General features: G+C 64.1%; 54 protein-coding genes (2 of these 54 only partly in view). 23 read left to right on the top strand and 31 right to left on the bottom strand.

What is annotated here, in order from left to right:
- Positions 1-1758, top strand: partial view of an NAD-dependent DNA ligase LigA gene (gene ligA, locus JJC00_RS29800; protein WP_200469387.1) — the 3' portion only. The gene continues 390 nt to the left of window position 1, outside the view; only the last 1758 of its 2148 coding nucleotides appear in the window; its start codon lies beyond the left edge, outside the window; it ends in the stop codon at positions 1756-1758.
- A 116-nt stretch (positions 1759-1874) separates the two neighbouring features.
- Here ligA and JJC00_RS29795 read toward each other — a convergent pair whose 3' ends face one another.
- Together JJC00_RS29795 and JJC00_RS29790 are read right to left on the bottom strand one after the other, a co-directional pair.
- Entirely contained in the window at positions 1875-3155 is a 1281-nt protein-coding gene (locus JJC00_RS29795) for a multidrug effflux MFS transporter (protein ID WP_200469386.1), read from the bottom strand.
- A 306-nt stretch (positions 3156-3461) separates the two neighbouring features.
- On the bottom strand, positions 3462-5288 hold the full coding sequence (locus tag JJC00_RS29790; protein WP_200469385.1) for an aminopeptidase P family protein: 1827 nt from the start codon (positions 5286-5288) through the stop codon (positions 3462-3464).
- Between the two features lie 185 nt (positions 5289-5473).
- Between JJC00_RS29790 and JJC00_RS29785 the strand changes: the two genes are divergently transcribed.
- Positions 5474-5653, top strand: coding sequence for a hypothetical protein (locus tag JJC00_RS29785; protein WP_200469384.1), 180 nt, complete (start codon positions 5474-5476; stop codon positions 5651-5653).
- A gap of 22 nt (positions 5654-5675) precedes the next feature.
- Here the strand turns inward: JJC00_RS29785 and JJC00_RS29780 are convergent, their stop codons facing one another.
- Positions 5676-6563, bottom strand: a complete 888-nt coding sequence (locus JJC00_RS29780) for a 50S ribosomal protein L11 methyltransferase (RefSeq protein ID WP_200469383.1) — start codon at positions 6561-6563, stop codon at positions 5676-5678.
- Positions 6564-6726: 163 nt separating this feature from the next.
- Between JJC00_RS29780 and JJC00_RS29775 the strand changes: the two genes are divergently transcribed.
- Complete coding sequence (locus JJC00_RS29775; RefSeq protein WP_433996535.1) at positions 6727-6882, top strand: Flp family type IVb pilin; 156 nt, start codon at positions 6727-6729, stop codon at positions 6880-6882.
- 306 nt (positions 6883-7188) lie between these two features.
- On the opposite strand, the gene JJC00_RS29770 is transcribed toward JJC00_RS29775, so the two are convergent.
- Positions 7189-8799 (bottom strand): phytoene desaturase family protein, encoded by a 1611-nt coding sequence (locus tag JJC00_RS29770; RefSeq protein WP_200469381.1) that lies wholly within the window; start codon positions 8797-8799, stop codon positions 7189-7191.
- A gap of 238 nt (positions 8800-9037) precedes the next feature.
- Between JJC00_RS29770 and JJC00_RS29765 the strand changes: the two genes are divergently transcribed.
- Positions 9038-11320 (top strand): fused MFS/spermidine synthase, encoded by a 2283-nt coding sequence (locus tag JJC00_RS29765; protein WP_200469380.1) that lies wholly within the window; start codon positions 9038-9040, stop codon positions 11318-11320.
- Positions 11321-11329: 9 nt separating this feature from the next.
- Here the strand turns inward: JJC00_RS29765 and JJC00_RS29760 are convergent, their stop codons facing one another.
- Together JJC00_RS29760 and JJC00_RS29755 are read right to left on the bottom strand one after the other, a co-directional pair.
- Positions 11330-12253: a glycerophosphodiester phosphodiesterase gene (locus JJC00_RS29760; RefSeq protein ID WP_246773972.1), complete on the bottom strand. Its 924-nt coding sequence runs from the start codon at positions 12251-12253 to the stop codon at positions 11330-11332.
- A gap of 201 nt (positions 12254-12454) precedes the next feature.
- A complete protein-coding gene (locus tag JJC00_RS29755; RefSeq protein WP_200469378.1) occupies positions 12455-13312 on the bottom strand; it encodes an alpha/beta fold hydrolase in 858 nt (285 codons plus the stop codon).
- Between the two features lie 319 nt (positions 13313-13631).
- On the opposite strand from JJC00_RS29755, the gene JJC00_RS29750 reads away from it, so the two are divergent.
- The 3 genes from JJC00_RS29750 to JJC00_RS29740 are packed head-to-tail and all read left to right on the top strand — an operon-like array spanning position 13632 to position 16997.
- A complete protein-coding gene (locus JJC00_RS29750; protein ID WP_246773971.1) occupies positions 13632-14591 on the top strand; it encodes an acyl-CoA desaturase in 960 nt (319 codons plus the stop codon).
- A 38-nt stretch (positions 14592-14629) separates the two neighbouring features.
- Positions 14630-16012 (top strand): MBOAT family O-acyltransferase, encoded by a 1383-nt coding sequence (locus JJC00_RS29745; RefSeq protein ID WP_200469377.1) that lies wholly within the window; start codon positions 14630-14632, stop codon positions 16010-16012.
- Between the two features lie 37 nt (positions 16013-16049).
- Entirely contained in the window at positions 16050-16997 is a 948-nt protein-coding gene (locus tag JJC00_RS29740) for a hypothetical protein (protein WP_246773970.1), read from the top strand.
- A 6-nt stretch (positions 16998-17003) separates the two neighbouring features.
- Here the strand turns inward: JJC00_RS29740 and JJC00_RS29735 are convergent, their stop codons facing one another.
- Together JJC00_RS29735 and JJC00_RS29730 are read right to left on the bottom strand one after the other, a co-directional pair.
- Positions 17004-18704, bottom strand: a complete 1701-nt coding sequence (locus JJC00_RS29735; protein ID WP_200469375.1) for a fatty acyl-AMP ligase — start codon at positions 18702-18704, stop codon at positions 17004-17006.
- A 25-nt stretch (positions 18705-18729) separates the two neighbouring features.
- Complete coding sequence (locus tag JJC00_RS29730; RefSeq protein ID WP_200469374.1) at positions 18730-18984, bottom strand: acyl carrier protein; 255 nt, start codon at positions 18982-18984, stop codon at positions 18730-18732.
- 273 nt (positions 18985-19257) lie between these two features.
- Between JJC00_RS29730 and JJC00_RS29725 the strand changes: the two genes are divergently transcribed.
- The gene (locus tag JJC00_RS29725) at positions 19258-20514 is read left to right on the top strand and encodes a hypothetical protein (RefSeq protein ID WP_200469373.1); all 1257 of its coding nucleotides are present in this window, start codon (positions 19258-19260) and stop codon (positions 20512-20514) included.
- 2 nt (positions 20515-20516) lie between these two features.
- Here JJC00_RS29725 and JJC00_RS29720 read toward each other — a convergent pair whose 3' ends face one another.
- Entirely contained in the window at positions 20517-21314 is a 798-nt protein-coding gene (locus JJC00_RS29720; protein WP_200469372.1) for a L,D-transpeptidase, read from the bottom strand.
- A gap of 306 nt (positions 21315-21620) precedes the next feature.
- On the opposite strand from JJC00_RS29720, the gene JJC00_RS38375 reads away from it, so the two are divergent.
- Positions 21621-21944, top strand: a complete 324-nt coding sequence (locus JJC00_RS38375) for a hypothetical protein (RefSeq protein WP_246774299.1) — start codon at positions 21621-21623, stop codon at positions 21942-21944.
- A 41-nt stretch (positions 21945-21985) separates the two neighbouring features.
- Here the strand turns inward: JJC00_RS38375 and JJC00_RS29710 are convergent, their stop codons facing one another.
- Positions 21986-22747: an ABC transporter permease gene (locus JJC00_RS29710; RefSeq protein WP_200469370.1), complete on the bottom strand. Its 762-nt coding sequence runs from the start codon at positions 22745-22747 to the stop codon at positions 21986-21988.
- Positions 22744-23667 (bottom strand): ABC transporter ATP-binding protein, encoded by a 924-nt coding sequence (locus JJC00_RS29705; protein ID WP_200469369.1) that lies wholly within the window; start codon positions 23665-23667, stop codon positions 22744-22746. The genes JJC00_RS29710 and JJC00_RS29705 overlap by 4 nt, the downstream gene beginning before the upstream one ends.
- Before the next feature lie 278 nt (positions 23668-23945).
- Between JJC00_RS29705 and JJC00_RS29700 the strand changes: the two genes are divergently transcribed.
- A complete protein-coding gene (locus JJC00_RS29700; protein ID WP_200469368.1) occupies positions 23946-24662 on the top strand; it encodes a hypothetical protein in 717 nt (238 codons plus the stop codon).
- A gap of 108 nt (positions 24663-24770) precedes the next feature.
- Here JJC00_RS29700 and JJC00_RS29695 read toward each other — a convergent pair whose 3' ends face one another.
- On the bottom strand, positions 24771-25622 hold the full coding sequence (locus JJC00_RS29695; RefSeq protein ID WP_200469367.1) for an alpha/beta fold hydrolase: 852 nt from the start codon (positions 25620-25622) through the stop codon (positions 24771-24773).
- A gap of 141 nt (positions 25623-25763) precedes the next feature.
- Between JJC00_RS29695 and JJC00_RS29690 the strand changes: the two genes are divergently transcribed.
- Entirely contained in the window at positions 25764-26387 is a 624-nt protein-coding gene (locus JJC00_RS29690; RefSeq protein ID WP_200469366.1) for a CGNR zinc finger domain-containing protein, read from the top strand.
- A gap of 20 nt (positions 26388-26407) precedes the next feature.
- Here the strand turns inward: JJC00_RS29690 and JJC00_RS29685 are convergent, their stop codons facing one another.
- On the bottom strand, positions 26408-26740 hold the full coding sequence (locus JJC00_RS29685; RefSeq protein WP_246773969.1) for a hypothetical protein: 333 nt from the start codon (positions 26738-26740) through the stop codon (positions 26408-26410).
- A gap of 52 nt (positions 26741-26792) precedes the next feature.
- On the opposite strand from JJC00_RS29685, the gene JJC00_RS29680 reads away from it, so the two are divergent.
- Positions 26793-27734 (top strand): LysM peptidoglycan-binding domain-containing protein, encoded by a 942-nt coding sequence (locus JJC00_RS29680; protein WP_200469365.1) that lies wholly within the window; start codon positions 26793-26795, stop codon positions 27732-27734.
- Between the two features lie 334 nt (positions 27735-28068).
- On the opposite strand, the gene JJC00_RS29675 is transcribed toward JJC00_RS29680, so the two are convergent.
- The 5 genes from JJC00_RS29675 to JJC00_RS29655 all read right to left on the bottom strand — a co-directional run bounded on the left by JJC00_RS29675 (position 28069) and on the right by JJC00_RS29655 (position 31959).
- Positions 28069-28317, bottom strand: a complete 249-nt coding sequence (locus tag JJC00_RS29675) for a hypothetical protein (protein ID WP_246773968.1) — start codon at positions 28315-28317, stop codon at positions 28069-28071.
- A gap of 29 nt (positions 28318-28346) precedes the next feature.
- Entirely contained in the window at positions 28347-28664 is a 318-nt protein-coding gene (locus JJC00_RS29670; RefSeq protein ID WP_200469364.1) for a hypothetical protein, read from the bottom strand.
- A gap of 118 nt (positions 28665-28782) precedes the next feature.
- Positions 28783-29241, bottom strand: a complete 459-nt coding sequence (gene hspD / locus JJC00_RS29665; RefSeq protein WP_200474280.1) for a small heat shock protein HspD — start codon at positions 29239-29241, stop codon at positions 28783-28785.
- Positions 29242-29565: 324 nt separating this feature from the next.
- The gene (locus JJC00_RS29660) at positions 29566-30639 is read right to left on the bottom strand and encodes a tartrate dehydrogenase (RefSeq protein ID WP_200469363.1); all 1074 of its coding nucleotides are present in this window, start codon (positions 30637-30639) and stop codon (positions 29566-29568) included.
- Between the two features lie 21 nt (positions 30640-30660).
- Positions 30661-31959, bottom strand: a complete 1299-nt coding sequence (locus tag JJC00_RS29655; protein WP_200469362.1) for an MFS transporter — start codon at positions 31957-31959, stop codon at positions 30661-30663.
- 133 nt (positions 31960-32092) lie between these two features.
- On the opposite strand from JJC00_RS29655, the gene JJC00_RS29650 reads away from it, so the two are divergent.
- Both JJC00_RS29650 and JJC00_RS29645 read left to right on the top strand, forming a co-directional pair.
- Complete coding sequence (locus JJC00_RS29650) at positions 32093-33010, top strand: LysR family transcriptional regulator (protein WP_200469361.1); 918 nt, start codon at positions 32093-32095, stop codon at positions 33008-33010.
- Between the two features lie 38 nt (positions 33011-33048).
- The gene (locus JJC00_RS29645) at positions 33049-33873 is read left to right on the top strand and encodes an aspartate dehydrogenase (RefSeq protein ID WP_200469360.1); all 825 of its coding nucleotides are present in this window, start codon (positions 33049-33051) and stop codon (positions 33871-33873) included.
- Between the two features lie 3 nt (positions 33874-33876).
- Here the strand turns inward: JJC00_RS29645 and JJC00_RS29640 are convergent, their stop codons facing one another.
- From JJC00_RS29640 to JJC00_RS29610, 7 genes are all read right to left on the bottom strand, one after another.
- Positions 33877-35181: a PQQ-dependent sugar dehydrogenase gene (locus JJC00_RS29640; protein ID WP_200469359.1), complete on the bottom strand. Its 1305-nt coding sequence runs from the start codon at positions 35179-35181 to the stop codon at positions 33877-33879.
- Between the two features lie 242 nt (positions 35182-35423).
- Positions 35424-35633 (bottom strand): hypothetical protein, encoded by a 210-nt coding sequence (locus JJC00_RS29635; protein WP_200469358.1) that lies wholly within the window; start codon positions 35631-35633, stop codon positions 35424-35426.
- Between the two features lie 163 nt (positions 35634-35796).
- Positions 35797-36423 carry a methyltransferase family protein gene (locus JJC00_RS29630; RefSeq protein ID WP_148775799.1) on the bottom strand — a complete coding sequence of 209 codons (627 nt, stop codon included), beginning with the start codon at positions 36421-36423 and terminating at the stop codon, positions 35797-35799.
- Between the two features lie 30 nt (positions 36424-36453).
- On the bottom strand, positions 36454-37485 hold the full coding sequence (locus JJC00_RS29625; protein ID WP_200469357.1) for an NAD-dependent epimerase/dehydratase family protein: 1032 nt from the start codon (positions 37483-37485) through the stop codon (positions 36454-36456).
- Between the two features lie 32 nt (positions 37486-37517).
- Positions 37518-38036 carry a DUF962 domain-containing protein gene (locus JJC00_RS29620; protein WP_200469356.1) on the bottom strand — a complete coding sequence of 173 codons (519 nt, stop codon included), beginning with the start codon at positions 38034-38036 and terminating at the stop codon, positions 37518-37520.
- 172 nt (positions 38037-38208) lie between these two features.
- Positions 38209-38877: an OmpA family protein gene (locus JJC00_RS29615; protein ID WP_200474279.1), complete on the bottom strand. Its 669-nt coding sequence runs from the start codon at positions 38875-38877 to the stop codon at positions 38209-38211.
- A complete protein-coding gene (locus tag JJC00_RS29610) occupies positions 38877-39293 on the bottom strand; it encodes a hypothetical protein (RefSeq protein ID WP_200469355.1) in 417 nt (138 codons plus the stop codon). The genes JJC00_RS29615 and JJC00_RS29610 overlap by 1 nt, the downstream gene beginning before the upstream one ends.
- 823 nt (positions 39294-40116) lie before the next feature.
- On the opposite strand from JJC00_RS29610, the gene JJC00_RS39035 reads away from it, so the two are divergent.
- Together JJC00_RS39035 and JJC00_RS29595 are read left to right on the top strand one after the other, a co-directional pair.
- Positions 40117-41478 (top strand): KGGVGR-motif variant AAA ATPase, encoded by a 1362-nt coding sequence (locus JJC00_RS39035; RefSeq protein WP_200469353.1) that lies wholly within the window; start codon positions 40117-40119, stop codon positions 41476-41478.
- Positions 41475-42935 (top strand): hypothetical protein, encoded by a 1461-nt coding sequence (locus tag JJC00_RS29595; RefSeq protein WP_200469352.1) that lies wholly within the window; start codon positions 41475-41477, stop codon positions 42933-42935. The genes JJC00_RS39035 and JJC00_RS29595 overlap by 4 nt, the downstream gene beginning before the upstream one ends.
- On the opposite strand, the gene JJC00_RS29590 is transcribed toward JJC00_RS29595, so the two are convergent.
- Positions 42936-45590, bottom strand: a complete 2655-nt coding sequence (locus JJC00_RS29590) for an ATP-dependent helicase (protein ID WP_200469351.1) — start codon at positions 45588-45590, stop codon at positions 42936-42938.
- 239 nt (positions 45591-45829) lie between these two features.
- Here JJC00_RS29590 and JJC00_RS29585 point away from each other — a divergent pair, with 239 nt between their 5' ends.
- Positions 45830-46000: a DUF1328 domain-containing protein gene (locus JJC00_RS29585; RefSeq protein WP_014493008.1), complete on the top strand. Its 171-nt coding sequence runs from the start codon at positions 45830-45832 to the stop codon at positions 45998-46000.
- 4 nt (positions 46001-46004) lie between these two features.
- Here JJC00_RS29585 and JJC00_RS29580 read toward each other — a convergent pair whose 3' ends face one another.
- On the bottom strand, positions 46005-46511 hold the full coding sequence (locus JJC00_RS29580; RefSeq protein WP_200469350.1) for a thioesterase family protein: 507 nt from the start codon (positions 46509-46511) through the stop codon (positions 46005-46007).
- Between the two features lie 87 nt (positions 46512-46598).
- Here JJC00_RS29580 and JJC00_RS29575 point away from each other — a divergent pair, with 87 nt between their 5' ends.
- The 4 genes from JJC00_RS29575 (at position 46599) to JJC00_RS29565 (ending at position 49947) form a co-directional block, all read left to right on the top strand.
- Positions 46599-48023 carry an FAD-binding oxidoreductase gene (locus tag JJC00_RS29575; protein ID WP_200469349.1) on the top strand — a complete coding sequence of 475 codons (1425 nt, stop codon included), beginning with the start codon at positions 46599-46601 and terminating at the stop codon, positions 48021-48023.
- Positions 48024-48224: 201 nt separating this feature from the next.
- Positions 48225-48368 (top strand): hypothetical protein, encoded by a 144-nt coding sequence (locus tag JJC00_RS38365; protein WP_246773966.1) that lies wholly within the window; start codon positions 48225-48227, stop codon positions 48366-48368.
- On the top strand, positions 48356-49462 hold the full coding sequence (locus JJC00_RS29570) for a Spy/CpxP family protein refolding chaperone (protein ID WP_246773965.1): 1107 nt from the start codon (positions 48356-48358) through the stop codon (positions 49460-49462). Before JJC00_RS38365 ends, JJC00_RS29570 begins: the two co-directional genes overlap by 13 nt.
- A 122-nt stretch (positions 49463-49584) precedes the next feature.
- Positions 49585-49947, top strand: a complete 363-nt coding sequence (locus JJC00_RS29565; protein ID WP_200474278.1) for a hypothetical protein — start codon at positions 49585-49587, stop codon at positions 49945-49947.
- A 181-nt stretch (positions 49948-50128) separates the two neighbouring features.
- On the opposite strand, the gene JJC00_RS29560 is transcribed toward JJC00_RS29565, so the two are convergent.
- The 3 genes from JJC00_RS29560 to JJC00_RS29550 form a co-directional block, all read right to left on the bottom strand.
- Positions 50129-51808, bottom strand: coding sequence for a SulP family inorganic anion transporter (locus JJC00_RS29560; RefSeq protein ID WP_200469347.1), 1680 nt, complete (start codon positions 51806-51808; stop codon positions 50129-50131).
- A 338-nt stretch (positions 51809-52146) separates the two neighbouring features.
- Positions 52147-53622 carry a caspase family protein gene (locus JJC00_RS29555; RefSeq protein ID WP_200469346.1) on the bottom strand — a complete coding sequence of 492 codons (1476 nt, stop codon included), beginning with the start codon at positions 53620-53622 and terminating at the stop codon, positions 52147-52149.
- A 145-nt stretch (positions 53623-53767) separates the two neighbouring features.
- The gene (locus tag JJC00_RS29550) at positions 53768-54688 is read right to left on the bottom strand and encodes a LysR family transcriptional regulator (RefSeq protein ID WP_200469345.1); all 921 of its coding nucleotides are present in this window, start codon (positions 54686-54688) and stop codon (positions 53768-53770) included.
- Positions 54689-54783: 95 nt separating this feature from the next.
- Between JJC00_RS29550 and JJC00_RS29545 the strand changes: the two genes are divergently transcribed.
- A complete protein-coding gene (locus JJC00_RS29545) occupies positions 54784-55227 on the top strand; it encodes a DoxX family protein (protein ID WP_200469344.1) in 444 nt (147 codons plus the stop codon).
- A 10-nt stretch (positions 55228-55237) separates the two neighbouring features.
- On the opposite strand, the gene JJC00_RS29540 is transcribed toward JJC00_RS29545, so the two are convergent.
- On the bottom strand, positions 55238-55525 hold the full coding sequence (locus tag JJC00_RS29540) for a hypothetical protein (RefSeq protein ID WP_200469343.1): 288 nt from the start codon (positions 55523-55525) through the stop codon (positions 55238-55240).
- A gap of 66 nt (positions 55526-55591) precedes the next feature.
- On the opposite strand from JJC00_RS29540, the gene JJC00_RS29535 reads away from it, so the two are divergent.
- Positions 55592-55971, top strand: partial view of a TRAP transporter substrate-binding protein gene (locus tag JJC00_RS29535; protein ID WP_200469342.1) — the 5' portion only. The gene runs 652 nt beyond the window's last position; 380 of the gene's 1032 nt are visible here — the first part of the coding sequence; it begins with the start codon at positions 55592-55594; its stop codon lies off the right edge, out of view.

Raw genomic sequence — 55971 nt, 5'->3', positions numbered from 1 at the left:
GAGCCAAAGATCGACGGTCTGTCGATGTCTCTGCGCTACGAGGGCGGCGAGCTTGTCACCGCGGCGACGCGTGGCGACGGTGCGGTCGGTGAGGACGTCACCGCCAACATCCGTACGCTCGAAGACGTGCCGCACAAGCTGAAGGGCCGCAACGTCCCCGACATCTGCGAGGTGCGCGGCGAGGTCTACATGACCAAGAAGGCCTTCCTCGCACTCAACGAGCGGCAGAAGGCAGCCGGCGACACCATCTTCGCCAATCCGCGCAATTCGGCCGCGGGCTCGTTGCGGCAGAAGGATCCGACCATCACCGCATCGCGCCCACTCGGCTTCTTCGCCTATGCCTGGGGCGAGATGAGCGCGATGCCCGAGGATGCGCAGAGCGGCATGATCCACTGGTTCGAGCGCTGCGGCTTCAAGACCAATCCGCTGACGAAGCTCTGTCACTCCGTCGAGGAGTTGCTCGCCTTCCATCACTCCATCGAGGAGCAGCGCGCAAAGCTCGACTACGACATCGACGGCGTCGTCTACAAGGTCGACCGCATCGACTGGCAGGAGCGGCTCGGCTTCGTCTCGCGCACGCCGCGATGGGCGATTGCGCACAAATTCCCGGCCGAGCGCGCCATGACGGTGCTCCGCGGCATCGAAATCCAGGTCGGCCGCACCGGCTCGTTCACGCCGGTCGGCAAGCTCGAGCCGATCGGCGTCGGCGGCGTGATCGTGCAGAATGTCACGCTGCACAACGAGGACTACATCAAGGGCATCGGCAACAAGGGCGAGAGCTTGCGCGATGGCCGCGACATCAGGATCGGCGACACCGTCGTGATCCAGCGCGCCGGCGACGTCATTCCGCAGGTGGTGGACGTCGTCCTCGACAAGCGGCCGAAGAGCGCCAAGGAATTCCATTTTCCGAAGAAGTGCCCGTGTCCGCTGCACACCGACGTCGTGCGCGGGGAGACGGCCGCCGGCGAAGAGGAGGCGCGCGCTCGCTGCACCGGCGAATTTGCCTGCCCCTATCAGAAGATCGAGCATCTCAAGCTGTTCGTGTCGCGGCGCGCCTTCGACATCGACGGTCTCGGCGAGAAGCAGCTGCAGTACTTCTTCGACGAGGGATGGGTGAAAGAGCCCTCCGACATCTTCACGCTGGAGCAGCGCAACGCGAAGCTCAAGCTCGAGGAGATCGAGGGCTACGGCGCGGCCTCGGTGCGCAATCTGTTCGGCGCCATCGAGAGCCGGCGCAGAATCGCGCTGGAGCGCTTCATTTATGCGCTCGGCATGCGTCATGTCGGCGAGACCACGGCCTTGGCGCTCGCGCGCGGCTATGGCTCCTGGGACGCCTTCCACGATGCCTGCCTCAAGGTTGCCAAGGGCGACGAGGAGGCGATGGCGGAGATGGACGCGCTCGACCAGATCGGCGACACCGTGATCAAAAGCATCGCCGATTATTTCGGCGAGAGCCACAATCGTGGCATCGTCGAGCGGTTGACCAAGGAGGTCGAGATTGTCGATGCCGAGAAGCCGAAGAGCAATTCCGCCGTCGCCGGCAAGACGGTGGTGTTCACCGGCTCGCTGGAGAAGATGACGCGCGACGAAGCCAAGGCGACCGCGGAGCGGTTAGGGGCGAAAGTGTCGGGCTCGGTGTCGAAGAAGACCGATCTCGTCGTTGCCGGTCCCGGTGCGGGCTCGAAGCTCGCGGAAGCCAACAAGCACGGCGTCAAGGTGCTGACCGAGGACGAGTGGCTGAAGCTGATCGGGGAGTGAGGCCTCTCCTCGTCATTGCGAGGAGCGTAGCGACGAAGCAATCCAGAATCTTTCCGCGGTGACAGTCTGGATTGCTTCGCTTCGCTCGCAATGACGGAGAGAGGGCGCGCGTCCCCTCACATCATCCCGCTCTCTTCCTCCTCCGCCTGCTCGATCAGCGTCTTGCTCACCACCAATTCCCGCCGCGGCACGACGAAGATCATCATGCAGACGCAGAGCAGCGAGATGGCGAGAACAGCCGAGGTCAGCGGCAGCGTCGTTGCGGAATGGCCGCCGAGATAGGCGCCGAATTGCGACATCAGCGCGCCGATCCCTTGCTGGAGGAAGCCCATCGCGCCTGACGCGGTGCCGGCGGCTTCGGGACGGATGCTGATCGCACCGGCCGCGGAATTCGCCATCACGAAGGCATTGCCGACCATCACGATCATCTGCGTGCCGAACAGCCAGGCCGGCGCCTCGTTCCAGCCGGTGAAACTCCAGAGCAGGTTCAACAGGCTGCCGCACAGCTGCAGGGCGAGTCCGAACCAGATCAGCTTTTCCAGCGAGTGCCGCGGCGCAAAGCGTACGCAGAGCAGATTGCCCACGAGATACGCAAATCCCGTCGTGGCGAACCACGCGCCGTATTCGGCGCTGGTCCGACCCATCTGCGTCACGACGATGTAGGGGCCGCCGCCGGCGAAGGTGAAGATGATCTGGGACGCCAGCACCTGGCACATCACATAGCCGATGAAGGCGCGGCTCTTGATCAGGGTGCGAACGTCGCTGCGAAAGCCGCCGCTGCCGACCGCGCGGTTGCGGCGCGTCTCGGGCAGCGCGATCGCGATGCCGACGGCGACTGCAAGCGCGCCGATCGTGACTGCGTAGAAGATCGCGCGCCAGCCGAACGCAGTCTCGATCAGGCCGCCGGTGAGCGGCGACACCATCTGGCCGATCATCAGGGCTGCGATCACGAGGCTGATCATGGAGGCGACGCGGTCGCGCTCGTAGATGTCGCGGATGATGGCGCGACTCACCACCATGCCGGAGGCGCCGCCGAGCGCCTGGAAGAAGCGCGCTGCGATCAGCTGCGGCAGGGTTTCTGCGAAGATGCAGGCGACGCTTGCCGCCACCATCAGCGCGAGACCGGAGAGCAGCACCGGGCGACGGCCGAACTTGTCCGACAGCGGCCCCATGATCAGCTGCGACAGCGCGATGCCGACCATGTAGAGCGACACCGTCATCTGCGCGATCGAGATGTCGCGGCCGAACGTCGTCGCCAGCACGGGCAGCGCCGGAACCAGAATGTAAAGCGAGATCGGCGCGATCCCGGTCATGACGACCAGCAGCAGCAACACCACGCGCGAGGTCGCGATGTTTGTCGTCGCCGCCTCCGGCGGCCTGCTGATCATGCCGTGCATGTGTGTCCGTCTTTCGAAGTCGAATCGGACTGTAGCGTGCTTGCACAAGACGGAAATCGACGTTTCGGAATGCGGCTATACCGATTCCGGGACTGTTATAATAACAGCGCGGTGGTGCCTGATTGGGCGCGTCGCTCGCGCCTCTAAGACGGTGTCATTCCCCGCGAAAGCGGGGAATCCAGTACGCCGAGGCTTTTCCGGATACGTTTGTCGTCTCTGGAATACTGGATGCCCACCTTCGCGGGGCATGACGGCAGTGGGCGGGAGAAGCAGCCTTGCGCAAACCGCGTAGCGCCATGCGCGGCGCTACGTCAGCTCCGCCGTGGCCTGATCCAGCCACGCCTTCGTCGCCTCATCCAGCGCCGGCCCAACTTCAGTGCGGACGCGGGCGTGGTAGGCATTGAGCCAGGCGAGCTCGTCGCGGTTCAGCATCGCTGTGTCGATCAGCCGGCGGTCGATTGGCGCCAGCGTCAGCGTCTCGAACGCGTTCATCGGTTTCTCGGCACCCTTGATGTCGGCGGCGACCACCAGTTCGAGGTTCTCGATGCGGATGCCAAAACCGTCGGTTTTGTAGTAGCCGGGCTCGTTGGAGAGGATCATGCCGCGCTTCAGCGGCGTGGTGCCGAGCTTCGAGATCCGCGCCGGGCCTTCGTGCACACTGAGATAGCTGCCGACGCCGTGGCCGGTGCCGTGCTCGAAATCGACGCCGGCGGCCCAGAGATATTGCCGCGCCAGCGTGTCGAGCTGCGCGCCGGTGGTGCCGTCGGGAAACACCGCGCGCGCGATCGCGATATGGCCGCGCAGCACGCGGGTGAAGCGGTCGCGCATCTCGTCCGTCGGCTCGCCCACCGCCATGGTGCGGGTGACGTCGGTGGTGCCGTCTTCATACTGCGCGCCGGAATCGATCAGCAGCAGGTCGCCAGGCGCGATCCGCCGGTTGCTCCTGCGGGTGACGCGGTAGTGCACGATGGCGCCGTTCGGACCGGTGCCGGAGATGGTCGGGAACGACACGTCCTTCAGCGCGCCGGTGTCGCGGCGGAACGTCTCCAGCGCCTCGACTGCGTCGATCTCGGTGAGCTTGCCGCTTGGCGCCTCGCGATCGATGAAGGCGAGGAAACGCGCCAGTGCGATTGCGTCACGGCGGTGCGCCGTCTGCGTGCCCTTGATCTCGGTCGCGTTCTTCACCGCCTTGAGCAACGCGATCGGATCGCTGCCGCGCACCGGCTTGCCGCCACCGCCCGTGATCAACCGGCTCAGCGCGTCGGCTGCGGTGGCGTTGTCGAGCGCAATCGCAGCGCCGCTCTTGGCGAGCGCCATCAGCGTCGGCGTCAGCGCATCGGGCTCGCGCACGTCGGCGGATTGCTCGAGATGATCACGCGAGAGGTTGGAGAGCTTGCGATGGTCGATGAACACGGTCGGCCGCCCGACCTTGGGCACCAGCGCGTAGGACAGCGGCAATGGCGTATGCGCGACGTCGGCGCCGCGGATGTTGAAGGTCCAGGCCACCGCATGGCTATCCGACAGCACCAGCGCGTCGGCGCCTAATTTCTCGATCTCGCTCTTGATCTGGGCCACCTTCTCGGCCTCGGCGACGCCGGCATATTGCAGGCCGTGGATCGCGACCGGCGCGACTGGTGGCTGCGGCCGGTCCTGCCAGACCGCGTCGACCGGATTGCTGTCGACCGCGACCAGTTCGGCACCGGCCTTGGCGCAGGCGGCCGAGAGGCGCTCGGCTGCCGCAAAAGTGTGCAGCCACGGATCAAATCCCAGGCGATCGCCGGACTTGAGATGCGCCGAGACCCAGCTCTCCGGGGGCGGATCGATCAGCGACTCCACCGCCCACGCCTTGGCGTCGACCTGTTTGGCCGCCTGGATCGTGTAACGGCCGTCGACGAACAATGCAGCTTCCTGAGTCAGCACCACGGCGAGCCCGGCCGAGCCGGTAAAGCCGGTCAGCCAGGCGAGCCGCTCTTCGGAGGGCGCTACATACTCGTTCTGCTGCTGATCGGCGCGCGGAATGACGAAGCCGCTCAGCTTGCGGCGGGCGAGTTCTTCGCGGAGTGCGGCGAGCCGCGCCGCCAATGCGACGCCGGCCTCGGGCTCTTCGAATGTCTGGAAGTGCGCTTCGAACATGGCTCAGTTTAGGATCATGGCGATCAGTCCGCAATGTAGACGCATTTGGGGTCGCATCTGGCATGGACTGTGCTTGAAAATGTTCCATTCGAATTGAGTGGAGTAAAGGGTGCGGCTGTTGCGCTTCGTCCGGATAACAGGGAAATTCGAGCAAGTGGTTCATCTCAACGGCGAGGGGACACACGATGCCAGCGTTCACGTTTGAGAAGATTTCGCCGCCGGCGCGCCGCGCGCCCGCCGCAACGACACCGAAGAAGCCGCGCGGCCTCATCAGCCAGATGATGGATCGCGTCGCCGAGCGCCGCGCGAGGCGGGCGTTGCAGGACGAGGGCCCGATGCATCAGGACGACAAGCCGGCGGAGTAGCGTCGACGGCACCTATGCCGGCTTACCCCATCTTCCGCAGCAGCAGGCTGCTCCACCCCTCGATCCGCAGGTGCCGCAACGGCACGAGGCCGCGCGCGCGGTAGGCGGCGATCACGGCGGGAGCCTGGTGGGTCAACAGGCCGGAGAGGATGACGCGGGCACCGGGCGCGAGATGCCGGACCATCGGACCCGCCAATTGGCGTAACGGATTGGCAAGGATGTTGGCCAGCACCAGGTCGAACGGGCCGCTTTTGGCAAAGTCCGGCGCGGCGAAGCCGGTGGCCCGGATTACCCGCACATCATGACCGGCTTCGTTCAGGGCCGCGTTCTCGGCCGCGACCCGCACCGAAGGCGGGTCGATGTCGGAGGCCAGCACCGCGCGATGCAGCGCCTTGGCCGCCGCGATCCCCAGCACGCCGGTTCCGGTACCGAGGTCGAGCACGCGCTTCGGCCGCGCGTGCTTCAGGACATGGTCAAGCAGAAGTAAACAGCCACGCGTGGTGCCGTGGTGGCCGGTGCCGAAGGCGAGCGCCGCCTCGATCTCGATGGCGAGCTTGTTTGGCGCCACGCGGTCGCGGTCATGGCTGCCATGGACGACGAATCGTCCGGCCGGCACCGGGACGAGGTCTTCGAGGCTCGCCTTGACCCAGTCCTTGGCCTCGATTGTGTCGAAGGCAAGCGTGGCCGCGATGTCATTTCCTGCTGACGTTGCAACGAGTTCGCGCAGCAATTCCTGATCCGGCGCCTCGGCGAAATGCAGCGTGACGTCCCATTCTCCGTCCGGCCGCTCGAAGGCGGCGACGGCCGCATCGCCGTCGAAAAACACTTCAGTAAGCACGTCGACAACACGCTTGGCGGCAGCCTCGTTGCCGGTCGAAAAGCTGGCGCGATAGGTGGGGGAAGACTGCATTCTAGGGTTCCGTCAGGTTCAATTTTTGGAACTTTTGTTCCAAATTTTCCGTATAACTTGCAGTTCCCAGTTAACTTGACCGCAGGTTGTTCTCCGTAGATTTCCGGATGTTGGAACCAACCAGCACACCCTCAAATGGAAACGGAGGCGAATCTTGAAGCGCATGATTTCGAAATTCTGGTCCGATGAGTCCGGGGCAACCGCGATCGAATACGGTCTGATCGCGGCCGGTATCGCGCTGGCGATCATCACCGTAGTGAACAGCCTGGGCACCACGCTGAACGACAAGTTTGCTTCGATTAGCACCTCCTTGAAGTAATTTCTGCCTCCCGTTTCCCAGCGGGGGCACCTTTCTTCATAGATGGCTTTTTCGACGACCGCCCGCTGGGGGAATTGCCCTCTGGCGGGCGAAGCCGTTTTGGGGAGCAAGCGAAGCCCGTTATTGCTGGCCGCGCCCACAGGCGCTCCACTCATGCTCCGGGGGGCGATCCACCGGCTCATACCTGACTTATCCAGCCCTTTCTCCACAGCCTGATCCCCGGGGGTGTGAACCAGCCGTCGCGCCAGCCTTCCACGGCTTCACCACAGCTCTGCCAACAGGCTTGTCCACACCCCGTCCACAGACCTATCCACGGCTTGCGAACAGGCCGCGGTGATCCCTTAAAATCGCCTGTGCTGCGTTGTGGCCGGGGGCGCCGGTGACGCCGCCGCCGGGGTGGGCGCCGGAGCCGCAGTGATAGAGGCCTCTGAGGGGGCCGCGGTAATCGGCATGGCCCAGCATCGGCCGCGCCGAGAACAGCTGGTTCAGCGTCAGCGCGCCGTGGAAGATGTCGCCCCCTAACAGCCCGAACTGCCGCTCGAGATCGAGCGGGGAGAGGATCTGGCGTCCGAGCACGCTTGTTCCAAAGCCGGGCGCGTAGCTGTCCACCGTCGCGATCATGAGATCGGCGACCTCCTCGCGATGGTCGTCCCAGGACTTGCCGTCGGGAAGCTCCGGCGCGACGTGCTGGCAGAACAGGCTCGCGACGTGGTGCCCCGCGGGCGCGAGCGTGTCGTCGAGCGTCGAGGGGATCAGCATCTCGACGATGGGCTGACGGCTCCAGCCGTGCGCCCGCGCATCGAGATACGCGCGGTCCATATAGCCGAGGCTCGGCGCCAGGATGATGCCGGAGGTGAGATGATCGCCAGCGCCCGGCAGCGCCGTGAAGGAGGGCAGGCGGTCCAGCGCCACGTTCATGCGGAAGGTGCCGGAGCCGTTCTTCCAGTGGCGGATGCGGGCGAGGAAATCCTGGGGCAGGGCGTCGGCCGCGACGAGCCGCGTATAGAGCAGCTTTGGATTGACGTTCGCCGCGACATATTTTGCGCGGATCGCCCTGCCGTTCTCCAGCACCACGCCGACGGCGCGGTCGCGCTCGACGATCACCTCACGCACGCCGGCATCGGTATCGATCGTGACGCCCCGAGCCCGCGCGGCGCGCGCCATCGCCTGCGTGATCGCGCCCATGCCGCCGATGGCGTGGCCCCAGACGCCCTTCTTGCCGTTCACCTCGCCGAAGGCGTGATGCAGCATCACATAGGCCGATCCGGCGGCGTAAGGGCTGGCATAATTACCGACGATGGCATCGAAGCCGAACAGAGCCTTGACCAGATCATGCTCGAACCGCTCGTCCAGCATCTCGCCGGCGGAGCGGGTGAAGAGATCGAGCAGGCTGCGGCTTTGCTCCAGCGTCAATCCGCGCAGGATGTTGGCCGTCGTCAACGCGTTCGCGGCCTCGCGGATGGCGCCAATGCCGAAACTGCCGAGCAGGTTCGGCGGCGCGCGCAGCACGAACTGCCGCAGCACGTCGGCGATGTCCTCGAGCTCGCGCGAAAACCGGTCGAGCGCGTCGGCATCGCGCGCGCTGAGCCGCGCGACGGATGCCTTGGTCCGGCCCTCGCCGGTGAGGAGATAGTTGCCGTCGGGCGCAGGCAGAAAATTTTGCGCGCGCCGCTCGACCACGCGCAAGCCCTGCTCGGCCAGCCCTAAGTCGCTGATGACCTGCGGATTGAGCAGGCTCACAGTGTAGGCCGCGACCGAGTTGCGGAAGCCCGGATGAAACTCCTCCGTGACCGCCGCCCCGCCGACCACCTTGCGGCGCTCGACCACATGCACACGCAAGCCCGCCGCCGCGAGATAGGCCGCGCAGGTGAGGCCATTATGGCCAGCGCCGATGATGACGACGTCGGTATCGCTCATGAAAGGTTTCTGAATGTTCCGCTGTCATTCCGGGATGGTCCGCAGGACCAGACCCGGAATCTCGAGATTCCGGGTTCGATGCTGACGCATCGTCCCGGAATGACAGCTGTATATCAGGCATTTCCCTACGCAACATCACCACGGGACCATTAACATCATGAGACCATTTATTGCCCGTTCAGGCGCGGTGTGCTCCATTGCGCGCGCCCGGCGCCCGCCGGGGTAAGCCGGAGCTTCCATGGATTCGATCGTGCAACCCGCCGCCACGGAGCAGCCATCCTCGTCGCGCAACCGGCTGCTGCTGACGGTCTACACCGCCGCGATTTTCGTCAGTGCGCTCTTGCTGTTCTCGGTGCAGCCGCTGTTCACGAAAATGGTGCTGCCGCGGCTCGGTGGCTCGCCGGCGGTGTGGTCGGTGGCGATGGTGTTTTTCCAGTCGCTGTTGCTGGCGGGCTATGCCTATGCGCATCTCCTGATGCAGATCAAAAGCCGCGTGGTTCCAATCGTGATGCATCTGGTATTGCTGATCGCGGCCTTCGTCACGCTGCCGCTCGGCATCGCCAGCGCCTATGGCGAGCCCCCCAGCACCGGCTACGCATTCTGGTTGCTCGGCCTGTTCGTGATGTCGATCGGGCTGCCGTTCTTCGCGCTTGCCGCCAACAATCCGCTGTTGCAGGCCTGGTTCGTCCGCACCGGCCATCCTGACGGGCATGATCCGTACTTCCTTTATGCCTCCTCCAACATCGGCAGCTTTCTCGCGCTGTTGTCCTATCCGTTCCTGCTGGAACCGATATTCACGCTGCACACGCAGGACCGGCTCTGGACTGGCGGCTATGGCGTTTTGATCCTGCTGATCGCGGCCTGTGGCGTGCTGCTGCTGCGCTCGCCGAAGCTCGCGGTGGCCGACGCGCGAACCGAGGACGCAAACGCGCCGGCGCCGACGCTGGTGACACGGCTGCGGTGGATATTCCTCGCCGCGGTGCCATCCGGTCTGCTCATCGCAGTCACCGCGCATATCTCGACCGACGTCGCGGCGGCGCCGCTGCTGTGGGTGCTGCCGCTGTCGCTGTATCTGCTGACCTGGGTGGTCGTGTTCCAGTCGCGGCCGCTGCTGCCGCACAAATGGATGCTGATGCTGCAGCCGGTCGCGATCGCGGGCGTCATCTTCCTTCTCGCCTTCGGCGGCGAGCAGAATTTGCTGCTCACGCTCGGCGGCCATCAATTGTGCTTCTTCGTCATCGCCATGGCCTGTCACGGCGAACTGGCGCGGACCCGGCCCGCAGCCAAATATCTCACCGGCTTCTATGTCGCGCTGTCGTTCGGCGGCATGGTCGGCGGCCTCTTTGCTGGTCTCTTCGCGCCCTTCACCTTCTCATGGATCGCTGAATATCCAATCCTGGTCGCGCTCGCCGCGCTGTGCCGGCCGTCGGCGAACGAGCGCCTTGCGGGCATTGTGAGATGGTACTGGCTGGCGCTTGCCGTGCTCGCGGCGGCGCTCGTTGCACCGTCCTACATGACGGGCGATCTTTCGACCTGGTTCGAGGATCACCGCGTCTGGGTCGCCGGGGCCGTCGGCGTGCTCGCAGCGCTTCTGGCGCTGGCGCTCAACGCGGATCGCTGGAAGATATTTGCCACCGTCGCGCTGGCGCTGGCCCTGACGCGGATCTATCCGGCCGACGAGGGCCGTGTCACCACGGTGCGCAGCTTCTTCGGCGTGCACAAGATCGTGGTGACGCCGGGCGGCTATTTCCACGTGCTGATGCACGGCACCACCATTCACGGCGCTGAACGCTTCCTCAACAATGACGGCGCGCCGGTCACCGGCCGGCCCGAGCCAATCACCTATTACCACAAGGACGGTGGCATCGGTCAGGCCATCACCGCGATCCGCGAGCGCAAGGGCGCGCCGTTGAAGGTCGCTGCAATCGGCGTCGGATCGGGCACGCTCGCCTGCGCCGCAGCGCCCGGCGAGGACTGGAAATTCTTCGAGATCGACCAGTCCATGGTCGATGCCGCACGCGACCCGAAGAATTTCCGCTACATCTCGAGCTGCCTGCCGGATTTGAAGCCGGTGATCGGGGACGCACGCCTCACCTTCGCCAGGGAGCCCGACGGCGTCTACGACCTCATCATCGTCGATGCCTATTCGTCGGATGCGATCCCGATCCATCTCGCGACCGAGGAGGCGATGAAGATCTACAAGGACAAGCTCGCTCCGCATGGCGCGGTGGTGATGCACGTCTCCAACCGGCATCTCGATCTCGAGCCCGTTGTGGTCGGCATTGCCGATGCCAACGATCTGAAGAGCTGGGTCTACGACGAGGATTCGGGCCGCGACGCCGACTACATCTTCTCGACCGATGTCGTCATCTCCGCGCGCGAGGCTGATGACGTCGGCAAGCTGGCGTCCTCCAAGCAATGGGAGGAGACCGACGCGGACGAGAAGGTGCGGGTTTGGACCGACGACTATTCCAACATCCTGGGCGCGCTGTATCGGCGTCTGCGGTTCGGAGAGCAGTAACGCCGAGACTTACGGCTCGACCGGGGTCCCCGCCGGCAGCGCCAAGCCCTTCTCGCCGGCGACCTGCCGCAACAGATCCGGCCGGTCCGAGATGATGCCGTCGACGCCCATCTCAATCATCCGCACCATGTCGTCGGGCTTGTTGACGGTCCAGACCACCACGCGCAACCCTAGCGTATGCGCTTCTGCGACAAGCGCTGCGGTCACGTCGCCGAAATAGGGCGACCACACGGCACCGCCCGCGGCCTTGATCGTGCGCGGCAGCGAGCCGCCGTGATCGGCCGGGCTGTAACCCGCCGTCCAGTTGGTAGCCTTGTCGAGGACGACGGTCGGTGCCGAGCCGCGCTGCAGCGTCAGATACACGGTCGGAATTGTCGGGGCCTGCCGCTGGACCAGCAGCAGGGTCCGCCAGTCGAACGACTGGATCATGACACGGTCGGACAACTTCTCGCCTGCGATCACCCCGAGCAGCTTTGCGACGAAGGCCTGGGGCTCCAGCGATTGATCCGGACGGTCCGGATCGATCTTGGTCTCGATATTGAAACGCACGCGTTCGTTGCCCGACTTGCGTACCAGCGCGAACAGCTCCTTCAGCGTGGGAATGCGGGTCCCCGGCACGGCGCGCTGGTCAGGAAACTGCTTTGCGTAGGCGCTGTCCGGCCGGATCTGTCCGACGTCGTAGGTCCTGACATCGGCGAACCGCAGCTTCACGAAGGGTGTGCCGGGCGCAGCGACATAGGCGCCGGTCGCATCCCGCGCGAGATCGGGATTGAGCCCGCGCTCATGCGACACGACGACCTCGCCGTCGGCGGTCACGCCGACATCGAGCTCGAGCGTCTCCACGCCCATCGTGAGGGCATTGGCAAAGGCCGGCAGGGTGTTTTCCGGCATCAGCGCTCGCCCGCCGCGATGCGCCTCGATATCGAACGCCATGGCCCCTCCCGCACCGAGAAGACAGATCGTGCCGAGTAAGAGTGCACGACGGAATGACATCATGAACCGCGACGAGCAAGAGGGAGGCAGCTTGTGCCGCAATGCCTGACCGACCAATAGTCGGCATCAGCAGCGCCGTCCACCGGGCAAGGCCGGGGCAGCGTCAGGGCGAAGCAGAAAAATGCGCCGGAGATCCCGCGCTCAGCGGTCGGGCACGGCGGCCGCAAGTTGGTCGATGGTGGGATGCGGCTTTGACAGGCGCGGCATGTTGAACGGGCTGTCGTCCTCGCCGAGGTCGTTGAGGAAGTCGTGCACTGCGTCCTCGATGAATCCTTTGACCTGATCCGAGCCGCGGTCGCTGAGATCGTTGTGCTGGAACTCGGTCCTGACCACCTGGATGCCGGCCTTGGCACAGGTCTCGTCGTCGGGGACGACGCCGGGATCTGGCTTGAACTGCGGATCCTTCGAGCGGAAGGACAGGATCTTGACCTTGCCGTCGGTGACGAAGGGCACGCGCAGATTGTCGAGCGTGACGACCTTCTTCACCAGATCCGGATGCAGTTTTGCGAAATACATCGAGATGTCGCCGCCGTTGGAATGTCCCACCAGGGTCAAATGTCGGTAATCCGCGTTCGGATAGTCCTTCTTGAGCTGCTCGATCGTGAACAGAATGTTGGCGATACCGCGATTGTACTGCGAGCGGCGGCCGACATATTCCTCGCCGGTCTTCGTCACCATGGGATCGTCGGTCGACAGATCGTGCTGGATGCTGACGACGAGATAGCCACGGGCCGCGAACGTGTTGGTGAGGAACGAATACTCGGTGTGCTTGACCGTGTTTCCGTGGCTGAGGATCACGACCGGAAGGTCGATCATTTCCGCCAGTGATTCCATCTCACGGTCGCGGCGCACGGAGACCTCAACGGTCACGTCGCGGTCGCCGCGCAGAATGTCGGCGAACGCCAGGGTGCTGTGGTGGATCGCCCATTTGCCGGCAACGAAATAGAAGAAGCCGATCAGCGCTGCGGCTGAGGCGAAAACAGCAATGCCTCGCTTCATGACAGTCTCCGCATCCGGGGTTCAATCGCATGGGCGGGACCCGATGCGCAGCCGGTCTCGATGCCGGGCTCAGCGCAAACCTCCCGCCGGACGCCCATGCTCAATGAATGGGCGGACCCTATTGCGGGCTTTTTACAGCCGGATGACCGGGCTTGCCGGGGCGACCAACGGCCCGGATTCTCTCGCAAAAGTGAGGGGACTGGCCGTTTTCGGTTCTGTTGCGGCAGCTGGGGCAAGACCTGTTGAAACTCCAGGCGATTAGCTTGGGTTGCGCTCGTCTGGCGGGTATGTACTGATAGCCGCCGTGGAATCCCAGCCCGTGCAACAGAAACGCGATCACCGCATCATTCGCAGCCGGCATTTTCACAAGATGCAGCGGCGACATTTCATCATTTTCGACGTTTTGCCCTTCGTCGGCACGCTGATTGCGCTGGGCCTGCTGTTCTACCGTCCGATCGGCATCGTTGAGCTCAGCCTGTTCTTCGGCTTCTGGCTGATCACCGGGCTTGGGCTGACCGTCGGCTATCACCGCCTGTTCACCCATCGCGCCTTTGCCACCTCGACCGCGATGAGCGCGATCCTGATCGCGATGGGCTCGATGGCCGGGCGCGGCCCGATGCTGTCCTGGGCCGCCATGCACCGGCGGCACCACGAACTGTCCGACCACGATGGCGATCTGCATTCGCCGCGTCTGCATGGCGACGGCATGCTCGGTCGGCTGCGCGGCTTCCTGCACGCGCATTTGACCTGGATGATCGCGCACGACTATCCCAACGTCGCCCTTTATGTGCCGGATCTGATGGCCAGCCGCACCCTGGTCGCCGTCAACAGCTACTACTACAGCTGGGTCGCGCTCGGCCTGTTGCTGCCGGCGGCCATCGGCGGTTTGGCCACGATGAGCCTGTGGGGCGCGTTGACGGGCCTGCTGTGGGGCGGTGTGGTGCGCATGTTCGTGGTCGAGCAGACCATGTCCGCCATCAACTCCATCATGCACACTTTTGGCGCGCAGCCCTTCGTCACCCGTGACGACAACAGCCGCAATCTCGGCCTGATGGCCTGGCTCGCCTGGGGCGAGGGCTGGCACAACAACCACCACGCCTTCCCATATTCGGCGGCCTTCGGCCTGCGCTGGTTCGAGTTCGATCCCGGCTTCATCTTCATCCGAGCGCTGGAGGCGCTCGGGCTCGCCTGGGACGTCAAGGTGCCAAGCGAGGAGAAGATCGCGCGGCGCATGCTACGCCAGCCGGGCGATGCGGCGCCTGATCTGGAAACGGGTTAGGGAACGGCGGCCGGCGATGACGGCGCAGCGCTGAACCGATGCTGTTCAACGACTATCCTTTCCTCCTGGTGTTCCTTCCGGCGGCGCTGCTGACCTACCGCCTGGTCGATCCCTATCCGCGCTTGCGCATCGGCGTGCAGGTGGCACTGTCGCTGGCCTTCTACGCCTGGGGAAGTCCGTCCTTCATCCTGCTCGTGATCGCCTCGATCGCCATCAACTGGCTCGCCTCGGTCGCCTATGGGCGGGCGAAATGGAAGGCGGTGGTGACGCTCGTCATCGCGCTCGATATCGGCGTGCTGGCGCTGTTCAAATACGCCAACTTCATCCTCGGCAATCTCGGGCATGTGCTGGGTACCACGCTGCCGACGCTCGACATCGGGTTGCCGCTCGGCATCTCCTTCTTCACCTTCCACCACATCATGTATCTGGTTGATCTGAAACGCGGCAAGGCGCCGCTCTACGCGCTCGATCGCTATGCGCTCTACATCGCCTTCTTCCCGCAGGCGATCGCAGGCCCGCTGGCGCGCTGGTCGGAGGTGATGCATCAGTTCGGCAGGCAGGTCTATGCGCCGGGCTGGCAGCGTCAATTCTGCATCGCGATTTGCTTCATCGCGCTCGGCCTGTTCCAGAAGGTCGTGATCGCCGACAGCATCGCGCACCTGCTCGATCCGATCTACACGCAGGCGGCGGCTGGGCCGCTTGCAAGCGGCGACAGCTGGCTCGCCTTCTGCTTCTCGTTTCAGATCCTGTTCGACTTCTCCGGCTATTCCGACATCGCGATCGGCCTTGGCCTGCTGTTCGGCGTGCAGCTGCCCTACAATTTCAATGCGCCGCTGCGCTCGACCAACATCCAGGATTTCTGGCAGCGCTGGCACATCACGCTGATGCTGTTCCTGCGCGATTATGTCTTCTATCCGCTGGTCAATCTGCGCCTTCTGCCGCGGCGCTGGTTGCCGGTGCAGTTCTTCGGCGCAATGCTGATCACCATGGCGCTGTGCGGCTTGTGGCATGGGGCGAGCTGGGCTTTTGTGTTGTGGGGGGTGTTGCACGGTCTTGCGCAGGTCGCTTGTTCGTTGTGGCGGCGCTATGGCCCGCACTTCCCGTCATGGCTCGGCTGGGCGCTGACCGTGCTGTTCGTGCTGGCAACCGGCGTGATCTTTCGCGCCGGCTCGGTCGAAGCTGCCTGGCATGTCTTCGCCGGGCTCGTCCAGCCATTGCCGCTCGCGCGCGGGCAGCACCTTTGGCCGCTGATCGTGGCGCCGTTGTTCGCCTTCCTGTTGCCGGCGAGCCAGGACATCGTCGCGTTCTTCACGCGCCGCCCGAGTCCTTTCCTTGCGGGCTTGCTCGGGATTTGCCTTTTCGCTTTGCTGCTCCACATGGGTGGTCGGGATCTCCATGAATTCGTCTACTTCAAGTTCTGAGACCGATCCCGGCTGGGGGAGGTGCATCACAGCCTGCATGGGCACGCTGATCGGTGCGGCCGTGCTGGTGCTGGCCCTGATGGTGATCGTCGATCCCTATGACAGCGGCAAGCTCGGTCTGCTCAGCATCGACGGCGTCGACAATCGCCTCACCCAGATCACGGCCGCGAGCCGCGCCCGAGACCCGAATTTCAACGCCGCCATCCTCGGCAACTCGACGGCGCAGATGATCGAGCCGGCGGAATTGTCTCGCGCCACGGGCCTGCACTTCGTGCAGCTCTACACCACCGGCTCGGCTCCGCGCGAGCAGCTCGCGGTGCTCGACTTCTTCCTGCGCAATCACAAGCAGATCCGTGCGCTGGTGCTCGCGGCTGATCCCGGCTGGTGCGTGCATGCGCGGCCGAAGGAGGAGGGCGCTTCGTTCCCCTATTGGCTCTATGACAGAAGCGTCGTCACGTACGCGGTGCGGCTGATCTCCTGGCAGGCGATCGAGCAGGCCTTTCAGCGGCTCAGCATCGGGCTTGGCTGGCGGCCGCGGATGAATCCGGACGGCTTTGTCAGCTATGAGGACATCTGGCCGCCCGGCCAATTCAAGCAGCTTGGCTGGCCCAGGGATCCTGCGCCGGCTGCATCCGCAGAGACGCGGGGGACATTTCCCGAGATCGCTGCGCTGGTCGAGATCGTCAGGAAGCTGCCGGCCGACGTGCCCATCGTCATCATCGTGCCGCCGACTTTCGCGGCCACCGTGCCGGAGCCCGGCACGGATGTGGCGCTGGAGCGCGGCGCTTGCGACGCCGCGTTGAAAACCGTCATCGCGGGGCGTCCGCGCAGCAATTTCATCAGCTATCGTGTCGGCAACGAGCTGACCCGCGACCGCGACAACTTTGCGGATTTCATCCACTATCGCCCGAAACTCGCACGCCGGATCGAGCAAGGCATTATCGCGAGCCTGCGCGATGGCGAGAGCGCGCAGATCGATTTCTGAGCCGGCTCAGCCGACTTCCTCAAACCCACCGTCGAGCCAGAGCCTGCGCGCGAGCTTGCGTTGGATCTTGCCGCTGGTGGTTTTTGGCAGCGCGCCGGGACGGATCAGCGCGATATGTCGCGCGGAGAGCTCGTGGCTCTCGGCGATAGCCTCGCGGATCTGGCCCTTGATCTCGCCGGTATCGATCGAGTGGCGCGCGGTGCGTTCGACCTCCTGGACGATGACAAGATCCTCCTCGCCATGTTCGTCCGGCACCGAAAAGGCCGCACCGCAGTTCTCGCGCAAGGCGCTGTCTTGCGACTGCACTGTGCGCTCGATGTCCTGGGGATAGTGGTTGATACCACGGATGATGATGAGATCCTTGATCCGGCCGGTGACGAACAATTCGCCTGTGTGATCGAGGAAGCCGAGGTCGCCGGTGCGCAGCCACCGGCCATCCTCGCCCGCAATCTTCGCATTGAGCTCTTCGCGCGTCGCCGCATCGTTGCGCCAATAGGCGCGGGCGACATTGGCGCCGCTGACCCAGATTTCGCCGACACCGTCTGCGGCAAGCCGCTGGCGGCTCTCTGGATTCACGATGGCGATCTGCTCGCCGGTCAGCGCGCAGCCGCAACCGACCACGAGCTGCGCGTCGCCGGGATCCGCCGGCGCCTCGGCCGCATGGGCCTGAAGTGCGGCGCGGCTGACGCTGCGCATGACGTGGCCACCGCCGCGTGTCCCTCCGGAAATCAGGAGCGTGGCTTCCGCCATGCCATAGGCGGGATAGATCGCGCGCGGATCGAAGCCGTGCGGCGCAAATGTTTCGATGAAGTGCGCGATGGTATCGGCGCGCACCGGCTCCGCGCCGTTGAGCGCGATCCGGAGCGACGACAGGTCCACGCCGTCCATCTGATCGACGCGGTAGCGGCTGACGCAGAGGTCGAAGCCGAAATTGGGCCCGCAGGCGACCTCCGCCCGATAATGCGAGATCGCGCGCAGCCAGCCGAGTGGCCGCTGCATGAACGCGTTCGGCGCCATCAGCACGCAGGTCGCGCCGACATAGAGCGCCTGCAGCGCGTTCAGGATCAGCCCCATGTCATGATAGAGCGGCACCCAGTTGACATAGGTCGATTGCCTGGTGTTGCCGAGCGCGATCCGGATCATCTCGAGATTGGCGAGCAGATTGGCGTGGCTCACCATCACGCCCTTCGGCTCGGAGGTCGAGCCGGAGGTGTATTGCAGGAACGCGATGTCGTCGGGCGCAGGCTCTTGCAAGTCGACCGTCGCGCCGGCCGCTTCGGTGAGGTCGACTTCGATCCACCGGATATTCTCCTGCGCGAAGCGCGCCTGCAGATCACCGCGCAGGGCGAAAGTCGAAGTGGTCAGCGCGAGCGCCGGCGTGCAATTGGCGAGGATCGCGGCGCTGGAATCGCGCGCGCTGTTTCGCCGAGGCATCATCATCGGTACGGCGATGATACCGGCCATCAGGCAGCCGAAGAACGCCACCATGAACTCGATACCCGGCGGAAACACCAGGATCGCGCGGTCTCCGGGCTGCGCGGATGCGATCAGGCGCGCCGCGAGCGCGGTTGCGGTCTCACGCAATTGACGGAAGGTGAGGGCTGCTTCCTCCGTCCCGCGATCGGAGATGAAGACATAGGCGCGATCATCGGCCTGCTCCGCTGCCCGCCGGGCCAGCAGCGCGACGAGCGAGCGGAGGTTATCCATCTGGATGCGCCGGCTTCAGCCGCCCTCAGGCGGCGGAGGGGATCGCGCGCTTGTCGGCGAGAAATCGCGACAGCGCATCAACAGTAGGGTGGTCGTAGAAGTCGTCCGTCGACAGTTCGAGGTCCAGTTTTTCCTCGAGTTCCATCATGAGATAGACGAGCATCGCCGAATCGAGGCCGAGGCGGCTGAATTTTGTGCCGGTATCGACGCGGTCCTTTGAGATTCTCAGGATATTGGCTAGCGCCGTAACGCAGAAATCCGAAATCTGCTCGCGTGTCATGTCATTTCCCAAAAACAATGGGAACGACAATACGGGCGACCTCAAGGTTGTCAATTTGGCCCAAGCGCCGCAGCGTTGAAGGTTGGGGACTGTTGCTCCCGTGCGTCGCCGGATGCTCAATTCATGCCCAGATGACGCGATTTTCCTCCGGTCTAGAAGGGGGCAGCCTCGGGCAAGGCCGCTGATTACTGATTCGTGCTGGTCGGCGAGGGCGGTTGACGGCGGCCGCGAAGAGGCGAAACTGGTTTGCAAAAAAGCCCGGGAGCGATTCACATGCGGCTCATCCTCATTGCAACGATGGCGGCTCTGATGGTTGGACAGGCGGCGGCCAAGGATGTGTTGTCGGGCGCGAGCCTCTATGCCGATGTGGCGCGCTACGCCTCCTTCGGCCTGCACCGCTTTGGCTCGCCTGGCGATCGCGCTACGGCTGACTGGATCGCCAGTGAGCTATCGGCTGCCGGCTTCGCCATCAAATTCCAGCCCGTCGTCCTTGGCCGGCAATATGTCGTGGAGCGGGCCAGCGTGGAGACGGCCGGCACGGCGGTGGAGGCGACGCCATTCTGGTGGCCGCCGGAGGACAAGGCCAGCTTCCATCTCTCCGCACCGCTCGCGCGCGACGGCGACGTCACCGGGAAAATTCTCTGGGTCGATCTGCCGTTCGATCGCGGCGCCTATCTCGGTCCCGCGCATCGCGCGGCGATCGCCGAGGCCGCGGCCAGGAAACCCGCCGCCATCCTGTTGATGATCGGCAATCCCGCCGACGACCGCTTTGCCTACAAGGTTACGCAGGAGGACGCACCCTGGCCGGTGCCGGTGATGGTGGCCGGCGCCAAGACGCGGGCGACGTTCGAGCGTGCGCTGGCGTCAGGCGCACCGGTGACGTTCGATGTTGCTGGGCATTACGATCGCAACGTCTCTGGCCGCAACGTCATCGCCGAGACCGGCATCGGCCGCGGGCCGACCATCGTCGTCTCCACGCCGATGACCGGCTGGTACACCTGCGTCTGCGAGCGCGGTCCCGGCATCGCCAATTTTCTTGCACTGGCGCGCACGGCGGCGGCGGAGAATTGGCCGGCGCATTTCGTCTTCATCGCGACCGCAGGTCACGAGATCGGCCATGGCGGCATGGAGCTGTTCTTGAAAGACGGCGCGCCAAAGGACACGCTGGCCTGGATCCACTTCGGCTCATCGAACACGTGCTACGCCTTCGCAGAAGGCGCACGCACCAACCGGCCCGAGGAGGAGCGCTATCTCGTGCTGAGCAAGTCAGCCGTCGCGCTGACCGATGAGGCCTTTGTCGCGGTCGCGGCAAAACGTCTGGTGGCGGAGAAGCAGGCGGTCGGCGAGCTGCGCGACGTGCATGCGGCTGGCTACGCCAATTTCCTTGGCATGGCCGGCCGCCATCAAACCTTCCACACGCCTGCGGACGATCTCACCGCGACCGGCCCCGATATCCTCGAGCCGGTCGCCCGCGCCTTCGTCGGTGCTGCGCGGAAGATCGTCGAACGCGGCGACGCCGCGTTCAGATAGCCTCAGTTCTGATAGTAGCCGCGCGGCTGATAGTACTGCCGTGGCTGTTGCTGCTGGTAGTAATAGCCCTGCTGGCTGTACGCCGGGTCGTAGCCGTAGCTCGGCTGCGGCTGTGGTTGCGGTAGTTGCTGGTAGACCTGCGCGCCATAGGGGCGTGTGATCGGGCGCGGCGCCGGGTAACGTGCGCCGGTATCGCTGCCGTCCGCGGGATAGATGTAGTTGTCATCCTGTTGCATGTAGCGGCGGGCGGGCTGCGCCGGCGGCGTCAGATTCACGGGATCGCCTGATGTCGCATACTGCTCCTCGGCCGGCTGCTGGGCGCGGGCCACCGCATTGCTGGTCCGGCCGCGCGGGTTGCGGGCCAGCGCGACCTGCGCCGAGCCGGTGAGCGTCACCGTGGTGTTGAGCACGCCCTGCTCCTGCACCAGCGCGTAGAGCGTCGAGGCGTTCTGGCGTGACAGCCGCACACAGCCATGCGAGGCGGGCGTGCCCAATCGTCCGACCCAGTCGGTGCCATGGATGGCGTGCCCGATCTTGGTGAAGAAGATCGAGTGCGGCATCGGCGCGTCGTCGAATTCCTTGGAGTAGTGATCCTCTTCCATGCGGAAGGCGCGGAAGGCGCCGCTCGGCGTCTCGCGCGAAGGGATGCCGGTCGACACCGGCCAGTGGTAGCGCGTGACGCCGTCGACCACGACGGTCATCTGCTGATTGTCCTTGTCGACGGTAATGTCGACCTTGGCCTGCGCGGTGCCCGCGCTCAAAAGCATCAGGGAAGTGAACGCAATGAAAAAGGAACGCATTTGAATTCTGGCCTCCGGCCTGTTCGCGCCAGGCGCCGCGGCTCTCCGTCCCCCGGGGCGTGCACTATGCCTGCAATCCGGCTTTCGTTCCAGCGGGCTGGCCACCCATCGTTAACGTCATGCCGGGCGTAAGCAAGGCCGCTTTGTGCCGCGCCGGCCCTCGCAATGCTGACATTTTCGCGAGCGGGAGCTGCGTTCACAACGCCGACAATTCGTCACAAAGGCGCAACCATTTGGCCGCTTGGCGCGTTGAATACGGCCTATCAATTGGCGGCTGTCGCCGCCGTCTACTCCCGGGGATTCAAGATGAACAAGGCTCGTATCGCCGCCGCGCAGTTGCCGGCGGGTCTACCCGTTCGCCTGCTCTTTGCGGGCGCGGCCGTCCTTCTTGCTCTGGCTTGCTTGCCGCAAGCCAGCCACGCCCAGGGCATCGTCCGTGGCGCCCAGGAAGGTTCTTATGAGGGTAACCGCATTGCTGGTCCCGTGGGCGGCGCCGTCGGTGGTGTCGTTGGCGCCGGTGTCGGTGGCGCGGTTGGCGCCGTCGATGGCATTTTGGGGATTCCCTATCACGGCCACCGCCACTGTCGCGGCTATTATGACGGGTACCACCATTTCCGTTGCTACAGGTAACAGGCGGTCATTCCGGGCGCGAAGCGCGCCTGGAATGACGATCAATTCTTCAGCCGATACCCGGTCCGGAAAATCCACCAGATCGCGCTAAGGCAGATCACCAGAAACGCCATCGTCATGCCGATGCTGACCGACACGCTGACGTCCGCGATCTCGTAGAAGCTCCAGCGAAAGCCGGAGATCAGATAGACGACCGGGTTGAGCAGCGCCACCGTGCGCCAGGTGGGCGGCAGCATGTCGATGGAATAGAAGCTGCCGCCGAGGAAGGTCAGCGGCGTGACCACCAGCATCGGAATCATCTGGAGCTTCTCGAACCCATCGGCCCAGATGCCGATGATGAAGCCGAACAGGCTGAACGTCACCGCCGTCAGCACCAGGAACGCCAGCATCCAGACCGGGTGATGGATATGCAGCGGTACGAACAGGCCGGCAGTGGCGAGAATGATCAGGCCGAGGATGATCGACTTGGTGGCGGCGGCGCCGACATAGCCGAGCACGATCTCGAAATATGAAATCGGCGCCGACAGGATCTCGTAGATCGTGCCGGTGAACTTCGGGAAGTAGATGCCGAACGAGGCGTTGGCGATGCTCTGCGTCAGCACCGAGAGCATGATCAGGCCCGGCACGATGAAGGTGCCGTAGCTGACACCCTCGACCTGGCTGATGCGCGAGCCGATCGCGGCGCCGAACACCACGAAATAGAGCGAGGTCGAAACCACCGGCGACACGATGCTTTGCAGCAGCGTGCGCCAGGTGCGCGCCATCTCGAACAGATAAATGGCGCGAATGGCGCGGTGATTCATGACGTCCTCACGAGGTCGACGAAGATGTCCTCGAGCGACGATTGGGTCGTGTCGAGATCGTTGAAGCGGATGCCGGCGGAGCGGAGGTCGCTGATCAGGCTGGTGATGCCGGTGCGCTCGCCCTTGGTGTCGTAGTCGTAGACCAGCGTCGCGCCGCCGTCGCAGAGGTCGAGCTCGTAACGGCTGAGGCTCTCCGGCAGCGAAGTGACCTTGCCCTGCAAATGCAGCGTCAGTCGCTTCTTGCCGAGCTTCTGCATCAAGGTGGCCTTGTCCTCGACCAGCACGATCTCACCCTTGTTGATGACGCCGATGCGATCGGCCATCTCCTCGGCTTCCTCGATGTAATGCGTGGTGAGGATGATGGTGACGCCGGATTGCTGAAGCGTGCGGACCACCTCCCACATGCCCTTGCGCAGCTCGACGTCGACGCCGGCGGTCGGCTCGTCCAGGAACAGGATCTGCGGCTCGTGCGACAGCGCTTTCGCGATCATCACGCGGCGCTTCATGCCGCCCGAGAGCGTGATGATCTTGTTGTCCTTCTTGTCCCAGAGCGAGAGGTCCTTCAGCACCTTCTCGATATGCGCGGGATTCTTCGGCTTGCCGAACAGGCCACGGGAGAAGCTCACGGTTGCCCACACGCTCTCGAAGGCGTCGGTGTGCAATTCCTGTGGCACCAGCCCGATCAGCGAGCGCGCCTTGCGGTAGGAGGTCTGGATGTTCTCGCCGCCGACGAGGACCTTGCCCTCGCTGGGGTTGGCGATGCCGCAGATGATCGAGATCAGCGTGGTCTTGCCGGCGCCGTTGGGGCCGAGCAGAGCAAATATCTCGCCGCGCTTGATGTCGAGATTGACGTTCTTGAGCGCCTTGAAGCCGGACCCATAGGTCTTCGACAAATTGGCGACGGAAATGATGGAGGACATGAGGGCCGGTGGTGGTGGGGGGAGGCGCCGGAACCCGCACCCTGGCGGGCGGAGAGCAGCGAAGCCCTGAAATAGGAATGGCCTTGCCTGGTCGCAATTGCCTGGAGAAAAATGGTCTCAAAACAGGCGCTTCAATGGCAGGTTTCAGGCAAGTGTTGCCCGATGGTCACGGATTGCGGCTAAGATCGCCGTTCACGCGGCTCTTTGTTGCGTCTGCGAGCAGGCCGTGGCTACGATTCCGGCCAGTCGCGAAGCGTATGTCCCCAGGGAAAACATCGATGAGACCGAACGGCCGTCACACCGCCGGCGCCAGCCAGTTGTCCGCTCTCCGCATGTGGGCGGTCTGCCTGCTTCTGCTGTCAGCTGTTGCCATGAACCCGACAACCGCCACGGCGGCGCCGAGCCAGGCCGCGGCGACGACGCATGTCTATCTGCTCCGCGGCGTGCTCAACATCTTCTCGCTCGGGCTCGACACGATCGGCGCCCGCCTTCAGGCGCAGGGCATCCCGGTGACCGTCGCGAACTTCGTGTCCTGGTCCTCGCTCGCCGATGAGGCCGCGACCGAGTACAAGGCCGGCCGGCTCAAGACCATCATTCTGGTCGGCCATTCCTCGGGCGCGACCGCGCTGCCCGACATGATCGCCAAGCTGAACCAACTCGGCGTGCCCGTGAAGCTCGCGATCGGGCTCGACTCCGTGTTCAAGACCAAGCTGTCGACAGGTGCCGAGCGCTACATCAACATCTATATCGGCGACGGTCCGGGTGAGCCGGTGCGGGCCGCGAACGGCCTCCGCGGCAAGCTCGACAATGTCGACGTGCGCGGCAGCGGCGTTGGCCACATCACCATCGACAAGAACGAGGCGATCCAGCGCCGCGTCATCGCCGAGATCGATGCGGCGATCGCCCGCTCGCGCAGTCCGGCTGGACCGGTCGCCCAACCCGGCGCGCCGCGGGCTGCGCACTCCGCGGCGGCTGTGGCACCGGCGAGGAACTGAAGACCTAACGCCGGCAAATGTTGATCGGATCGTGCCGCCGTCGATCTGATTGTCGATGGCGGCATTGTCTTGTCCGCGCTGCCGCAACGCCGTATCGGCCCGGTCTCGCTATGCGAGGAAGGCGCGGACGGCATTCGCGATCTCCCTTGCATGCGTTTCCAGCGCGAAATGTCCGGTGTCGAGGAATTTCACCACGGCGTTCGGATTGTCGCGCTTGTACGCCTCTGCGCCGGGCGGAATGAAGAACGGATCGTTCTTGCCCCAGACCGCGAGGAGAGGTGGCTTGTGCTTGCGGAAATACTCCTGGAAGGCAGGATAAAGAGCCACGTTGCTCTTGTAGTCGCCGATCAGATCGAGCTGCACCTCGTCGGAGCCCGGGCGCGCCAGGTAGTAGTTGTCGAGGTTCTGGCCGTCCGGAGACACCAACGTCGTATCAGGAACGCCGTACGTGTATTGCCAGCGCGTCGCCTCCGGCGTCTGCATGGCTCGCAACGCTTCGCGATTGGCCGGTGACGGATCTTCCCAATAGGCCCTCGCTGGAGCCCAGTCCTCGCTCAGCCCTTCCTCATAGGCGTTGCCGTTCTGAGAGATGATGGCGGTGATCCGCTCGGGATGGCTGAGCGCGAGCCGGAAGCCGGTCGGCGCGCCGTAGTCGAAGACGTAGACGGCGAAACGGTCGAAGCCGATCACTTCGGTGAAGCGCTCGATCACGCGCGCGACATTGTCGAAGGTGTAACGGAAGGCTTCGCGCGAAGGCATATCGGACTGGCCGAAGCCGGGCAGATCCGGTGCGACGATATGAAACTTGTCGGCGAGCTGCGGGATGAGGTCGCGGAACATGTGGCCGGCGCTCGGGAAGCCGTGCAGCAGCAGCAGCTTCGGCGCGCCGGCAGGGCCGGCCTCGCGATAGAACACCTTGAAGCCGTCGACGTCGGCGGTGCGATATCTGATGGAGGTCATGGCAGTCTCCGTAGTTAGTACCATCGTCATCTCCGTAGTAACCTGTTAATGTGCTGTAGTAAGGTTATGTGGAAGTTGGATAACTTGTCAACAGCCAATTTACAGGTTACATGAGGCCCGTCTCCGACCTGGGTGCCCAGCATGTCCAACAGACTGCCCGCCATGTTCATCGCCGACTCGTCCGGTCTCGATTTCCTGAACTCGGTCGCGACCCCGGTCGATACGCCCGTCGATTGGATCAATGATGGCGATGGTCTGATCGACTGGCTGGACCAGGCCAGGTTCGTTCCGTCTGATGAGCTCGATGCGACAAGGGCGCGCGCTTTGCCCGGCGAACTGGACAAGGTGGCGGATCAGGCCCGCGCCTTGCGCGAGTGGTTTCGAGGCTTCGTTGTCGAGCATGCAGGCCGGCCGCTCACTGCGAAGGCGCTGCACGAGCTCGGGCCGCTCAACAGCCTCTTGGCGCGCGACGAGTCGTTTCGGCAGATCGCGCCGCGTCACGAGGAGGGCGGTGGCGGGCTTGCGCTGCAAAGGATGCGGCATTGGCGATCGCCCGAATCCCTGCTGCTTCCGATCGGCGAAGCGCTGGCGAAATTCGTCTGCGACGAAGACTTCTCGCACGTGAAGGCGTGCGAGGGCCATAACTGCACGATGCTGTTCGCCGATCACACCCGCAGGCGGGCGCGACGATGGTGCGCCATGGCGATCTGCGGCAACCGCGCCAAGCAGGCGGCGCATCGCAGCCGGTTGAAGAGCAGGCAGTGACGGTCTGCGGGTAAGCCGGTCTATCGCTTCCTGACCAGCTTGAGCGGACGACCGGCCTGATCGCGCGGCTTGCTCGCAGAACCTCGCGCTGCGGGCGGGCTCAGGAAGCGGGCCAGCATCGTCCTCAGATGCGCCGCGCTCTGCTTGATATCCAGCTTGGGATTGCGGATCGGCATTGCGCGGGATCCGTCGATGAGGGCGATCAGGATGTTCGCCGTGGCGTCCGGGTCCAGCCCCGGATCCATCCGCCCTGGCTTTGCGCCTGGCAGGAAGTCCGCCCACATGCGGCGGATCGCCTCGGCGACGCCACGGCTTCGGTTCCGTGCCCCAAAAACCACCCAATCGGTGGTCACTAAGCGCCCCGGGGGAGGCCTGTGGCCTCCTGTGGCGGGACTGCAGGACTTGATGATTGATCCAAGGCGACTTTTGGTGTTGGCCGCGGTTGCGCTGCTCGCCTCGACGCCCGGTATGGCCGCGGCCTCGCCGGCCAAGCCGAAGCACACTGCGGTCGCGCCTGCCGCTCCGCCATCTCCGGCGCCGCCGGCCGAGCCGCTGCCGCCGCCAAAAGTCTACCTGTTCCGCGGCGCCATGGGGCCGATCTTCTCGACCGGCATGGACCGGCTCAGCGAGAAGCTCACCGCAGCCGGCTTCTCGGCCGACGTCTACGAATTCACCATCTGCCGATTCATCGGCAATCGCGCCATCGCGAGCTACAAGGAATCGCCGGCGCCGATCGTGCTGATCGGCCATTCCATGGGCGGGTTGTGCTCGGTCCTCATCTCCGAGATGGCGGCCAAGGAGAACGTTCCGATCAGCCTCGTCATCACGATCGATCCCGCGCATGCGACCGATGACGTGCCCCTCAATGTCGAGCGCTTCATCAACATCTTCCTTTCCGACAGCGTGCTCGGCGGCGGCAATGTGGTCGCGGTGCCGGGCTTCCGTGGCCATTATGCGAGCTACGATCTGAAGGAGAACGGCCGCGTCTCGCACATCAACATCGAGAAGTCGGACGACATCCACCGCCAGATCGTCGAGATGGTGACGCAATTGCCGCGCATTCAGGCGCAGACCCAGGCCGATGCCGTGCCGCTGCGCTATCTCGTGCCGGGTGACACGCTGGTCGAATTGTGGGACAGCGGCGTGCGCACGCCGGTCCGCCGTGGCGACACCATGGAGAGCATTGCGGCCGCCAACCGCGTGCCGCTGTGGTCGCTCGCGCAGAGCAACTCGCTGCCGGAGAACGCGACGCTCACGCCGGGTCAGTCCATCATCGTCCCGCGACATTTGACGCCGCCGGACGCCGCGGCTGCGATGGCGACGCCGGTAACGCCGAGCCGGCGCTAGACTCTCGAGGGCAGGGGCCGCTGGAATGCCCGGCCGACGGCACCCTTCAGGGTGCTGTCGGGCCTCGCCCTTTCATCCACGCATCTGCTGCCGAGGCAGCGGTCTTGGTGGTGAGTTCGCCAACGAGGATCCCGCCGTGGCGGATGCTCGGCTCGCCGGGCGATAGGGCGCGGACAGAAGCATCAGAAACAGTGCTCTCTCGGCAGCATACTTGGCTGCGGGTCGGCCGCTTTCCGATCCGTCCATGACGAGGTGCCCTTCCGTCGTGCATAGACGCCAACGCCAGGCTCTTCGGCCGCATTTCTTCAAGAACATTTCGAAAGTCGGGAATTCGTCAGGCATTGGATTGACCTTGGCTGCATGCAACCGGTGGCGAAGTTGCGTTCCTGGTCGTCCCGACTTGAGCTTGGAAGCTCAACGGAAACGTCGAGGCTGCGACCTTCTCGATCGCTGACCGTTCCTCAGCCAGCCGCCTCTCGATGAAACGCCGCTCGAACTCCGTCAGTTCGGTCTTGAGCAACCGGTGGTAACGGCTGATGTTGTTGCGGTGCGCACGCAACAGGGCGAGGTTTTCGTCCATCATCGTGGTCGTCCGTTTGAACAGTCAGTTTGCTAGGCTGCGAGCCCGGCACGTGAGGTCGATTTCAAGCGGGCGGGCTTGCCGCCGGGAGGTCCCTTCGGGTGGTGGTCCAGCGTGGCGAGCGCGTCGAGAATCTCGTCGATGGTTACGATTTTGCTCGCACCGGGCAGCTCCCTGAGCGCCGGGTTTGACGCAACGCTGGCCGCGTCCGAAGCCCAGGACGCGAGGATCGCACGCTTCTCGGCGATCGACATCGTCGGATCCTGGACGACATCGCGGGGATGATCATAGACAGAGCCAGGATGCAATATCGCGTTGAGGTCGATAACGTTATCGGCATCGTGGATCATGAGAGGTCCTCCTTCTCCTTTCGTTAGAAACCGCTGGATTGAGTTCGGGCTCAGTCGCGGGCAGGCAGCTCCCGCCCGGTCACCGGGCGGGAAGCACTAACCTCCAACAGACGAGGGTTTACGCGGCGGCTCTGCCTTCGAGCTGACGCACATTGCCGCTCGATGCGCCATTGATGGCGATGCGCCGCGGCTTCATGGCCTCGGGGATTTCCCGGATCAGCTCAATTTTCAGCAGACCGTTCTCGAACGCAGCGCCCTTCACCTGAACATAGTCAGCGAGGTTGAATTGCCGCTTGAAGGGCCGAGCGGAAATGCCGTGATAGAGATATTCGCGTTCGGCTTTGTCCGCCTGGTTTCCCTCGACGATGACGGCATTCTGCTCGGCAGTCACCGAGATCTCGTCGGGTGAAAAGCCGGCAACCGCAAGCGAAATTTGATAGCGATCCTCGCTGACGCGTTCGATGTTGTAGGGGGGATAGTTGTCCTCGCCCGCACGCTGCGCCGTTTCTACGAGGTCAAAGAGGCGGTCGAAGCCAATAGTCGAGCGCCACAGGGGAGAGAAATCGTAAGTGCGCATAGCCAGATCCTCCAAAGAGCAAAATGGATACAGCGACACCGGACACGACCGGTGCCCGTCTCAGCTGTCCCAAACCCATCAGGCGTCGGGGACACCACCTCTCGGCGGCAGCAAAAAAATAAAAAAACGCTGTTTTGGTTTCAAGAGGGGAGTCAAAAAATTTTAGAGCCTCCCTGGCTTGGTCCCGGAGGCGCTCGCCTCCAGGCGAGAGGTGGCGCGTACCCGCCATCACATCACCTTTGTGCCGACGACTACCTCCTCGTCCCGGCCCTCTCAGCGCGAGCGATGCTCATCGGGCTCGCTTCGGAACCGGAGAGGAGATGACTACACGTTCGAGCCGTGGATCGCGTCGATCACGGCATCCGTTACGTCCTTCGTCGTCGCCTTGCCGCCGACATCCGGCGTCAGCACGCCGGCGGCGCAGACCTGCTCGATAGCTTTCATCAACCGCACGGCGGCGTCCTTCTCGCCGAGGTGCTCGAGCATCTGCGCGCCGGTCCAGAAGGTCGCCACCGGATTGGCGATGCCCTTGCCGGTGATGTCGAAGGCCGAGCCGTGGATCGGCTCGAACATCGAGGGGAAGCGGCGTTGCGGATCGATATTGCCGGTCGGCGCCACGCCGAGGCTGCCCGCGAGCGCGCCGGCGAGGTCGGAGAGGATGTCGGCGTGGAGGTTGGTCGCAACGATGGTGTCGAGGCTCTTCGGATGCAGCGTCATGCGCACCGTCATGGCGTCGACCAGCATCTTGTCCCAGGTGACGTCGGGGAATTCACTGGCGACTTCGGCTGCGATCTCGTCCCACATCACCATGCCATGGCGCTGCGCGTTCGACTTGGTCACCACGGTCAGGAATTTCCGCGGACGCGATTGCGCGAGCTCGAATGCATAGCGCATGATCCGGGTGACGCCGACGCGGGTGAAGACTGCCACTTCCGTGCCGACCTCTTCGGGCAGGCCCCTGTGCGCGCGGCCGCCCATGCCGGCATACTCGCCTTCCGAATTCTCGCGCACGATCACCCAGTCGAGATCGCCGACGCCGACATTGCGCAGCGGCGAGGCGACGCCCGGCAAGATCTTGGTCGGCCGCACATTGGCGTACTGGTCAAAGCCCTGGCAGATCGGCAGACGCAGGCCCCATAGCGTGATGTGATCGGGTACGTCGGGCGCGCCGACCGCGCCAAAATAGATCGCGTCGAACTTCTTCAGCTCAGCGAGACCATCGGCCGGCATCATCACGCCGTGCTTCTTGTAATAGTCCGAGCCCCAGTCGAACGTTTTGACGTTGAAGGCGATGTCGCCGCTGCGCTTTGCGAGAGCCTCCAGCACGCGGACCCCGGCCGAGATCACCTCGGGGCCGATGCCGTCGGCGGGAATGGCTGCGATCGAATGGGTGCGCATGGGAAAGCTCCGTTTGAGGGATCAGTGGGATTGCGAGACGGGTTCGACGGACGCGGTCTGTGCACGCGACAATAGCAGGGTCAGGATGGCCGAGAGAACGAGCAGTCCGGCGACGAAATAGAGCCCGCCAACAAAACTGCCGGTCTTGTCCTTGATCCAGCCGATCATCGCGGGCCCGACGAAACCGCCGAGATTGCCGATCGAGTTGATGGTGGCAATGCCCGCCGCGGCCGCGGGGCCGGACAGGAACAGCGTCGGCATGCTCCAGAGCGGCGGCTTTGCCGAGGAGATACCGACGCTCACGAGTGTCAGCGCGATCAACACCGCGACGACCCCGGTCGCAAGGCCGGCATAGGCAAGACCGGCTGCGGCGACCAGGCAGGCGATGATGACATGCCAGGTGCGCTCGCCGGTGCGATCCGAATGCCGCGCCCACAGCACCATGGCGACAACGGCGGCCGTGGCCGGCAGCGCATTGAGGAAGCCGACCTGGAGCGAGGACAGGCCGAACTGCTTGATGATCTGCGGCGCCCAGACGCCGAGCGTATAGAGGCCGGCCGAGGTGCCGAAGTAGATCAGCGACAGCGCCAGCACGCGCGGATCAGCGAGCCCGCGCCAGATGCTGTGGCTCGCGGTCGCGGCCTTGCTGGTGGTCTCCTCATTCATGGTCTCGACCAGCCAGCGGCGCTCGTCATCAGCGAGCCATTTCGCCTTCTCGGGCCGATCGGTCAGGAATGCCAGCACGACGAAGCCGAGCAACACGGCCGGCAGCGCCTCCAGCACGAACAGCCATTGCCAGCCCTTGAAGCCGAACAGGCCGTCCATCTCCAGAAGCGCACCGGAGACCGGCGATCCCAGCACGGTCGAGAGCGGGGCCGCCGCCATGAACAATGCGGTCACGGCGGCGCGCTGGCGTGCCGGGAACCAATAGGAGAGATAGAGGATGATGCCGGGAAAGAAGCCGGCTTCTGCGACGCCGAGCAGGAAGCGCAGGATGTAGAAGCTGGTCGCGCCTTGCACGAACGCCATCGCGGCAGAGACCAGGCCCCAGGTGATCATCACCCGCGCGATCCAGATCCGAGCGCCGACCTTGTGCAGGATGATGTTGGAGGGCACTTCGAACAGAAAGTAGCCCCAGAAGAAGATGCCGGCGCCAAAACCGTAGACGGTCGGCGACAGGCCGATGTCCTTGTTCATCGTCAGCGAGGCGAAGCCGATGTTGACGCGGTCGATGAAGGCCACGAAGTAGAGCAGCATGATGAAGGGAACGATGCGCCAGGTGATCTTGCGCAGCACGCGCGTCTGAATCTCGCTCGCCACTCTCGCCTCCCTCAAGTTCCGATTTTCGTCGTGTGGCAGCGAGCCTAGGCGGCGACAGCGGGCGAACTCAATTGGCGCTGGTTTATACAAAAAAATGATATAATCCTCTTCGGCGAGACGAGAGGATCTGCGGATGGAATTGCATCAGTTGCGATGCTTCGTGGCGGCGGCCGAGCATCTGCATTTCGGCCGCGCCGCGCAGCATCTCCAGATGCTGCCGTCAGCGCTCGGGCGTCAGATCAGGCTCCTGGAAGAGGATTTGGGAACGCGGCTGTTCGCGCGCACCACCCGCGCGGTCTCGCTCACCGAGGACGGCACGACGCTGCTGCGCGACGCCCGCGCCATCCTGGCCCGGGTCGAAGCCGTGGAGAGCAATCTGCGCAACCGCTCGCGCGCGGGCGCCGCGCGGCGGCTGCGGGTCGGCGCCATCGACAGCGCCGCGGCGGGGTTGCTGCCGCCGCTGCTGCGTGACTTCCGCGCCGGACATCCCGAGATCGCGGTCCAGCTGCTCGAGGACAAGACCGTCCGGCTGTTGCCAAAAATCCTGACCGGCGCGCTCGACCTTGCCTTCGTCCGTCCGCCCGACCGGCCGGACAAGCGGCTCGAGCTCCGCGCTCTGCTTCAGGAGACCGCGATCGTGGCGTTTCCGCAGCGCCACGCGCTCGCCGGGCGCAAGTCGATCACGCTGGCTGACATTGCCGACGAGCCGATGCTGGTGCCGGACCGTCGCTCGCGGCCGCACAGCCACGACCTCACGATCAAGCTGTTCGAGCAGGCCGGCGTGACGCCGCGCATCGTGCAGGTCGCGGACGAGAAGCAGACCATCATCCATCTGGTGGCCACGAAGCTCGGCGTCGCGATCGTGCCGCGCTGGACCACGCGGATGGCGGTGACGGGCGTGCGCTTCGTGCCGCTCCGGCCGAAGCAAGGCGGCCCCGTCGGGCGGCTGCCGCTGGCGGCGGCATGGTTGCGCGGCTCGCGCGATCCGGCCCGCGATGCCGTGCTGGCGGTGCTGGAGACGCGCCTGCGCAGCTATGCGCGGGAAGCGTGAGCGGCTATGACTTGGGCTTGGCGAGAAGGCGTGAGGCGATGACGGGACAGAAGGCTTCGAACGAGTTGCGGGTGGCCATCGCGGGCCTGGGCTCGATCGGCAGCAAGATTGCGACAGCGCTCGATCAGGGCATCGAGGGACTGGTGCTGTCGGCTGTGGCGGTGCGCGATTCCGCCAAGCATCAGGCGTTTCTCAACGGCCTGCGCCGCCCGCCGCAAATCCTGCCGATCGACCAGCTCGGCGACGCCGCCGACATCGTGGTCGAATGCGCGCCGAGCAGCCAGCTGCGCGCGATCGTGGAGCCTGCGGTGAAGCGCGGCAGGTCAGCGGTCGTGGTCAGCGTTGGCGGATTGCTCGACAATTTTGATCTCGTCGATCTCGCCCGCACCAATGGCGGTCGCATCCTCGTCCCGACTGGCGCGCTGATCGGGCTCGATGCGGTCAACGCCGCTGCGGTCGGCACCATTCATTCGGTGAAGATGGTCACGCGCAAGCCGATCGACGGGCTGAAGGGCGCGCCGTTCATCGTTCAGAACAACATCGACATCGACAATCTGCGCGAGCCGCTCAAGCTGTTCGAGGGCAGCGCGCGCGACGCGGCGAAGGGCTTTCCAGCGAACGTCAATGTCGCCGTTGCGCTGTCGCTGGCGGGCATCGGCCCCGATCGCACCCGGATGCAGGTTTGGGCCGACCCCACGGTGACGCGCAATGTTCATCGCATCGAGGTCGAGGCGGATTCGGCGCGGTTCTCGATGGGTATCGAGAACATTCCGTCCGAGAATCCCAAGACCGGGATGATCACCGCGCTGTCCGTGATCGCGCTGCTGCGTAAGCGGCGCGCCACGTTGTGTGTGGGGACGTGATCTTTACGCGCCGGCGACGCGCCAGATCACGTTGCCGACGTCGTCGGCCATCAGCAGCGACTTCTTGTCGGGGCCGATCACGACGCCAACCGGGCGGCCGTAGGATTCCTTCTCGTCCGGGGACAGGAAACCCGACAGGATGTCGCGACCGGGGCCGGAGGGCTTGCCGTTCTCGAACGGGATGAACACCAGCTTGTAGCCGGACAGCGTGCTGCGATTCCAAGAGCCGTGCTGGCCGATCACCATGCCGTCAGGGAAGCCCGGCAGGGTGCCGGCAGGCATCCAGCACAGGCCGAGCGAAGCGGTGTGGCCACCGAGCGCGTAGTCGGGCGTGAGCGCCTTGGCGACCATCGCTGCATTCTGCGGCACGCGGTCGTCCACGGTCTTGCCCCAGTAGCAATACGGCCAGCCATAGAAGCCGCCGTCGCGCACCGAGGTGAGATAATCCGGCGGCGTTTCGTCGCCGAGACCGTCGCGCTCGTTGACGACGGTCCAGAGGACGTTGGTGTTCGGCTCCCAGGCAAGACCAACGGGGTTGCGCAGGCCCGCGCCAAAAATGCGGTGCGTGCCGGCGGCGAGATCGAGCTCGTAGATCGCGGCGCGGCCTTCCTCGACCTCCATGCCCATCTCGGCGATGTTGCTGAGCGAGCCGACGCCGGCATAGAGCTTCTTGCCGTCGGGGCTGGCCAGCAGGCTGCGCGTCCAGTGGCCGCTCGGCTTGAAGGTGGTGAGCCGCTTGCCCGGCGCAGTGATGCGGTCAGCGTTTGCGACATAGGGGAAGGCCATCACGCCGTCGGTGTTGCCGACATAGAAGGTGTCGCCAACCAGCGCCATGCCGAACGGCTGGCTGAGGTTCTCCATGAAGGCGCCGCGGGACTCGGCCACGCCGTCGCCGTCCTTGTCGCGCAACAGCGTGATGCGGTTGGCGGACTCGCCGAGCGCCGCGGCGCGCCGCATCGTCGCCTGCATCGCGTAGTGGAACACCGACCTCGGGGCGCCCGCGATCTGCGTCGCCTCCGCGATCAGCACGTCGCCATTAGGCAGCACCTCGATCCAGCGCGGATGGTCGAGGCCGGTCGCGAACGCATTGACCTTGAGCCCGGGCGCGGCCGTCGGCTTGTGGCCTTCGCTCCAGCCGCGCGCGGTCGGCATCTTCAGCGTCGGCAGCGCGCCTTGCGGCTTCGCTTCGGGAATCGACGGAGCTTGGCCCCAGGCCGGCGCCGGCGTGGTGCCCGACAGCTTGCGCCACTGCAGCGCGATGCCGCCGACGAACGCGACGAACTGCGCAAAGATGCTGGAAAATGTCATGAAAATCCCCTGTCGAACCTGCGGCACTGTCCAACGACGGATTGTCCAGGATTCGTCCGAAGCCCCGCGCGGGCCAGGACCTGATCTCTACCTGATCGTCGACCTCTCCAGATCCACGATTGCGTGCCGTCGTGACTTTTGCGCGCGCATCCAACTTGGTAGTGACCAAAAGGTCAACCTGCGCGGAACTCAGCCGAGGTCTATTCCCGCGGAATGGCAGCCGATCGAATTTGCATAGGGGATCAGCGGCGAACCTGCCGCTCCAGCCGTCGCGCGCTGCTGAAATCCTCGATGTGATGGACGTTCGGGGTGAGCGCGGCTTCCTTGGAAAGGAGATGATAGACGCGCGCGACCGTGCGCTGCTTCAGCTTCGGCCGCCCGGGCGGCAGCGCCCGCGCCTTGCGGACCGCCGCAATCGCGTGCGCGCGAAAATAATAGTAGGCATCCGACATGGCTCGATGCTCTGCGGCTGGTGCAGGTGTCGAGGTAACGGGCGATCGGAGGGGCGGTTCCTCTAGGTGTCGTCCCGGCCCAGTGCGCAACTACGCCGTGACGACACCGAGGGTATGGCTGCTTGCTACGTTAGCAACGTAGAGCTGGAGCGCTGTCTCGTCGTCACCGCGGCGACAGGAACGGGATGATCATCGGCACACGGCGGCAATAGGCGCCGTAGGCATCCTCGCCGAGCTCTTTCGACAAGAACACCTCTTCCATCCGGCCCTTCTGCCACATGCCGAGCGAGATCAGGATCGCGCCGAGGATCGTCGTCACCGTGCCGATCGCGATGCCGGTGACGAGCATGCCGAAAATCAGCCCCGTGTAGATCGGGTGCCGCACGATACCGTACGGGCCGGTGTCGATGACGCGGTGGTCTTCCTTGTGGGTGATGGTGTTGGACCAGAATTTTCCGAGGTGCAGCCGCCCCCACCAGGCGAAGGCGATGCCAGCGACCGAGAGGACCGCGGCGATGGAGATGCCGATATTGCCGAGCACCCAGAGCGGCTTCCAGCCCATGACTTCCGCAATCCACGGCGTGTACAGGATGCCGCCGACCAGGATCGGCAGGCGATAGCGCTGCGACTCCAGCGTCATGACCTGCTTCTTGGTCCGCCCCTGCCAGAACGAGGCGCCAACCCAGCTGGCGAGAAAGGCGAGCCAGATCAGGGCCAGGAGTTCGGTCGGCCAGGTCGTGGTCCAGCCGCCCCAGGCGACAGAGAGAAGCTTGCTGAAATCGAAGGACATGCGGAAAGGTTCTTTGGGTTGGGGAGCAGATCAGCTCGCGCGCGACGAGAGCGCGTGATGCTCGATGGCATTGGACGCGGCCTGGCCGCCGCGGGCGAGCAGATGGGTGATGGTTTCGCGCAGCACCGGCTCGATCGGGCGTGGCGCATAGCCAAGCTCGTTACGGGCCTTGCCGATTGAAAGGTCGCTGGCGGCAAGCGCGATGCGCACGCCCTCGGCGGTGCCGTTGGGCGGACGGCGGGTGATGCGATTGGAGATCGACTCCAGCATGATGGCGGAGAGCTCGGCGATCTTGCCGGGCACGACGACCGGATATTGCCGCCGTCCGCTCATCGCCGACATCATCCGCAGGATCTGGCCGAGCCGGACGCAGTCGCCGCCGAGGATGTAGCGCTGGCCGATGCGGCCGCGCTCCATCGTCAGCACCAGGCCCATGGCGACGTCGCGAACGTCGACGAGGTTGACCAGGAAGTCGAGATGCGGCTGCACCTTCTTCTGCAGGAAGTACCACAGCATCGCGGTGGGCGGCGTCAGATTGTGGTCGGCGGGGCCGATCGGCATGGTCGGCGTGCCGATCACGAGCGGGAAGCCACTGGCTGCGGCCCTCGCAGCGTGATGCTCGGCGAGCGACTTCGATCGCGTATAGGCGCCGGGCATCGCGTCGGCCGGCTGCAGCGCCTCCTCGGCGGAAACGCCGTTGAGGTTCGCATAAGGAAACAGGATCGATTCCGTCGAGCAGTGCAGGAAACGCGACACGCCGCGCTTCATCGCAGCCGCAAGCACGACCTCGGTGCCGCGGAAATTGACGTCGTGAAAGTCCCGCTTGTTGGCGACCCACATGCCGGGCAGGCCGGCGAGGTGATAGACCTGATCTACCTCGGACAGCGCAGCATCGACCGCGGCGCCGTCCAGCACCGAGCCGTGCACATATTCAACGTCCGCGTTCGCGACGGACGGCGGCCGGACATCGAGAACACGCACCCGCTGCCCACGGGCGCGGAGCGCTTCGACGAGATGCTGTCCGATGAAACCGCTGCCACCGGTAACCAGTACTGGAGCCATGAAGTAGGTTTTGCTGTTCCGCTTCGAGAAAGCTATCGGGTTGAAAGGGAGTTGCCCCGAAGAGGCGCGAGAATCGCGGCAAGGTCGCGACGAAAACCAAGTGCAATGTAAAATTTTGCCATGACGAACATCGGTCCAAGCAGGAAATGCGTGGGGTGGTCGACCATCGACGGCTGCCGCTCCTCGAACACCCTGTGGCCGACGATCTGCGATGCGACGCCGAGCACGATCAGCACCGCAAAAATCGACCACATCATGGCAATCGAGACCTGATTGCCGATCGCGGTTGCGACCGAAAGCAGCACGATCATGGAGACGAGGATGCCAAGCCCGACCCCGGCGTCCAGCATCAGCCAGTACACCAGTACGGGCAGGGCCAAAATCACCGCCAGGCTGACCTCGACCCCGAACACGGAGAAATGGACCAGCGTCAGCGGCAGCGTCGCGCCGGTGAAGAGCAGGAGAATGCCGACCACATGCATCGCGCAATTCCAGGGGTCGCGATGGTATTCGACATAATCGGCCAGTTGGCGTTGAAAATAGCCAGCCATCTTGGTCTCGTGCGGCACGGGGTCGGGGAAGGGCGAAGACTGCCTATAGCACCTGATAGGGCAGTGCACAAACTGGCGCTATTGTCGCGCAGGACCGTGCTGTCGCGCTGTGAGACAGGTCACAAAACGGTTAGAAGTTCAAAGGGTTCCGCCGGCCGTGGCGCGCGTGCACTCAATGCTTCTTGGCGGGCTTTTTCGCTGCGGGCGCAGGGGCTGCTGCGGGATGCGCAGGCGCTTCATCGGGCAATTTGGCAAAGGTCAGGATTTGCAACTGGCCGTTGACTGCCGAGGTCGGTTTGGCACGGTCGAGGATCTGCTCCTCGCCGAGGCCGATCGGCTGCAGCCGCTTGGTCGAAATCTTGAACGTGTTTACCAGCACGTCGCGAATCGCATCCGCCCGGCGCTGGCTCAGGATCGCGTTGGCTTCCCGCGTCTTCTGATTGGACTCGACATGGCCGACGATCAGGAACGTGTAGGGCAGCAGCGAGGCGTGAACCATTGCGTCGGCGATCCGGCCGACGGTCTGGTAGGAGTCCGGCTGGATGATCGGCGTATCGGCGTCGAACTGGATCTGGGCGTTGAAGGCGGGCAGCTTGGCCAGATCGGGCGCGATCAGCGGCCGGTTCACCGGACCCGGATCGTTCTTGATCCTGGCCTTGGCCCGCTCCATCACTTGCTGCTTCAACGCGGGGAGGTCGACCTCGGCCGCCTCCTCGAAATGATTGAGCTTGCCGACGATGTCGTCACGGGTCGGCGCTGTCTGCGCGCCGGCTGTGCCCGCGAGCAGAGCGAGGCCCAATGCGAAACCGATTCCGGCGGTGATGTGCCTTGTTGCGCGCATCATCGATACCCCGCGTCGTCGACGGCCTTCAGGCAGTTGTTGCTGATGCCCTTGGGCGTCGAGATCAGGCAGGGGACCGACTTGCTGGTCTCCTTGGTCGAGCCGCCGCAGACCTTGACGATCTCGCGCTGGCAGGCGTTCGCCACCGTGACACGGGCGGCGACGCGCTTCTGGATGGCATCGAACGCCGCGAGGTAGGCGCTCTGGCACTGCTGGGAAAGCACGTCACGGTTGCGGGACAGGCACTCCTTCAGGCGGGTTGAGTCCGGATTGACGCCGCGGCAATTGGCGACGATTTCCGCACCGCAACTCTTGGCCAAGAGCCCGATCGAATCGCCAAAGCTCATGGTCTCCGCCGTCGCAAGCGACGGCATCCCCAATGCAAGCACGATCAGTGTGATGGAGCCCCGGACCATGGACGCATCTGATACGGGGAAGTTCGCGGTGGTCAAGGGCTGTTCGGGCGAGAACCGTCGAGAGTCGGCCAGTGCGGCGAACAGTCCTCACTCCGCAGCGTCGGCTGGGGGAGGAGATTCGATCAGGGCGACCATGTGTCTCCCTAGGTCGTCGGCAAATTCGGGGGCGGCCTTAGTTCGTCCAAGGTCCGCGGGGTGGGGAGTTCGCGGCCGGCGTCGGTCAGCTCCTGCGAGTGCCTGAAGCCGTAGTGCAGTCGGACCGGCACCGGTCGCTGGTCGCGGTCTCGCGGATAACGTTCGGCAATGGGCAAACAGAGGAGATTCGATACCTACAGCCATTCTTCTCTTACAAATTCCGCGCAGACCGATTACGTATTTAAAAAGGGGTGTGGGCAGGGGCGTTCTAGTTTTGGGTGCATACGCGCAAGATTTACGAAGGGCGGCTTTCCGGCATCTCGAAGCGGCCGAAATACTCTCTGGGACAAACCGAAAGGATGTTGCTGGGTATTTGTATGGGATGGCGGCTGAATGTGCGCTGAAGTATCTAATGACCCTTTCGGGAATGCGGCCTCTCCCTGCCGACCAGCGGCGGAATGATCCCTTCTACGCGCATTTTGAGGAGCTAAAGACTCTTTTGCGCAATGCCCCTCTAGGTCGGAGATCCGGCGAGCTACGCAAATACGCCGAAAGATCCTCGTTTATGCAGCGATGGGATGTAACCATGAGGTATTCTCACGGCAGGGACATACTGTCCGAATGGGTCGACCGATGGCGAACTGACGCCAAAGAAGTCGTCGGTGCGATGGATATTTAGAGCTAAGTGATGATAACACGCTTCGATGACGGCCTTCCGCGACTTTGCGAATTCATCTCTGAGGAATTTGGAGCTGAGTTGTTGTCGCGTTCGGCGATACTGCGAGACGCAGGTGGGCGGCTCTCGATAGTTCTACCTGAGCGCAAAGCCGAATCAGAGCTCGAACGTTTGGCCTTGAAATTGAGCGGTGCGCTTGGTGCCTATGCGAGGCCGGACGGTGCGATCGTAGATTCCGAGTATCCTGGCGCTCAAAGGTTGTTGGACGAAGCAGGTCGGCGGCCGACTACAACGGTGGGTAGCTTTTCGGTTAAGCTGCTTGACCGGCGTATCGTTGGTTCTGACTGGTTGAGGCCTCCCGCGGCGGCACGGGGAAAAGCGCCTCGAATCGTATTTGCGAGCTTGAAGGGTGGAGTGGGTCGTTCGACTGCTCTCTGTGTGGCGGCAGCGCACTTATCGCGAAAGGGGCGCCGCGTTCTAACAATTGACTTCGACTTAGAGGCCCCCGGAATTGGCTCTATGCTCTTAGATGTGCATGAGCTGCCTGAATTCGGCATGCTGGACTATTTGGTGGAGGCAGGCCTGTCGAACATTGATGACGAGTTTATTACGGAGCTAACGGGGGACTCTTTTCTTGGCGCCGCTGGAGCAAGAGTTTCTGTAATTCCGGCGATCGGCCGCCGAACGCTTGAGCATCCGGAGAATGCGCTTGCTAAGATTGCAAGAGCATATTTGGATGTTCCGCAGGAGAATGATCCGCCAAAGACTATCACCGATCAACTCGCGGACTTATTGGCTCGATACGATTCTCTTGGTGCGTACGATGTCGTGTTGATAGATGGCCGCTCTGGCTTGCACGAGACGACTGCATCTTTGGTCCTTGGAATTGGAGCCGAGGTCCTGCTGTTTGGCCTGGATCAACCTCAAACCTACCAAGGCTATCGATTGTTGATGGGCCAGCTAAGTCAGTACCGAGCAGATGCCTCAGATGATTGGCGCGATCGAATTTCATTCGTACACGCCAAAGCCGCAGATTCCGTCGAGGCGAGGGACGATGCTGCATCGAAGTTTCAAGCTCTCTTGAATCCCTTAATGTTGCGTCCTCAGGTTGAAGGCCTGCCGAAGGAAAGGCTAACTGAGAATGATTTCGATCTGGACTGGCAAGACACCGCAGAGGTGCCCGAGGAAGATCTGCTTGAGGGGCAAGTGCTCTACGTACTTGAGGACACTCGCTATCGACAGTTTGATCCCGTTGCCGACAGAAAGATGCTGGATGCGCGTAGCTATTCCTCCACTTTTAGTTCTCTCCTAGACTACATCGATTCAATAGCGATCGAGCCAAGCTCTGACGACGCGGAAGATCAACAGGCATGAATGAGATCGACCATAGGGCAATTCGGAGAGGACTCGCCGCGCTGGATGCTTCCGCTGCTCACACCGCCAGTGGCGACAGTCGAGCCAAGGTGGAAGAGATATTTGCTCCGGAACAGCATGCCGGAGCGCTCGACCCGAACGCAATTATCGTTTTGGGTGCGCGAGGCGCCGGTAAGAGTTTTTGGGCGGGTGTCCTCGGCGATGATGAGACGCGCAACGCCGCGGCCGAAGCTTACCCGAACCTGGGATTGGACAAGTTGATTGTTCGATTTGGGTTTACTGGGATGGCGAACGACGGCTCGGTAAGCCGACAGACGATCGATGCCCAAGTTCCAAGGAATGAGGAAACGACGCTTGCCCCACTTCTATGGAGATGCGTGGTTCTGCGTTCTTTGACATCGGCTCTCCATCCAAAAGCGAAGCCTCCGCTCATTTCCGAGATGATGAAAAAATATGCAGATCCCGAAAAGTGGGAGAGCGATTGCGAAGCTGCCGATCGACGCGTCGCTGAGAAGGGCAAGAAGGTTCTTGTGATCTTCGACGCACTTGATTCCATCGCGATGGATTGGGAGCGCTTACGTGATCTGACCGACGCGCTTCTCGAAGTCGCGTGGTCGACAAGAGGATACAAGGCCGTTCGCCTGAAGCTATTTCTTCGTCCTGATCAGATGCGCGATTTGGGGCTGCGCTTCGTGGAGCTTCCAAAGCTAGTTTCCGGCGCCACGAATTTGGAGTGGGATGGTGTAGACCTTTACGGAATGCTTTTTGCTCGGTTGGGTGCCATCGAAGAACCCACAACAAAAAGGGCATTCCTTACTATGCTCCAGACCGAGGGCATCAAGCCGCCTCCAAGAACCTTAAAACGCCTCCGAAGTTGGTCCTTGTCATATAGGCGCGCGGATCAGCGCCGCTTGTTTCGGACCATGGCCGGGGAATATATGGGACGAAGTCATAAGAAGGGTCGAACTTATGACTGGCCCATAAGGCATCTGGCAGATGGGCACGGTGAAGTTACTCCTCGTAGCTTTCTGACCTTGATGATGGAAGCCGCTCGCTTTACGCCCGTACCCCAAGATCAAGTTATTTCTGCGGAGGGAATTCGTCACGGGCTCCGAGAGGCTTCGAAGGTTCGCGTAAATCAGCTTGATTTGGAATTCCCGTGGATCAAGCGCGTTCTCGCGCCTCTTTCCGGACTTCAGGTTCCATGCAACGCAGCACAGATTGCTGCCCGTTGGAACGAGACGCGAACCATCCCGGCAATCATGAAAAGAGCGAGCGGCGGCGAATTCTTACCTCCCTTTAACCCTAAAGCAGAGGGCGATGAGGACGTTAAGCTGCGCGCCACGCTCGTTAGAATTGGAGTCCTGAATCAGCGCTCTGATGACAGGTTCGATATGCCGGACCTCTTTCGAGTAGCGGCCCGTCTGCTCAAGAAGGGTGGCGTGGCACCGTCTTAGTCACGCCCGCTGCACAAAACTATCCACGACCTTCTTCTCACCGGCCTTGTCGAAGGCGATGGTGAGCTTGTTGCCGTCGATCTTGGTGACGCGGCCGTAGCCGAATTTCTGGTGGAAGACGCGGTCGGAGAGCGAGAATTCGGACGTCGTGCCGGTTGATTTGGCGACCAGCTCGCCTTCGATCGTCATTGGCCCGCGGCGGCGCGAGGAGAAGCTGCCGAAATCGGGGCCGGATGACGAAGAGGACGAGAAATTCGAGGCCTCTTCGTCGAAGCCGCCGTGCCCGCCGCCGCCATTGCGGCCGCCGCCACGGTTGCGATTGCTTTCTCGGTTTGCCTGGGCGCGCTGCCAGCCCGGCGTCGAATAAGTCGAGCCGAACGCTTCCATGTCGTCGAAGCGCGAGGCGCCGTAGCCGCCGGTGCCGCCCCAGGCCGAGCCGCCCTTGGATTCCGTGATCTCGACATTGGCCGCCGGCAATTCGTCGAGGAAGCGCGACGGGATCGTGGTCGACCAGGTGCCATGGATCCGGCGGTTGGTCGCAAAATAGATCTTTGCCCGGCGCCGTGCGCGGGTCAGGCCGACATGGCCGAGCCGGCGCTCTTCTTCGAGACCAGCGCGGCCCTGTTCGTCCAGCGTGCGCTGGCTTGGGAACAGGCCTTCCTCCCAGCCGGGCAGGAACACATTGTCGAATTCGAGGCCCTTGGCCGAGTGCAGCGTCATCAGCGACACCGCGTCGTCCTCGGCGCCGCTGTCGCGATCCATCACCAGCGAGATGTGTTCGAGGAATCCCTGCAGGTTCTCGAACTCCTCCATCGAGCGCACCAGCTCTTTGAGGTTCTCCAGCCGGCCCGCGGCGTCCGCCGAACGGTCCTTCTGCCACATCTCGGTGTAGCCACTCTCGTCGAGCACGATCTGGGCGAGATCCGTGTGCGCGGTGACCTCGCGTTGGGCGCGCCAGCGGTCGAATTGGGCGACGACGTCGCGAAGCGATCCGCGCGCCTTCGGCTTCAGCTCGTCGGTCTCGACCACGGCCCGCGCCGCCTCGAACAGCGGGATGCGGCGCTTGCGGGCGTGGTCGTGCAGCATCTGCACGGTGGCATCGCCAAGCCCGCGCTTGGGCACGTTGACGATGCGCTCGAAGGCGAGATCGTCGGCCGGCGAGTTGATGACGCGCAAATAAGCCAGCGCATCGCGGATTTCGGCACGCTCGTAGAAGCGCGGGCCGCCGATGACGCGATAGGGCAGGCCGAGCGTGACGAAACGGTCTTCGAACTCGCGCATCTGATAGGACGCGCGGACGAGAATGGCGACCTCGTTGAGCTTCTCGCCCTTGCGCTGAATCTGCTCGATCTCCTCACCGATGCCGCGAGCTTCCTCCTCCGAGTCCCACGAGCCGGTGACCGTGACCTTCTCGCCGTCGTGGTCTTCGGTGCGCAGCGTCTTGCCGAGCCGGCCTTCGTTGTGCGCGATCAGGTGCGAGGCGGCGGCCAGGATGTGGCCGGTGGAGCGGTAGTTGCGTTCGAGGCGGATGACCTTGGCGCCGGGGAAATCGTGGTCGAAGCGCAGGATGTTGTCGACCTCGGCGCCGCGCCAGCCATAGATCGACTGATCGTCGTCGCCGACGCAGCAGATGTTTTTGACGTGGGAAGCGGCAGTCGCCACTGCAACATGCTCTGTCATTCCAGGGCGATGCGTAGCATCGAACTCCGGTGCGCAATTGCGCACCTGAGAATCTTGATCGTTGGACTCATCTCCAGATTCTCCGACGTGCAATTGCACGTCGTAGTTCAGGCCTTCGGCCTGCCCCGGAATGACGGGAGGCGTTGGCTTTGTCGCTGCCGGCGCCTGCGACAGCAGCCGCAGCCACAGATACTGCGCGACGTTGGTATCCTGATATTCGTCGACCAGGATGAATTTGAAGCGCTGCTGGTATTGCCGCAGGATATCCGGGTGCTCGCGGAAGATGCGGATGTCTTCGAGCAGCAGATCGCCGAAGTCGGCCGCGTTCAAGATCTTCAGCCGCTCCTGATAGCTCGCATAGAGCTTGCCGCCTTTGCCGTTGGCGAAGACGGCGGCTTCGCCTGACGGCACTTGGGATGGCGTGAGGCCGCGGTTTTTCCAGCCGTCGATCAACCCGGCCAGCATGCGCGCCGGCCAGCGTTTGTCGTCGATGTTGTCGGCCTGCAGCAGCTGCTTGAGCAGACGCACCTGGTCATCGGTGTCGAGCACGGTAAAATTCGACTTGAGCTGCGCCAGCTCCGCATGGGTGCGCAGGATGCGGCCGCCGATGGAGTGGAAGGTGCCGAGCCACGGCATGCCCTCCACGGCGTGGCCGAGCATCTGGCCAAGCCGGTGCTTCATCTCGCGCGCGGCCTTGTTGGTGAAGGTCACCGACAGGATCTCGGCGGGGCGGGCGCGGCCCTGGCTCAGGATGTGGGCGATGCGCGTGGTCAGCACGCGAGTCTTGCCGGTGCCGGCGCCGGCCAGCACCAGAACAGGGCCGTCCAGCGTCTCCACAGCCTCGAGCTGCTCCGGATTGAGCCCGGACAGATATTTCGGGCCTACGGAGGCGCGCGCACGCGCGGCGATGCCGCCGGCTGCGGGCTGGTGGTCGGGGACGCCTGTGATCTTGCTCGGCTCGGTCATGCGAATCATTGGCCCACGATGGCACCGCGCCGTCGCGGGAGGGAGCCTTCATAACAGGGATTGGAGGCTATATGGGGCGGCCGGGACGGGTTTTCCACGTGCGCAGCGGGGCGATTTGTTCCTCGCTGCCAGGCGAATTTCCAGCGGCGGCGGGCCGGAACCAATGTTCCGAGCTGGAGATTGTCTGTGCAAGTGAGGCGCGTCAGGCGCGCCGATCGCAGACAGACATCGAAACAGAGGTTTTGACCATGCTTGGCTGGGTTGTGACGTTTCTCGTTATCGCACTGATCGCGGGTATCCTTGGCTTTGGCGGCATCGCCGGCGCTTCGATCGAAATCGCCAAGATCATCTTCTTCATCGCGGTCGTCCTGTTCCTGGTCTCGGCCGTGGTCGGCCTCGCCCGCGGCCGCAGGATCTAGCCGCTTACCGCTTCGAGGGCATCGCCACGTTTCGGCCGATGCCCTCGGGCCGCGGCATGGCGCTGTGAGCCTCGACGACGGCCGCAATGCGCTCGCGGATATCAGGCGGAAACGCCGCCACCTTGCGCGAGCCCATGTCGATGTGCAGCGACATGTTCTCGGACGTGGCCGACAGCCAGCCTTCGGTCGCATGCCGCAACTCCTGGAACGTGTGCAACCGCTTGTCGTCGGCCTCCAGCAGCCAGACCGAGACCTGCACGGGATCGCCGAGATGGATCTCGCGCAGATACCGCACATGGCACTCGGCCGTGAAGGTCGAGCCGTTGCGCTCCTTCATGTAGGTGGGGCCGATCCCGAGCTGCAGCCACATCTGATCGATCGCCCGGTCGAACATCACGTTGTAATAGGCCATGTTGAGATGGCCGTTATAGTCGATCCATTGCGGCTCGATCTGCATGATCGAAGAGCGGAACGGCTCGGCTTTGGGCGCTGAAGCGGCAGTCTCCGGCATATGTCATTCCCCAGCTATGCGTCCGGTCGCTTGACTTGACCGGTCGGATGTCCTTTGCCACGGTTCTTCTCGTCGGGAGGAATGTCCGTGGGTACGACCATCACCAATAATCCGCCGCGGCCGGCGCCGAAAGCCCTCGCAAGCGCGCTGGAGCAGCTTGCCGCACGCTTCGGCAGCCGCCTCATCACCTCGCAGGCCGTCCGCGAGCAGCACGGCCATACCACGACATGGATCGTCAACCAGCCGCCGGACGGTGTGGTGATGGCGCAGGAGACCGCCGACATCCAGGACGTGGTGCGCATCTGCGCCAAAAACGGCGTGCCCGTCATTCCCTTCGGCACCGGCACCTCGCTCGAGGGCCAGGTCAACGCGCCCGCCGGCGGCATCTCGATCGATCTGCGCGACATGAACAAGGTGCTCGCGGTGCATGCCGAGGATCTCGACTGCGTGATCCAGCCCGGCGTTACCCGCAAGGCGCTCAACGAGCATCTGCGCGACCAGGGCCTGTTCTTCCCGATCGATCCCGGCGCGGACGCCTCGCTCGGCGGCATGGCCTCGACGCGCGCCTCCGGCACCAACGCGGTGCGCTACGGCACCATGCGTGACAGCGTGCTGGCGCTGAAAGTCGTGCGCGGCGATGGCGAGATCATCACCACGGGCACGCGCGCCAAGAAGTCCTCTGCTGGCTATGACCTGACGCATCTGTTCGTCGGCGCCGAAGGCACGCTCGGCATCATCTCCGAACTGACCATTCGGCTCCGCGGCATTCCCGAGATGATCGCGGCGGCCGCGGTGTCGTTCGAGACCGTGCATGGGGCGTGTCAGGCCGTGATCCTGGCGATCCAGACCGGTATTCCCGTGGCGCGCATCGAGCTGCTCAATGCCGCGCAGGTGAAGGCCTGCAATTCCTATTCGAAGCTGACGCTGCCGGAGACGCCGCTGTTGCTGATGGAATTCCACGGCAGCGAGATCGAGGTCGATGCGCAGTCGAAGGCGTTCGGCGAGATCGCCAGGGATTGCGGCGGCGGCGATTTCTCCTGGACCACCAAGCCGGAGGACCGCACAAAACTGTGGCAGGCCCGCCACGATGCCTATTGGTCCGTCAAGGCGCTGCGGCCCGGCGACAGCATCGGCGTGGTTGCGACCGACGTCTGCGTGCCGATCTCGCGGCTTGCGGATTGCGTCGGCGAGACCGAGGAAGATCTCAAGCGGCTCAATTTGTTGTCGCCGATCGTCGGCCATGTCGGCGACGGAAATTTCCATTGCTCGCTGGTGTGCGACACCAACGATGCGGCGGAGATGGCGCGCGGTGAGGAGTTCATGCACCGCCTCGTCGAGCGCGCGCAGGCGATGGACGGAACCTGCACTGGCGAGCACGGCATCGGCCAGGGCAAGCAGAAATATCTCGAGGCCGAGCTTGGTCCTGAAGCGCTTGATGCGATGCGTGCGCTGAAAAAGGCACTCGATCCGGAAAACATCTTCAACCCCGGCAAGATCGTGCCGGAGGCGTAGCGCCCGCCTGTTGCGCCGCAGGTCGCGGAACTTTCGGCCACCAGACCGGTTCCATTCTCGACAAATTCCGATGCTTCAATGGCGCGGCTCTGCGGGAGGATGCGATGTTGCGACCGGTCATTGGAATTGCCGTGATGGCGTTTGCCTGCATGCTGGCGGGCACGGCTCTGGGCAAGGGCGGCGGCGGACACGGAGGCGGGCATGGTGGTGGGCACGGAGGCGGGCATGGTGGTGGTCATGTTGGTGGGCATGGCGGTGGCCATCACGGCGGCGGCCATTTCGGTGGTCACGGTTTCGGGCACGCGCATGGTGGCGGCGGGCATCATGGTGGGGTGCGGTTCGTAACCGGAGCCCGACATGGTGGCGCGAGCTTCGGTCAGATCCGCAACGCGGCCGTCCGTCCCGCGAATTTCCACAATGCCCTCAACCTGCACGCCAGCACCTTCCGCAACGGCCGACTGATCAGCAATCCGGCGGCGCGAGCCCAGATCGCAGCCGCGGCAGCGCTCGCAGGCTGGCATGGCGCCAGCAGCGGATGGTGGCAACATGTGGGGGGCGGTTATGGCTGGGTCGGACCGCTGTTCTGGCCGTTCGCCTATAACGATCTCTACGACTACACGATCTGGGGCGACGGTCTCGGCTTCTGGGGCTACGGCTATCCGGACATCTATGCCGGCATCTTCGGGCCTTATGGCTATGACGGTCTCTCGGCCTATCTGCCGCGACCGCCGGGACGGCGGCAAGCGCGGGGCGTTGCGCTCGATCAGCTGTGCGGCAGCGACCGACGCGAAATCGTCGGTCTGCCGATCGACCAGATCGCAGCCGCGGTGCAGCCGACCGAGGCACAAGGCGCAGGCCTCGACGAGCTCGGCAACGCCTCGGTCCAGGCGGCGGAGATGATTCGCGCATCTTGTCCGGCGCAGGTCGCAGCGACTGCGCCCGGTCGTCTGATGGCGATGCAGCAGCGCATCGAGGCGATGGGGAAAGCAGTCGACCTCGTTCAGCCTGCCCTCGATAAATTCTATGGTTCGCTCACGGACGAGCAGAAGGCCCGCTTCAATGCCCTGGCCGAGGATCAGAGTCGCGCGACGGCTTCCAACACCACCGAGGGATCGCTGGTCCGGAATTGCGGGGCGTCCGCCGCGCTCGATTGGCCCAGTGCCGACATCGAGGCGAGGCTTCATCCCAACGACACCCAGCGCGCTGCGCTGCAAGTGCTCCAGGATACCAGCGCCAAGGTCAGCGCTTCGCTCAAGGCAGCCTGCCAGCCCAACGACGTGTTGACGCCGCCGGCGCGAATGGCCGCGGTCCGCAAGCGGCTCGACACGATGCTCGACGGCGTCAAGTCTGTTCGCGCGGCGCTGGAGGATTTCTACGCGACGCTGAACGACGAGCAGAAGGCGCAGTTCGAGTCCATCGGACCGCGTCGGACGTCCTGAATGCGTATCGTGTCGGGGAGTGTGGCGAAAGAATCATCTCGCCGATCTCGGTGTGCCTCTCTATGCTGGTCGCGGCTGAAACGCGGCAATACGGTGGCTGGAAGACCACGGATGGCGGGGCGATGAAGTGGTTCGCGAAGCAGATGCCGGCCGATATCTGGGACGAAACGATCGAAGGGCCGCTCGGCGATATCGAAGCCGCCGCGCGCATCCGTGCCATCTGTGACGCTGCGGCCCAGAGCGCCGCAGGCTCCGCCTGTAACGACAAGAGCGAGAGTGCGCGCTATGAGCGCGCCGCAAAGGTCGCGATGGAAATCGCGATGAAGATCTCCGACAGTCTGATGCGCGACGACGCAGTGCATCGCATCGTCAATCTCTGCATGGCCGCGAACGACATCAAGACGGCGCAGATCCTGTTCCGCGCGATCCACGCCAGCTGGATCCGCGAAACGGCGCAGCGGGATCACCCGGCGCTGGTGCAGTGAGGACTGCCGCTTCCACAAAGTAGGTGCGCTCCCTCTCCCGCTTGCGGGAGAGGGTATTTCCGCAACGGGACAATCCCCAAGAGGAGAAAGCCCTCACCTGGCGCTCCGCGCCGACCTCTCCCGCAAGCGGGAGAGGTTGGGAGCCCGCGGCACGGCTGGTTCACCTCAAAGCCATCAGGTACTATTTCGCCAGCTTGCGCACGGCTTCGTCCACGCTGTGGAAGACGTGCTCCTTCGGCAGGACGTCGAATAATTTGAATCGCTCGAATGCGTCCTGCGCGCGTACCGATTCCAGCCGCGCCAGCGTGACCGTGACCCCTTGCGCGTTGCACGCTTTGAAGACGTCGAGCAGGATCTGCGCGGCGGTGAAGTCGATCTCGACCATGCCGCTTGCCTCCAGCACCAGCAATTGCGGCGTCGCCGTGCTCAACACTTTCGTCACGTCGCTGCGGAAGCCGGGCGCATTGAGGAAGGACAGTGGCGCCTGCAGCCCGATCACGGCAACGCCGGCGATGCGCTCGCCGGTGATGTGCGGATGCGCCGGCCACCAGATCGTGGTGCCCGGCACGCGCTCGAACTCGATGAGCCTTGCGCGCGTCGTGCTCCAGATGCCGTGCAGCAGCGACAGCACGATGCCGAGGAACGCACCCTGTTGGATCGGCAGCACGATGATCAGCCCGGCGGTGGCGACGATGAGCAGAAACTCGCTGAACGACTGGCGATAGATCGTCGCGATCTGCTTGGTGCGGATGATGCGCAGCGCCACGAACAGCAGGATGCCGCCAAGGGCTGCATCCGGGACGTGCTGCAGCAGTCCCGTTCCGAACGCAAGCAACAACAGCACGATCACCGCCGCCGCAAGGCCTGCGAGCTGCGATTGTCCGCCGGTCTCGGCGACGATGCCTGTGCGCGGCGGGCTGGCATTGACCGGAAACGCGCCGAACAGGCCTGATAGCACGCTGCCGGCGCCGGCACCGAGGAAGTCGCGATCGACATCGGCGGGCTTGTCGGGATCGGACGGGAAGGATCGCGTGGTGGCCGCGGTCTGCACCATCACCACGACCGTGATGACGAAGGCGAGTGGTACGAGACGCACCCACAGCTCCAGCGCAAGCTCGGGCAGTGTCGGTCGCGGCAGCGTGCCCGGCACCATGCCGACGACGTTGACGCCCTTGCTCTCGAGGCCGAGCGCGATTGTGGCCAAGGTCGCGGCGACGAGCCCGATCAGCGCGCCGGGGATTTTTGCGCTGATCTTCTCGGAGATGACGACCACGGCCAGCACGCCGAGGCCGATGCAAAGCGTCACGGGATTGGTGCGGCCGAGCTCGCTCGCGAGCACGCCGATGCGATCGAGCGTCGGGCCATCAGGCGATTCCAGCCCCAGCACACCCGGCAATTGCGATACGATGATGTGGACGGAGATGCCGGCGAGGAAGCCGACCATCACCGGCATCGACAGCAGATTGGCGATGCCGCCGAGCCGAAACGCGCCGCCCGTGAGCATCATCGCACCCACCATCAGCGCCAGCGCGATCGCGAGCCCCTGATATTCAGGTGTGCCGGCAGTGGCGAGCGCCGCAAGACCGCCGGCGAAGATCGGCGTGATCGTGGAATCCGCGCCGCAGGACAGGAAGCGGTTGCCGCCGAGCAGCGCAAAGCCGAGCGAGCCTGCCATGAAGGCGAAGAAGCCGATCTGTGGCGCGAAACCGCCGAGCCGCGCGGTCGCCATCTGCTCGGGGATCGCGATCGCTGCCAGCGTCAACCCGGCCATGAGGTCGCCGGGCAGGGCATAGGACGCAAGCGAGCGAAAGAGCGGCCATGCATGCTCTTTTGAGCCCTTGGCGTCAGCGTCGTGCGGCATCGATGTCGGATCCCCGGAAAGCGCGTGTAAGTTGATCAGACTACAGCATTTCCAGGTTGGAGGGCGGCAGACTGCGCAACTTCCGTCAACAGAAATGGCCGGGTGATTGATTCTCTTCTGCCTCCAAGTCGTCATTGCGAGCGAAGCGAAGCAATCCAGAATCCTACCGCGGCGGCAGTCTGGGTTGCTTCGCTACGCTAAGAAGAAAGTGTGTGAGTTCCAGCAGACTCCGTCAGGAGCAATCACCCATTTTCATCCAGCGGGGTCGGCCGTCTGGCCGGTGCTCAACTCGCAATGACGGAGGACATATCTGTCGTCCGTATCGCGATGCGACAGCCTCAGTACCTGCCGCGGTTGTAGTCGCCGCCGCGTCCCATTCCTCCGCCGTGGCCGCCCATGCCCATGCCGAGACCAATCCCGAGACCGATCCCGACGCCGACGGCTTCGGGCGGCGGGCCGGGGGGCGGTGCGCGCTCGACAACGACTTCGTCAGGCGGCGGCCGGCGCTTCGGCGGTGTGTCGACGACCTTGCGCTTTGGCGGCGTGTCGTCGACGCGCTTCTTGATCACAGGCGCAACCGTCGGGTTGATCGGCGTCGCCGGTGTTGTCGGTGCCGAGCATGGGCAGGTCGGCGCCATCGCGACGGCGACCGGCACCGCGGCGGCCGCAACCGGCAAGGCGTAGTTGCGGTTCTGCACGCGGAGCAGCAGCCGCCGCGCGGTCGCGGCGAGATCGCTGTTGTCCCAGTTCGCGAGATAGGCCTCGAAGGAGGCGCGGGTGTTGATCGCCACCGCGCGGTCCCACGCCAGCATCTGGCGCCGGCGCTCAAGCACGGTGCGCAAGCGCGGCGTGTAGGAGGCCTGCGCGTAAAGCTCGATATAGGCCTGATACGCCGGCACCGTGTCGTCGGCGATCACGAGCTCATAGGCGGCCTTGGCGTCCTTGCCCTGCAAATCCTTGCGCCAGTCCTCGACGCTACGCGTGGCACTGGCGAGCGCCATCGCGTTCGCGCCCGAAGCGGGAGGCTGCTGGCTGCTCTCGCCGAAGAATTTGAAGTCGGTCGTCAGCGAGGAGCTTTCCCAGGGGATCTGTCGCCCGTCGGTCGATTGCGCCACCGCAATGCGGATGCGCTTGAACACCTCTTCAATCGGGACGTTCGGTTGCTTGGCAACCGTCAGGGCCGCGGTGGTGTAGGGACTGTCGGCGCCGGAGCCGTCCTCGGCTTCGGCACCGGGCGAGGTCGAGTACGAGATGAAGGAGCCGGGCGCGCCTGCCTTGGTGTCGACGATGGCGAGCCCGTGGCCGGCGCCGCTCAGCGCCGGGAACGGATTGTTGCGGCAGGCATCGAGCATGAAGATGCGCGCCCGCGTCGGCAGCGCGCCGAGCGTGTTGAGCAAATCGTTCAGCCGCACGCCCTGCAGCGGAATGTCGGCCTCGCGCTTGGGATCGAGATCGACAGGCACGAGATAGTTCTCGCCGTCGATCTGCAGGCCGTGGCCGGCATAGAACACCAGTGCGACGGTGTCGGCGCCGCTGGCGCTGACCTTGCCGGCGAAATCCGAGATCGCCTGTCGCATGTCGTTCTGCGAGAGATTGGGTGCCGCGGTGACGTTGAAGCCGGCATTGCCGAGCAGCTCGGCCATGCCTTTGGCGTCATTGGCGGCGTTCGGCAGTTCCGGCACCGTACGATAGGCGGATTGACCGATCACCAGCGCAAGCCGCGCTTCGGCCGCAGCCTGCGTCGGCGTCATCAACTGGGTGAGTGCAAGAAGGCCGGAGGCAAAGATCAAATTGGAAAGGACTGGACGGCGCATGGTGTCACTTCCATCGGCAATGGTGCGAGGATGTCACCTTTTCTAGTCGTCCGCCACGGCTCCGTCTGTGCGCTATCTCACGCTCTCGCATGTGGCAAATTGGGGCAGGGGGTCTGTCGGAGCTGACGCGCCACGCCGTGCGGCGTCAAAATAGTCCGCGATCCCAGGGCGGATCCGGTGCGAAGCGCGCCGCGAGGAAATCGATGAAGGCGCGCACCTTCGCCGGTGGCCGGCGATCAGGCAGGTAGACCGCATGCACCGCGGAGGACTGGATCTCCGGCTGATCGAGCGGAAGCGCGACCAGCGAGCCCGCGCGCAAGTCGTCGGCGACGATGAAGGTCGGTTGCCGCGCCAGCCCAAGGCCGGCCAGTGTCGCCTCGCGCAGCGCATCGCCGTTGTTGGCGCGCAGATTGCCGGAGACCTGGACGCGGATCTCGCCGTCCGCGCCGAACAGCCATTCCGCCGCGCTCGCCTGCTGCGAGAGCGTGTAGCCGAGGCAATTATGTGCGGCGAGGTCGGCTACGCTGCGCGGCGTGCCGTGCTTCGCCAGATAGGAAGGTGCGGCACAGACGACCAGGCGGTTCGGCGAGAGCCGCCGGGCCACCATGCTGGAGTCGCGCAACTTGCCGATGCGGATCGCGAGGTCCCAGCCCTCCTCGGCGAGGTCGACGAGCCGATCATTGAGGCCGAGCTCGATGGTGACCTCGGGATGGCGTTCCGAGAATTCCGCGATGAGCGGCGCGATCTGCCGTGTGCCGAACACGACGGGCACGTTGACCCGTAACGATCCGCGCGGCTCGACGCGTTCGCGCGCGACCGCGGCATCCGCCGTCTCCATGTCGGCGAGGATCCGCTCGGAGGATTCCAGATAGAGGCGGCCGGCCTCGGTGATCGAGAGCCGCCGCGTGGTGCGGTGGAACAGCTTGATGCCGAGGCGGGCTTCCAGCGAGGCGACGTGCTTGGTGACCATGGTCTGCGACAAGCCCATCGCCCGGGCCGCACCGGACAGGCTGCCGTTCGCTGCCACCTTCGCGAAGACTTCCAGGCTGGTCAGCCGGTCGAGCATCTATCTCACTCTATTGGTGTGAAGTATATTTCCAGAATAGCCGATTATCATTCTCATGAGAATAGATGATAGGTCTCCCAACAATGGAGTCCGCGATGATCGATTCCCGTACCGCTCCCTACGCCGCGCTGGTCCTGCGCGTGACGCTGGGCGCGCTGTTCCTGGCCCATGCCGGCCTGAAACTGTTCGTCTTCACCCCGGCCGGCACGGCAAAATTCTTCGGCAGCCTCGGCTTCCCGCCCGAGCTCGCCTACCTCGTGATGACCGTGGAAGTTCTCAGCGGCATTGCCCTGGTCCTCGGTGTCTGGACCCGCTATGCGGCGTTGATCGGCATCCCGGTCCTGCTCGGTGCGATCTTCACCGTCCATGGTGCGGCCGGGTTCTTCTTCACCAACACGAAGGGCGGCTGGGAATTCCCCGCGTTCTGGGCGATTGCGCTGGTTGCGCAGGCGCTGCTCGGCGATGGCGCCTTCGCGCTGCGGCCCTCGCGCGATGTCGAGGCAGCGAGCGGACAGTTGAGCGTCGCGTCGTCGCGCTGACATCGTCGCATCATTGAAACGCTGGAGCTGCGGGATCACGGTTCCGCAGCTTTTTTGTTGCGTGCCAACGCGCAGCGACCTGCCAAAAGCCCATCAATCTGCGTTCGGCATTGATCCATACCTGAATTGGATCGATCTGCGTCAATCCTGCATGGCACGCCGTTCGGTCGCGATGCGGCATGATCGAAAACATCGGCAGATATAGGCCGTCCGTTGCAGTTTCTGCCGGCGCGCCTTGCTCTCGTCCCGTCTCGACTGAGCTGGTCGCAACCCTTGCCTGCCTCGTCGCTTTGGCCATACAGTCCGCGCAACAGGCCGTGGCTACGACCGCGGCTGCGAACAAAAAATATTCGGGAGAGACACCATGACTATCGTGTCCGTCAGCCGTCGCACGTTCATCAAGTCGTCGACGGCGGTGACCGCCGGCCTCGTGCTCTCTCCCGCCGTCATCGGCCGCGCCGAAGCCGCGACGCTGAAGCTGAAATGCTCCTCCTCGCTGCCGAACGATCCCAAATTCGCCAACGGCCGCGTCTACTACGACAACCTCGTCAAGAATCTGAAGGGCAACGGGCTCGGCGAGCAGGTCGAGGTCGCCTTCTTCCCGGACAACCAGCTCGGTCAGGAAATCGACGTCATCAATTCGGTGAAGCTCGGCGTTATCGACCTCATGGTGTCGGGCTCGTCGATCTCGGCCAATCTGGTGCCGTTGGTCGGCACCTACGACCTCGGCTTTCTGTTCTCGAG

The sequence above is a fragment of the Bradyrhizobium diazoefficiens genome, from assembly GCF_016616885.1.
GTDB classification, from domain to species: domain Bacteria; phylum Pseudomonadota; class Alphaproteobacteria; order Rhizobiales; family Xanthobacteraceae; genus Bradyrhizobium; species Bradyrhizobium diazoefficiens_F.
Note: the sequence above shows the minus strand (reverse complement) of the source record. Positions and strands in the feature narration are given on the sequence as shown.

Coding starts and splice junctions, on each gene's coding strand:
- JJC00_RS29795 (WP_200469386.1), bottom strand. CDS start 3,155: ATGCACGGCATGATCAGCAGGCCGCCGGAGGCGGCGACGACAAACATC.
- JJC00_RS29790 (WP_200469385.1), bottom strand. CDS start 5,288: ATGTTCGAAGCGCACTTCCAGACATTCGAAGAGCCCGAGGCCGGCGTC.
- JJC00_RS29785 (WP_200469384.1), top strand. CDS start 5,474: ATGCCAGCGTTCACGTTTGAGAAGATTTCGCCGCCGGCGCGCCGCGCG.
- JJC00_RS29780 (WP_200469383.1), bottom strand. CDS start 6,563: ATGCAGTCTTCCCCCACCTATCGCGCCAGCTTTTCGACCGGCAACGAG.
- JJC00_RS29775 (WP_433996535.1), top strand. CDS start 6,727: ATGATTTCGAAATTCTGGTCCGATGAGTCCGGGGCAACCGCGATCGAA.
- JJC00_RS29770 (WP_200469381.1), bottom strand. CDS start 8,799: ATGAGCGATACCGACGTCGTCATCATCGGCGCTGGCCATAATGGCCTC.
- JJC00_RS29765 (WP_200469380.1), top strand. CDS start 9,038: ATGGATTCGATCGTGCAACCCGCCGCCACGGAGCAGCCATCCTCGTCG.
- JJC00_RS29760 (WP_246773972.1), bottom strand. CDS start 12,253: ATGGCGTTCGATATCGAGGCGCATCGCGGCGGGCGAGCGCTGATGCCG.
- JJC00_RS29755 (WP_200469378.1), bottom strand. CDS start 13,312: ATGAAGCGAGGCATTGCTGTTTTCGCCTCAGCCGCAGCGCTGATCGGC.
- JJC00_RS29745 (WP_200469377.1), top strand. CDS start 14,630: ATGCTGTTCAACGACTATCCTTTCCTCCTGGTGTTCCTTCCGGCGGCG.
- JJC00_RS29740 (WP_246773970.1), top strand. CDS start 16,050: ATGGGCACGCTGATCGGTGCGGCCGTGCTGGTGCTGGCCCTGATGGTG.
- JJC00_RS29735 (WP_200469375.1), bottom strand. CDS start 18,704: ATGGATAACCTCCGCTCGCTCGTCGCGCTGCTGGCCCGGCGGGCAGCG.
- JJC00_RS29730 (WP_200469374.1), bottom strand. CDS start 18,984: ATGACACGCGAGCAGATTTCGGATTTCTGCGTTACGGCGCTAGCCAAT.
- JJC00_RS29725 (WP_200469373.1), top strand. CDS start 19,258: ATGCGGCTCATCCTCATTGCAACGATGGCGGCTCTGATGGTTGGACAG.
- JJC00_RS29720 (WP_200469372.1), bottom strand. CDS start 21,314: ATGCGTTCCTTTTTCATTGCGTTCACTTCCCTGATGCTTTTGAGCGCG.
- JJC00_RS38375 (WP_246774299.1), top strand. CDS start 21,621: ATGAACAAGGCTCGTATCGCCGCCGCGCAGTTGCCGGCGGGTCTACCC.
- JJC00_RS29710 (WP_200469370.1), bottom strand. CDS start 22,747: ATGAATCACCGCGCCATTCGCGCCATTTATCTGTTCGAGATGGCGCGC.
- JJC00_RS29705 (WP_200469369.1), bottom strand. CDS start 23,667: ATGTCCTCCATCATTTCCGTCGCCAATTTGTCGAAGACCTATGGGTCC.
- JJC00_RS29700 (WP_200469368.1), top strand. CDS start 23,946: ATGAGACCGAACGGCCGTCACACCGCCGGCGCCAGCCAGTTGTCCGCT.
- JJC00_RS29695 (WP_200469367.1), bottom strand. CDS start 25,622: ATGACCTCCATCAGATATCGCACCGCCGACGTCGACGGCTTCAAGGTG.
- JJC00_RS29690 (WP_200469366.1), top strand. CDS start 25,764: ATGTCCAACAGACTGCCCGCCATGTTCATCGCCGACTCGTCCGGTCTC.
- JJC00_RS29680 (WP_200469365.1), top strand. CDS start 26,793: ATGATTGATCCAAGGCGACTTTTGGTGTTGGCCGCGGTTGCGCTGCTC.
- JJC00_RS29675 (WP_246773968.1), bottom strand. CDS start 28,317: ATGATGGACGAAAACCTCGCCCTGTTGCGTGCGCACCGCAACAACATC.
- JJC00_RS29670 (WP_200469364.1), bottom strand. CDS start 28,664: ATGATCCACGATGCCGATAACGTTATCGACCTCAACGCGATATTGCAT.
- hspD (WP_200474280.1), bottom strand. CDS start 29,241: ATGCGCACTTACGATTTCTCTCCCCTGTGGCGCTCGACTATTGGCTTC.
- JJC00_RS29660 (WP_200469363.1), bottom strand. CDS start 30,639: ATGCGCACCCATTCGATCGCAGCCATTCCCGCCGACGGCATCGGCCCC.
- JJC00_RS29650 (WP_200469361.1), top strand. CDS start 32,093: ATGGAATTGCATCAGTTGCGATGCTTCGTGGCGGCGGCCGAGCATCTG.
- JJC00_RS29645 (WP_200469360.1), top strand. CDS start 33,049: ATGACGGGACAGAAGGCTTCGAACGAGTTGCGGGTGGCCATCGCGGGC.
- JJC00_RS29640 (WP_200469359.1), bottom strand. CDS start 35,181: ATGACATTTTCCAGCATCTTTGCGCAGTTCGTCGCGTTCGTCGGCGGC.
- JJC00_RS29635 (WP_200469358.1), bottom strand. CDS start 35,633: ATGTCGGATGCCTACTATTATTTTCGCGCGCACGCGATTGCGGCGGTC.
- JJC00_RS29630 (WP_148775799.1), bottom strand. CDS start 36,423: ATGTCCTTCGATTTCAGCAAGCTTCTCTCTGTCGCCTGGGGCGGCTGG.
- JJC00_RS29625 (WP_200469357.1), bottom strand. CDS start 37,485: ATGGCTCCAGTACTGGTTACCGGTGGCAGCGGTTTCATCGGACAGCAT.
- JJC00_RS29620 (WP_200469356.1), bottom strand. CDS start 38,036: ATGGCTGGCTATTTTCAACGCCAACTGGCCGATTATGTCGAATACCAT.
- JJC00_RS29615 (WP_200474279.1), bottom strand. CDS start 38,877: ATGCGCGCAACAAGGCACATCACCGCCGGAATCGGTTTCGCATTGGGC.
- JJC00_RS29610 (WP_200469355.1), bottom strand. CDS start 39,293: ATGGTCCGGGGCTCCATCACACTGATCGTGCTTGCATTGGGGATGCCG.
- JJC00_RS39035 (WP_200469353.1), top strand. CDS start 40,117: ATGATAACACGCTTCGATGACGGCCTTCCGCGACTTTGCGAATTCATC.
- JJC00_RS29595 (WP_200469352.1), top strand. CDS start 41,475: ATGAATGAGATCGACCATAGGGCAATTCGGAGAGGACTCGCCGCGCTG.
- JJC00_RS29590 (WP_200469351.1), bottom strand. CDS start 45,590: ATGATTCGCATGACCGAGCCGAGCAAGATCACAGGCGTCCCCGACCAC.
- JJC00_RS29585 (WP_014493008.1), top strand. CDS start 45,830: ATGCTTGGCTGGGTTGTGACGTTTCTCGTTATCGCACTGATCGCGGGT.
- JJC00_RS29580 (WP_200469350.1), bottom strand. CDS start 46,511: ATGCCGGAGACTGCCGCTTCAGCGCCCAAAGCCGAGCCGTTCCGCTCT.
- JJC00_RS38365 (WP_246773966.1), top strand. CDS start 48,225: ATGGTGGTGGGCACGGAGGCGGGCATGGTGGTGGTCATGTTGGTGGGC.
- JJC00_RS29565 (WP_200474278.1), top strand. CDS start 49,585: ATGAAGTGGTTCGCGAAGCAGATGCCGGCCGATATCTGGGACGAAACG.
- JJC00_RS29560 (WP_200469347.1), bottom strand. CDS start 51,808: ATGCCGCACGACGCTGACGCCAAGGGCTCAAAAGAGCATGCATGGCCG.
- JJC00_RS29555 (WP_200469346.1), bottom strand. CDS start 53,622: ATGCGCCGTCCAGTCCTTTCCAATTTGATCTTTGCCTCCGGCCTTCTT.
- JJC00_RS29550 (WP_200469345.1), bottom strand. CDS start 54,688: ATGCTCGACCGGCTGACCAGCCTGGAAGTCTTCGCGAAGGTGGCAGCG.
- JJC00_RS29545 (WP_200469344.1), top strand. CDS start 54,784: ATGATCGATTCCCGTACCGCTCCCTACGCCGCGCTGGTCCTGCGCGTG.
- JJC00_RS29540 (WP_200469343.1), bottom strand. CDS start 55,525: ATGGCCAAAGCGACGAGGCAGGCAAGGGTTGCGACCAGCTCAGTCGAG.